This window comes from Anoxybacillus sp. UARK-01 (assembly GCF_002075365.1).
GTDB classification, from domain to species: domain Bacteria; phylum Bacillota; class Bacilli; order Bacillales; family Anoxybacillaceae; genus Anoxybacteroides; species Anoxybacteroides rupiense.
The window spans coordinates 1-52,681 of the sequence record NZ_NASY01000016.1; the positions used below are offsets into that span (position 1 = coordinate 1).

Genomic DNA, 52,681 nt, shown 5'->3' on the forward strand with positions numbered 1-52,681 from the left:
GATATGGACATGAAAGGAAAATTTTTAACAATAATTAATAAAAAAGATTTTGGTGAATCATTTTTACCTATAAAGAATCCAGCCTATTTTGACTACAACAAACAATTAAAAGGATTTTTAGTGTCTAATCCTCAAAACGGAACATTACAATTTATGAAAAATGGTAAAATAGTTAAGAAACTTAAAGTTGGTGAAAATAGTAGCATAGTTAAGTCTGTGCAAAAATAAAACTTTGGCTATCTGTTTGAATGAAGCTAAAATCAGCCAGTATAAAAAAAGAACTTTTTTCCTCTAATAAAAGCTGTTCCCATAAAAAGTTGATGACTCTTTATTTGGAGTTCAGGGGTTATCTAATAGGGAAAAAGGTCAACTTCAGTCATTTGAAGAATTGAACGAACGATGCCCGTAAAAACACGGCTGAAAGGCAAGTGCAAGTGCACACACTTGCCTTTTCGTCATGTGAATGCGTGATGAAGGTCATGAACACCCCCGCTTTGGTTCTGTGAAGCGGGGGTGTTCGTCCTCTATTAAACAAAAAAGCCATCACTTTTCAGCGCATATTACAACTGCTGCCTCCAAGTTACTCAAAGACTGGTGCCATATATTCATACTCAAAGGTTTGGAGGAATTGGCGAGCTGCTTTTGACAGACGGCGGTTTTTAAGCCAAATCACGGCAGATTCTGATTCAATCTTGCAATCTTCAATTTCACTAATTTTTAAATCGGTTAAAGGGAAGGAGCATAATGTCGACTTCGGAAGCAGCGCCACTCCTACTCCTGCTCTTGCAAGAGAGAGGAGCATGGCGGCATCAGGGCCTTGACAAACAACATTCGGTTCAAATCCATGCTTTCGACATGTATCGATCACGAGCTCATAAAGGCCGACACCGCTAACTCGGTGTAATAGGATTAATGGAATATGCTTGAGTTCCTGGATTCGCATCTTTGGGCTGACAGGCCAGTGTTTCGATGAGATCACGACAAAATGATCCGCGGGCAACATAAGCAGCGAAAAGTCATGCAGGTCTAAAGGGAGGCGGACGATGGCAAGTTCGATTTCGCGGTTTCGTAAATTCTGCGCCAGACGGAATGAATCTCCCTCATATAACCGAAAACGAACCTTTGGATATTGTTCACGAAACTGCCGAATGCGTTCCGGTATGTAAGCAAAGCATGTTTTGACGGATCCGATCGATAAGATTCCCTTAATGCCTTGCCCCACTTCTTTTACTTCTGTAATGGTATCATCAAGTTGATGCAGCAGCTCTTTTGCTCGTCTATACAAAATTTCCCCGGCTTCTGTCAGCTCCATATTTTTTCCGTTCCTTTCCATCAAAAGAACGCCTAGCTCATCTTCGAGAGATTTCAATTGGTAGCTTAGCGGAGGCTGGGCCATATGGAGCTTTTTGGCTGCTCGAGTAATCTGTCCTTCCTCCGCAATGGTTGAAAAATAACGAAGCTGCTTAATATCCATTACAGTCTCCATCCTTTCCATTAAGTATATTTTTTTTGTATAGAGCATTAATTTTTTTAGTATTTTTCATATAGATTAACACATGATACATTTGATTTGTAAGATATTTCAGATAAAATGAAATTTTCCAACTAAAAGAAACGAGGGAGAGCGAGAAGATGGGAAATTTGGAAGCGGTTAAGAAAAAATTGCGAGGTTCCATTGCTCCGATTATAACCCCGTTTAACGAGGATGGTTCGATTGATTTTGAAACGCTGGAGCAATTGATCAACTGGCATATTGAGAGCGGTAGCCATGCGATTTCTGTAACGGGAACAACGGGGGAGCCGAGTTCATTGACGCTTGAAGAGCGCGTACAAGTGATGAAAGCAGCGGTTAAAGCGGTGAACGGTCGCGTTCCTTTCGTACCGGGTACAGGTTCGACTAATCATGCTGAAACGCTTTATTTAACAAAGATAGCACAAGAAATTGGCGCCGATGCGGCATTAGTAATTGTTCCATATTATAATAAACCATCTCAGCATGCCCTTTATAAACACTTTAAAGCGGTAGCTGATTCCGTGGATATTCCGATTATTGTCTACAATATTCCAGGAAGAACAGCGGTCAATCTTGAAGTGAAAACACTTGCGAAATTGCGGGAAGATTGTCCAAACATTATCGGGGTGAAGGAGTCCAACAAGGATTTTGAACATGTAAACCGAGTGTTGCTGGAATGCGGAAGAGATTTTCTCCTTTATTCAGGCATTGAACTGTTATGCTATCCAATGTTGGCGATTGGCGGGGCGGGATATATAAGCGCCACAGCTAATGTCGAGCCGAAGAAGGTAGCCGAAATGTACAATGCTTGGAATGCAGGCAACGTCCAACGCGCATTGGAGCTTCATTATGAGTTAATGCCATTAAATGATGTGCTCTTTAAAGACACGAATCCCGCTCCTGTAAAGGCGGCATTAGGCATGATGGGGAAAATTAAACCGGTTCTTCGTCTGCCAATGGACTTACCGACACAGGCTTTGCAAGATGAAATCCGCGAAGTTCTCAAGAGATACGTAGATTTGCCGGAGGAAGTTTCATCGAACTCATGAGACGGTCCTTTTCCATAACATCATAAAAAATAGGGTAAAGGGATGTGAAAAAAGATGGAGAATCAAGGAATAGCCGTTCAAAAATCGGCTCATAAGCAAGTAGACGATGTCCAGCACTATATAAACGGGAAATTTGTAGAGGGCCGGTCAGGAACCAGCTTTGATAACATCAATCCTTTTACAAATGAAGTGATCAACCGTGTAGCAGAAGGCCGCCAGGAGGATGTAAATGAAGCGGTGATGGCAGCGAAAAGAGCGTTTGAGCATGGCCCGTGGGGAACGATGAAAGTGGAAGCGCGAATGAAGTATATAAATCGTATCGCTGATCTGATTGATGAAGAAATTGAGGAAATTGCCTTTTTAGAAGCGCTGGATACGGGACTTCCGATAAGTCAAACGAAAAAGATGACAGCACGGGCTGCGGAAAACTTCCGCTTTTATGCAAGAATGGTTCAAGCCAAATTGCACGGCGAGTCCTACCTGGTTGACAAAGAATTCATCAACTATACCATTTACAAGCCGCTTGGCGTGATTGGACTGATTACACCGTGGAATGCTCCTTTCATGCTGGAAACGTGGAAAGTCGCACCGGCATTAGCAACAGGCAATACAGTCGTATTGAAGCCCGCAGAGCTTTCGCCGTTAACAGCTAATAAACTGGCCGAAGTGATTCATAAAGCCGGTCTTCCAGAGGGGGTATTTAATGTTGTCCATGGTTTTGGAGAAACGGCAGGAGCCGCTCTTGTTGCGCATCCAGATGTGAAAGCAATTTCTTTTACAGGTGAAACTACAACAGGCTCGATCATTATGAAAAATTCAGCGGATACATTAAAAAAAGTATCGATGGAGCTTGGTGGAAAATCGCCATTCATTGTATTTGAAGATGCTGATTTAGAGAGGGCGCTTGATGCCGCCGTATGGGGAATTTTCTCGTTCAACGGTGAACGCTGTACCGCAAACTCTCGCGTTTTTCTTCATAAAAACATTAAGCCTCAATTTGTAGAAGCATTAAAAGAGCGTGTAGCCAACATCAAAATAGGAGATCCTTTAGATCCTGCTACACAGCTGGGACCTTTAATTGAAAAAGCCCATTTTAATAAAGTGCAGAGCTACATCGAACTGGCAAAAGAAGAAGGATGTGAGGTGGTACAAGGGAGCGTGCCTGAGGAATTAAGGGAAGGGAACTTTGTCCCGCCAACCTTATTATTAAATGCCAAAAATGAAATGAGAGTATGCCAAGAAGAAATATTTGGCCCTGTGATGGCCGTTATTGAATTTGAGACAGAGGAAGAAGTGATTGCAATGGCCAACGATGTAAGATATGGACTTGCAGGCTACGTCTGGACAAACGATATTAAAAAAGCGCATCGTGTGGCACATGCGGTCGATGCCGGAATGCTATGGATTAATGCTCAAAATGTAAGAGATCTTCGCATTCCGTTTGGCGGTACGAAAGATAGCGGAATTGGCCGAGAAGGCGGACATTATGCCATTTTCGAATTTTACACGGAGCCGAAAGTGATTCATGTAGCAATTGGGGATCACCATATACCTCAATTTGGAAAAAAGAAATAGAGAATCAAAGAAGCAGATAGAATAACAATGGATCGGTGATGAAGGGAATTTCCAAAGGAGAGAGTGAGATGCCAGCTAAAACAGGAAAACAATATATTGAGAGAGTGGATGAGGCGCAGGCAGTTGTCTGGATTAATGGCGAACAAGTAAGAGGAAAGATTTCTGAGCATCCTGCTTTTAAAGGAGTCATGAAAACGCAAGCAGAGATGTATGATATGCAACATGATCCCGCCAAGCGAGATTATATGACATATGTATCGCCAACAACAGGAGAACGTGTAGGGACTTCATTTATCCAGCCAAGAACAAAAGAAGATCTTGTGATGCGCCGCAAGATGATGCAAGAATGGGCCAAATATAATGGAGGAATGATGGGACGTTCTCCAGACTATCTTAACGTTGGCATCATGGCTTACGGCGCAGCTGCCAAAATGTTTGGGAAACAAGATCCGTTTTACGCTAAAAATATGGAAGAATATTACGAGTATTGCAGAGAAAATGATATTTCTCTCACTCATACGCTCATTCAGCCTCAAGTCAATCGGGCGGTCAACGCCGCACAGCTGCCAGATCCTTATATTGCCGCTCGGATTGTGAAGAAAACATCGGAAGGAGTGGTGATTCGCGGAGCGCGTTTGCTTGCAACGCAAGGGGGAATTACAGATGAAATTATGGTATTTCCTTCGACTCTATTAAAACAATCCGAAGAAGAAAACCCATATGCTTACGCATTTGCAATTCCCAATAACACCCCCGGGTTAAAATTTATTTGCCGTGAATCATTCGATTACGGAAAATCCCACTTTGACCACCCGCTAGGATCACGCTTTGAAGAAATGGATACGGTTGTTGTTTTTGATGATGTGGTGGTGCCGTGGAACCGCGTATTTGCACTTGGTGATGTAAGCGTTTGCAACCAGGCGTACAACGAAAGCAATGCCGTTGTTCATATGACGCATCAAGTAGTCGCTAAAAACATTGTGAAAACGGAATTTGTGTTAGGAATTTTACAACTAATGGTGGAAACGATCAACATCGGACAGTTCCAGCATGTCCAAGAAAAAATGTCCGAGGTGATTATCGCGTTAGAAACGATGAAAGCCTACATGACAGCAGCGGAAGCGAACGCAAAAATAGATAAATGGGGGATTATGACGCCTGATTTTACGCCACTAAATATTGCTCGCAATTATTATCCAAAGATTTACCCTCGATTTAGTGAAATTATGCAGCTATTAGGTGCTAGCGGTTTAATGGCTATTCCGTCAGAAGCAGATTTTAAGTCAGACATTCGCCCAGATTTAGATAAGTATTTGCAAGCGGCGAATGGAGAAGCTTACCATCGTGTGAAATTGTACCGTCTTGCTTGGGATGTTTGTATGAGTGCATTCGGCACAAGACAAACCTTATATGAGCGCTTTTTCTTTGGCGATCCTGTCAGAATGGCGAGTGCTTTATATAACGGCTATGATAAGCAAGAATATGTAGATCGTGTGAAAGAGTTTCTCGACCGTTCAGAACAGATGATTCAAAATAATTAAATTCTTTGCGATAGAGGGTTGTGAGATGGTTTTTCAGTTCATCATCTATTGACGAGTTGCCGCAACTAGATCATGAAAGCTAGCAAGAAATCACGGGAAGCCTATATAGATACGACTAAGGAAACGTACAGCCCATTCAAGAAGAATTTCTATAAGTCTCGACGGTTGGCAAAAAGTGGCTGGGTACGTCAAAGTATGGCCGAGTCCCAAACAACCAATCGCTTACAGGTGTCAATAGGCGAGGGTGGTCGGTTGTCCGACCGTCGAAAAGTGTAGTGAAGGTATTACCACATTCAATAAGTGGGGGAGTTGGTAGGATGGAATTTAATATTATCCGCATTGCGAGAGTAGTGATTAACGTCACGGATTTAGATCGTTCGAGAGATTTTTATGTAAACGCTTTAGGTTTTGTTGAAACAGAGTGTGACGGAGAACATATTTATTTAAGAGGATTAGAAGAGCATACGCATCATAGCTTAGTGTTAAAAAAATCAGATCAACTTGGTGTTCATGCCCTTGGATATAAAGTGGCGTCAGAAGCCGATTTAGATAAATTAGCCGCGTTATTTCAAGCAAAAGGCTTGAAAACGAAATGGTTGGAAGAAGGAACGCAATATGCGATCGGCAGAGCATTGCATGTCCATGATGTATCCGGGATGCCATTGGAGTTTTTCTGCAAAATGGATCGGGTGGAGCGGATGCTTCAACGTTATGATCAGTATAAAGGGGCGAGAATCCAGCGCATTGACCATGTAAACTGCATGGTTCCTGATGTAGAAAAAGCCTATGACTTTTTTATGAAAGAATTAGGATTTGCTTGCTCTGAGTACACCGTGACAGAGAAAGAGCGGATTTGGGCAGCATGGCTCCACCGAAAACAAGGGGTACACGATCAAGCTTTTATGAACGGAGAAGGTCCGCGCCTTCATCATATCGGCTTTTGGCTGCCAGATCCATTAGCATTAATCCATTGTTGCGATATACTGGCTTCTATCGGCTATGCAGAAAGTATTGAGAGAGGACCAGGGCGCCACGGACTTTCCAATGCCTTTTTCCTTTATTTAAGAGATCCGGATGGTTATCGAATTGAGCTTTACAACGGGGACTACTTGACAAGTGATCCCGATTTTATTCCGATTCGTTGGGAGTTAGATGACCCGAGACGTCAAACATTTTGGGGGCATAAAGCTCCAGAAAGCTGGTTTAACGAAACGTTTCCGTTTTTAGACATTGATACAGGAGAACCGATTCCTGTCTCCAAAGCGACTTTAGAAAAAATTAAACCAGAATTTATCCTATAGCTGCTTGTCCATGGGATCAAACAGAACGAAGGGGGGATGAGCAGTGGATGATCGGACATTTAGAAATGCAATGGGAAAATTCGCGACAGGAGTAACGGTAATCACAACGGCAGTAGATAGGGACGTTCATGGAATGACAGCCAATGCATTTATGTCGGTTTCTCTTAACCCTCGATTAGTGCTCATTTCGATTGGGGAAAAAGCGAAAATGCTAGAAAAATTGAATCAGTCAGACGCATTCGCTGTCAATATCTTGTCTGAAGATCAGAAGGAATTATCCATGCAGTTTGCAGGACAAATACAGAAAAAGCGCGAGGTAACATTTGAGTGGCTACATGGTATTCCTATTTTAAATGGTGCTTTGGCCAATATTGTCTGTCATGTTTATAGCAAGCAGCTGGCGGGAGACCACACGTTATTTATCGGAGAAGTCATCGATGTGGTTGTGGGGGAAGGGACGCCGCTAACCTTTTTTGCCGGAAAGTATGGAAAAATTGCAAATATATAAAATCGCATGTAGCAGGAGGATGGCTTTTACTCGAACAACCAACCGCTTCTTTAGACGAATGGTGAGATCTGGAAGCGGTATTGTTCGAGAACGCTGAAAAACGACAGGGCGGTGAACTACTCACCACTTAGCTAAAGCTTGAAGTGGGAGCTTCTCAGTTCCACGACGAAAGCCGCCTTTCGTCTCCCTGAGCGTGACTTCGGGTCGTTCCAACCCTAGATGTCCGACAATTCGGAGTTCTTTTGTACCTTGGATATTTTACGCATGGAAGGATCAGCTTGGTTTTCGCATTTTATTTTCTCCATGCAACCTCCTATATCCAGTTATGAAAGAACGACATAGGTTTATTTTACCAAAGGGTCAGACAATTGAACAGGCAAAAGCCTGTCCTTGTCCGAAGTCGATTCATCTCCCACTTTCATCAAGCTTCGCAAGATTTAGAAGTGGGAGACTTCTCGACTGAAGAATGTTAAAAAAATTAAGGTTGATCTGGAGAACAGGGAGGTGTAGCGATGGAAACTGTTTATATCCGGCATCCGATTTCCGCATCCGTCACAGCTCAAATGAGGCCTTGTGTTTTGGCGCTTGGCTTTTTCGACGGCGTTCATCTTGGACATAAAGAAGTTCTAGAGGCTGCCAAAGCAGCGGCGAAGCAAAAGCAGCTCGCCTTTGGCGTTATGACCTTTTATCCTCATCCTAAAGATATTATCCAAGCAAATGAAGAGCCGAGAAAGTATTTAACTCCTTTGCCGATAAAGGAAGAACGGTTTCAAGAGATGGGGGTGGAAAAATTATTCGTGGTCCATTTTACTCCTGAATTTGCGCGTCTCCGGCCGGAAGATTTCGTCGTCCAATATATCGTAGGCCTTCGTTGTAAGCATGTCGTAGCCGGATTTGATTATCATTACGGATATAAAGGCAAAGGAACGATGGCCACTTTGAAAAAAGAAGGGGACGGAAAGTTTCAAGTAACAGTGATCCATCCGATCAAACGCGAGCAGGAAAAAATCAGTTCTACTGCTATCCGCAATCTGCTGGCTGTTGGGAACGTAGCCTTGATTCCTAGTTATCTTGGTGACTTCTACGAAATAAGAGGGAAAGTCAAAAAAGCGTCGATCTATTATAAAAATAATCAATTTCTTCATATTCTAGTAGATGAAGAATATATGCTGCTAACGCCCGGTATATATAAAGTTTATGTGGAAATAGATGGGCAACGATATAAGGGGACTTGCCAGCAAATTTCTAGCAATGGTAACCAATCATTCCTTTTAGTTCAGCTGACAAACTGCCTCATCAACACGTATGAGAAACGGGTTAAGGTAAAATGGCTTCAATTCTCTTTGCGCAAAGCAAAAGAGGATCACGACATCTATCAATATATGGAGGGAGAGCGAAGAATTATTTAGTCCTGTCTTGATGAAGATTGGATTGAAAAAGGTCTTAACCAATCAGTTCCGTCCTCTGCAAATAATGGAACAAGTCCATCATTTGCAATAGGGGACGCAGGAATGGATACGAAAAATAGCTTGTTTCAGAAAATGGTATATAAGCAAAATCACGAAACCTCTCGCATGCCATATAGCAGAGTAAAGGAAAGCTGTTTGGAAAAGAGTTCATCTGCGTTTGAAGAGATGGCAGAACGGAAACGAGTCGGACGTAAAAAATGAACGACAAAAAAGTGGAGGATTGGTGATATGATGGGACAAAATGAACGGGTCGTTGTTAACCATCAACAGCTCCATTATAAGGAGCTTGCTGCATCGGAGAAATTCAAACAGCTTTTAGCTGTAAAGAAGCGCTTTACCATTTATGTAACCCTATTTTTTCTTATCTTCTCTCTTTTGCTCCCCATTTTGGCATTCTACACTAACATCTTAAAAAAGCCTGCCATAGGCGCTATTTCATGGGCTTGGATATTCGTTTTTGCCCAATTTGTGATGACATGGATCATCTGCCACTTGTATGTAAAAAAAGCGGCTGAATTTGATGACATGGCGGACCAAGTGCTGCTGCATCATCAAGAAGAGGGGGAAAGATGAACATGGATGTAAAAGTTGTGACCCTTTTTACTCTCATCGTTGCCGTCACGCTTCTCATTACTTACTATGCTTCCCAAAAAACAAATAGTGCAAGTTCTTTTTATACGGCAGGCGGGGGGTTAACAGGCTGGCAAAATGGTTTTGCTATTGCAGGGGATTTTATGTCGGCCTCTTCATTTTTAGGGTTGATTGGCGCCATTTCCCTCGTCGGCTATGATGGGATCTTTTTAATGTATGGAGCGCTTGTTTCTTATTTAGTGGTTCTGCTTTTAGTAGCTGAACCTCTGCGAAATCTTGGGAAATATACATTGGCAGATATGATTGTAGAGCGTTTTCAAGCGAGAAAAGTTCGCGGGGTAACAGCCTTTAATGCGCTAACGATTTCTATCTTTTATATGCTGGCCCAACTGGTGGCAGCGGGTGATCTTTTTAAGCTTTTATTGAATATTCGTTATGAAATATCCGTTGTGTTAGTAGGTCTTGTCATGCTAATTTACGTGATTTTTGGAGGAATGACGGCCACAAGCTGGGTGCAGATTACGAAAGCTTTCCTGTTGTTAGGCAGCACATTTGTCATTTTTGTGATGGTGATGGCGAAATTTGATTTTAACTTTTTGCGAGTATTTGAGGAGATGCAGACAGCCACGCCTCTTAAGGAAGCCTATTTAGCTCCGGGGGCGAAATATGCGAACGGTCTTGATGCTTTTTCGTTAACGCTTGGCCTAATATTGGGCACGGCTGGGCTTCCGCACGTTCTTAGTCGCTTTTTAACCGTTCCAAATGCGAAGGTAGCAAGAAAATCTGTCGTTTATTCCATTTGGATTATCGGTTTGTTTTATGTGATGGTGATCTTTTTAGGATTTGCGGCCGCTAAATTTGTAGGGGCGCAAGACATTGTGGCTGCTAATCCAGCCGGGAATATGGCCGCGCCGTTGCTCGCTAAAATATTAGGGGGAGATCTGCTATTTGCTGTGGTCTCAGCGGTAGCATTCGCCACGATTTTAGCGGTTGTGGCAGGAATTGTGATAACAGGCGCTACAGCATTTTCACATGACTTTTATAACGAAATTGTCAAAGGAGGGAAGGCGACAGAGAAAGAACAAATTCGCATGGCAAGGTTCGCATCGATCGGAATTACAGTCCTTTCTATTATCCTAGCTTTATTCGTCCAAAAAATGAATGTGGCGTTTTTAGCTTCTTTAGCATTAACAGTAGCAGCCAGCTCGAATTTGCCTGTTATTTTGTATACCGTTTATTGGAGGCGTTTTAACATAACAGGCGCGATTACAGGGATGCTCGTAGGATTGATTGGAACGATTCTCCTTGTTGCATTAAGTCCCAATGTGTGGAGTCCTGAACAAGGGAAGGCTCTTTTCGTTGGCGAACCGATTTTCCCATTAGCGTCACCAGGAATTGTATCGATTCCTCTTGGCTTTTTAGGAGCCTATCTTGGCACAGTCTTTTCAGCGAGAAAAGAGCAGAACGGCAATTTCGAGGAAATATTAGTTAAATCAAATACAGGGAGCGACATAAAAGGAGTTAGTCATCATGGAGTGTAAGGAGAGGCCATGTGTACAACCAGTAAGAGGTATCTTTAACCTGCGTAAAGATGAATACAAGGTTTTATCACTATTGAAACGATGGTCATGATGACAATTTCTATAAGGCTCCCTTGTTGGTGAATGGATGCATTTCCGGCCTTATCCTAAAAACGAGGAGACGATTGCGGCGGTCGGACGACCGAGCAACCCTGTTCATTGACAAATGAAACAGCCGGTTGTTCGGTTTAAGCGCGACGAAAAAATAGGATTCTGTTTTTGCGTTGGCTATGTAAGCTCAACTTTCTTATAGAAAAATAAAACAAGGAGCGAGGGATATGAGTAAAGTCAAAGTCAGGGTGAAATTCCGCGGCATCCTGCAAGAGAGGGAAGCGGTCGCTAACTTGGACGAGAATAGGATTGAATTGCAAGGAAGGCATTATCGGGTAGATCAGCTGATGTGGGATGCTCCTATATCAGGTGCTGTATACGGAACGCTGTTCAATTATAAAGGAGCGCTTGCCGCTTTGGGAGAGACTGTATATGAAGCTCCTTATCATGGAGAACCAAAAGCTCCTGTTTTATATATTAAACCGAGAAATACAGTCATTGGTTATGGAATGCCCATTCCATTGCCGGCTGATGCCAGAGAGCTTGAAATCGGCGCGGCGCTCGGAGTTGTGATGGGCCGTACGGCAACTCGTGTGAGCGAGGAACAAGCGCTTGAATTTGTAGCGGGTTATACGATCGTGAATGATGTGAGCATTCCGCATCAAAGTTTTTATCGTCCGGCCATCAAGCAAAAGGCTCGTGACGGTTTTTGCCCAGTCGGCCCTTGGATCGTTGAACAGGATGAAGTACCCGATCCGGATGCATTGGGAGTGCGTGTATGGATTAATGGGGAGTTGCGACAGGAAAATACGACAGCAAATCTCATTCGATCTGTGAGCAGGCTTATTGCTGATGTTACGGATTTTATGACCTTATATGCTGGTGACACGCTGTTAGTAGGAGTGCCGGAAGGAGCGCCGGTCGCAAAGGCAGGAGATCATGTTCGCATTGGAATTGACGGGATTGGCAGTTTGGAGAATACGATTATTCATGAGGATGAATTAGCAGGGGGGCAACGATTATGAAGCGAGCACGAATCGCGTATGCCGGAGCCATTCATCATGCCGTTGAAGAGAATGGCTGTATGAAGCTGGAAGATGGCCGTATCGTTGCTGAACATGAAGTGGTTTGGCTGCCGCCTGTGCAGCCTCGTACAGTGTTTGCCCTTGGGCTTAATTATGCCGATCATGCGAAGGAGCTGTCATTTCAAGCGCCGACAGAACCGCTTGTTTTTTTGAAAGGCCCCAATACGTTTGTTGGTCATCGTGCACAGACGCGGCGTCCCAAGGATGTTGTCAACATGCACTATGAATGTGAACTGGCGGTCGTGATTGGCCGTCCAGCTCGTAGAGTGAAACGAGAAGAGGCATATGACTATATAGCGGGTTATACCATTGCCAACGACTATGCGATTCGCGATTACTTAGAGAATTATTATCGCCCTAATTTAAGGGTGAAAAGCCGGGATACATGCACGCCGATTGGACCATGGCTGGTAGATGCTAAAGACATAGCCGATCCGATGAATTTAACGTTAAAAACATATGTCAATGGCAAGCTGACACAACATGGGACGACAAGGGATATGATTTTTGACATCCCTGCTCTTATTGAGTATTTAAGCAGTTTTATGACATTGAACAAGGATGATGTGATTTTAACCGGAACTCCTGAAGGGCTAGCCGATACAGCTGTAGGTGACGAAGTGGTCGCTGAGATCGAAGGAATTGGCCGACTTATGAACACCATTATAGCTGACGAATAAAGCGGCTGCTGATGTTGCTTATCGTTCTCGTGGTAATCATTTTTATAAAGAGAAAAGGAACGATGAAGTTTTGGCTGGGGTTCAGATGTTCGGAGCGCTCGAAAGACCGATTCGTTGATCCTAAAAAGCTGCTAGTCATTCAGCTTTTGGAGCGTGCTTGCACGTATGACAGGCTTTCGATCTTGGCTATCCAAAAAAGGCTTTGCCTCATTTTCAAGTGATAGAAAGAGAGGAGAAATCATGCCACATCTGATTATTGAATATACAGACAATCTGAAGGAGACGATTCATATTTCTGATTTATTGGAAAAAGTGAATCAAGTTCTGATCTCTAAAAGCGATATTTTCCCGATTGGAGGTATTCGTTCGCGGGCCGTTGAGCTTCATCATTACCGGATTGCGGATGGAGCTGAGGACGATGCGTTTGTTCATGTGACTTTAAAAATTGGCGCCGGGCGGTCTGAAAAGGAAAAAAAAGAAACCTGTGATCAGCTTTTTGAGGTAATAAAGGATCATTTTGCGGCGGAATTCGCCAAACGTTACTTAGCATTGTCTCTGGAATTAGTGGAATTCAGCGAAACGGGCACCTATAAGCATAACAATATTCATAAACGTTTTAGAACATAGTGTGGGAGATTTGTTCATTAAGCGAGAGCGGATGCAAAGCATCCGTATTTTTTATGCAGTGTGGTTCAAATAATAAATGAGCAGAAAATGTGGTTTTAACATATCCGAAAAGTTCTGTTACGTTTGTTTTTTGGATATTGAGAAATGCAATAGCCTGATGGGTTTTTTTATAGAAAATAATTCATTCCATTTTCATTGTATAAGCGACAATGCCAACACCGAATTGCATGAACCGCTGCACCTGCACTTCGCTGAGAGGCGAGAGACTTTTCGGAGGGGCTATGTTAGCGCGGAAAAACGAATCAGCAACGGTTTTGTTACCTATGTATATTTATGCGTTTTTTGATTTTTTCATTCAGATATGTGTGCCCATCTTATTGAACACATGGATGAGGATGTCATAAATGATTTCATTAATGACTGTAATATTATAGAAAATATTTTAAATTTATAAATAATAATGCTATACTATAATTAATAATGATATCTCATTCAGAAAAGGTGGATCAGCCAGGCTAGGTTATCGTCTAGTTTGTTGGAGCGCCTAAGGGGAGCGCTTACAGGTTTTCTTTAAATCTTAGGGTATAAGGATGGTAAAGATGAGCAACAATCGGATGAGAACAGATGTGATTTTAATTGGTGCTGGAATTATGAGTGCGACGTTGGGAACGTTGTTAAAGGAATTAGCACCAGACTGGGAAATTACAGTATTTGAGAGGCTCGCAGATGCAGGGGATGAGAGCTCTAATGAATGGAATAATGCCGGAACGGGACATGCCGCGCTGTGCGAGCTTAATTATACGGTCGAAAAACCGGATGGATCGATCGATATTAGCAAAGCGATCAAAATTAACGAACAGTTTAATGTTTCGTTGCAGTTTTGGTCTTATCTTGTCAAAAGCAAGCTGATTGATCATCCGCAGGATTTTATTATGCCATTGCCTCATATGAGTTTAGTGCAAGGGGAAAAAAATGTCGCGTTTTTGAAAAAACGTTTTGAAGCGCTGGCTAGCAACCCTTTGTTTGAGGGAATGGAATTTTCTGATGATCCGAAAAAATTGCAGGAATGGGTTCCGCTCATTATGAAGGATCGGACGCTCAATGAACCTATAGCGGCCACAAGAATCGAATCAGGGACCGATGTCAACTTTGGCGCGTTAACACGCATGCTGTTTGACCACTTGAAACGCAAACATGTGGATATAAGATACAAACATCATGTTGATGATATGAAACGAACTAGCGACGGCTCATGGGAATTGAAAGTCCGAAACCTCGATAGCGGTACGGTCGAGCGACATGTCGCAAAATTTGTCTTTATTGGAGCTGGAGGAGGCAGCTTGCATTTGCTGCAAAAATCCGGTATTCCTGAAGGAAAGGGAATTGGCGGATTTCCGGTAAGCGGAATATTTATGGTGTGCAATAATCCTGATGTTGTAGAGCAACATCATGCCAAGGTTTACGGTAAAGCGAAGGTGGGAGCGCCTCCGATGTCGGTTCCGCATCTTGATACGCGTTTTATTGACAATAAAAAATCGCTGCTATTCGGGCCGTTTGCCGGCTTCTCGCCAAAGTTTTTGAAAAACGGCTCCATGCTTGATTTAATTACTTCTGTAAAGCCGCATAATCTCTTAACGATGCTGGCGGCTGGTGTTAAGAACATGTCGCTGACGAATTACTTGATTCAGCAAGTGATGCTATCGAAAGAGCAGCGCATGGAAGAGCTGCGGGAATTTGTTCCGAGTGCCAGAAGCGAGGATTGGGATTTAATTGTAGCGGGTCAACGTGTGCAAGTGATCAAAGATACGGAGGCTGGCGGAAAAGGAACGCTTCAGTTTGGAACGGAAGTCGTAAGTGCCGCTGATGGTTCGATCGCAGCGTTGCTTGGCGCATCTCCGGGAGCTTCTACCGCTGTACACGTCATGCTCGAAGTGATCACAAGATGCTTCCATGAACGCATGACAGAGTGGGAGCCGAAAATTAAAGAAATGATTCCTTCCTACGGTGTGTCACTTATGAAAAACCCAGGCCTTCTGCGCGAAATTCATGCTTCAGCTGCAAGAACGCTTGGTTTAAGCGAGGGCATGCCGCTTCCCATGGCCTAAAGTGAACGATAAGAATAAGAAACGGTTTTAAGAATATCGTTTGTTATGATGATGGATTCGTATATAGGGCTGGTTGAACATCGCTAGGGCCCATGTTTGGATCAGCCCTTTTTGTCGCTGCTGATATAGACGAAATGCAGCACATGAGACGGTCGGATGCTCGAACCATATCGCTTTAACAGCTCATTGAATGGGTTGGAAACGATATGGTTCGGGCTTTTTGTATGTAAAGTTGGAATGAAGCGGTCTATTTTATTCCTAAATTTAAAAAAAGAATGGCACAACGCATATAGCCTATGAATATTTTCGGATGATAGATGGCGGCGTGATGAGGTGTTGGCTGAGGCGGCTCCATGCCAAAGTGGATGGCTTATTTTTAGGGGAAGTGGCTGGTTCATAATTGATCCATGTGCGTTATGATGGAACTATAAAAAGCATGAAACGGAGATGATGTAAAATGTCATGGACTGTATTGCTTTGTATCGTCATGGGAAGTTTATTAAAAATAGTGATCACTTCTCTTCCCTCTGGGGTTGTTGAGTGGATGACCGATAAATTTCAAATTCATTCAAAACTCAATCAGGAGAATAGCATTGTGACGATGGCTAATCAGAGACTGGAGGGGGAAGAAAAGGCAAAAATAATCCGTTACTTTAATGAAGCCTCGTTTAAAGAACGGCATTATATATGGCCGGGCACGGAACAGAGCTATTTGCATCCGACAGATAGCGGAACGTTGATTATCGTTGATACGAAAAGTTCTAAAAAAGATGTGAGACTATTCATTTATTGCTACAACGACCGCGTGGAGGTTATCAAACAGTATAAGAAAAAAATGCTGGCGTATCGTCTTTTTCCGGGAAATTTAGTTCGTTATGCACAGCGGCTCGCAACGGATATTTCCGGATCTGAAAATCCTCATGTTTGTGCTAGTGGCGAATGAAAAAGAAGACAGATGCTCGTGGCTAACGAATTTGGTCAGCTTCATAAACGAAATGGAAAGCAGGGAAAAAGGCGGCTGTTCATTCGTTGTCAGATTAAATGGATTCACTTATTCTTGTATTGTCACCAAACTGTAAAGATGGAAAAAGGAAAGCAAGTGGTTTGTCCGCATGACAAAGGACGGAGCAACAACGCTTTCGGCGCCGTTGTTGCTGACTTTGTGAAGTGTTGAACTCGATATCTACAAAATGGTAACGTCAAGTTAGAATGGAGCGTAAGTATCACGGTAACACCGTATGAATAAATATTCGTTTCATTTTGATGAACTTAGGAAGGAGAAAATCGATGAAATTTGCCATTATGCTTGTTTTGCTGATAGGAGTGGCCTCCCTTATAGGAACCATATTAGTGGCAAGAACGGTGGAGACGAACTATGGGAAATCGATTAAGCGGAATATCGGGAATTTGACGATTATCTATGTGATCCTAATTTTGGGACTTCTTATCGGGCTGGTCTGGTATGCATTTGTTGCTTTATAGCTTGACTAGCGGCCTAGCTGTCGTTAGACGGTGGAAATTTTTTATCATCGGATTGGAGCAAGCGAGGGATCTCTTCAACATGGCTGGAATCATCAACTTCATGAAAGTAGCCAGCCAATAAAAAAACGGTAAGGATGGGTTAAGATGGATTGGAAACCGAATCGTGCGGATAAGAAACCGATTTATAAGCAGATTGCCGATTATATTGAACAAGGAATTTCATCGGGAATATTCCCGCCGGACCGTTTGCTGCCTTCCGAACGCGCTCTTGCAAACGAATTGCAGGTGAATCGAAGCACTGTTTCTGCCGCTTATGAATGGCTGGAGTCTCTCGGAATAGTCGAGCGTAAAAAGGGAAGCGGCACACGAGTGAGTACGGATATATGGGGAATATCGCATAAACGCATCCCCAATTGGGGACGGTATGTCGAGGATGGCTCTTTTTTGCCTAATCTTCCGCTAGTGCAGCGAATTCGCACGGAAACACAAAAAAATGATTTAATTAATTTAGCAAGCGGCGAATTGACGCCAAGCTTGTTCCCAGCTGAACAATTTAAGAAAATTTTTGCTGAACAGCTGTTTACTGGACATCTCGGCTATGACCATCCCCAAGGAAATGAAGTGTTGCGGGAAACTATTGCTTCTCATGTGAGAGAGTACAAAAATATTGAGACGAGCTCTTCTTCTATTCTCATTACATCGGGAGCGCAACAAGCTCTTTATTTGATTGTTCAATGTTTATTAAAGCCAGGAGATGCGGTTGCCATTGAGGATCCGTCCTACTGTTTTTCTCTCCCTGTTTTTCAGTCTGCCGGGCTAAGAACGTATTTTTTGCCTGTAGACAAGCACGGCATGAATCCTGACGATCTTCTGTCCTTGCACAAGAAGCATCGGATTCGCATGGTTTTTTTAAACCCTGAACACCATAACCCTACAGGAACGATCCTTTCTTTAGAGCGCCGAAAAAAAGTGCTGGAGCTATCGGCTGAATTCGGTATCCCCATCATTGAAGACGATCCTTATAGTTTAACGACCTTTGATGGAAGAATCCATCCCCCTTTAAAATCGATGGATGATGCGGGGAATATCCTGTATATTAGTTCTCTATCCAAAATTGCCGCATCGGGATTGCGAATTGGATGGGTGATTGGCCCGCCGAAGGTGATTCAGCGACTAGCCGATGCGAAACAGCAAGTGGATTTTGGACATAGCATTTTTCCGCAGTGGATCGCCAATGAATTTTTAGCATCCTCACATTTTCATACACATATAGCGATGCTGCAAAAGAAATTAGAACAACAAAGAGATGTGCTGATTTCCAGCCTTGCCGACCAATTGGGCAGCCAGGTGGATTTTTTTATCCCAAAAGGAGGAATCCATCTATGGTGCAAACTAAATCGCCCGATGAATGAGCATCATTTACTTGAGGAAGCAATGAAAAGAGGAGTGGCGTTCGTTCCGGGAAGCATTTTAGGTTCAAAAAAAGGATATGTACGCTTTACGTTTGGACGAGAAGAGTCACGCTTCATCCGGGAAGGAGTTTCCCGATTTGCAGAGGCGTTTAAAAGCATTCAGTCGGTTCCAAAGTAATCGAATCATTTCTGCCTTTGGGATGCAGGCCCCACTATTTTCAAAGTAGTGAATCGGGTTTTTGTTGAAGGAAGATAGAATGAGAAAATGGGGGCGCCCCAGCTTTTGGGAAGAACCTTGATCAATGGATTGAGCGACCAAGATCGAGTAAAGACATATTAAGATAACTGAAAGTTTCATGATTTTGTGAAAAAGCTTAAGAAGTTCATTGTGCAGAAGCGTCTCATGATAGCGGTTGGACAACATGATAAGATGAGCGTTAAACCTGTTTCTTTTTTTGGTTTGCCCCAAAAGCGAGCGCTAGGCCAATGCTTTTGGGGTTTCTTGCTTCTACTTACTTTTTCCATTTTACGCTTTCTTGTTTCTCCTCATTTACTAGGAGCTGGAAAACATCCGGCCTTGAATAATGACCTACTACATCAAAGTCAAATTGACTGTAAGCAATATCCCGCAAATCAAGATCTGCGATAAGCATCTCTTCTTTGCCAAAAACAGGTCCCTTTATATATTCACCTAAAGGTCCAACGATCGCACTGCCTCCTAAACACATTTCCTCTGGAGAAGAGGATAAATCATCGTAGCAAGCTAGATCGGTAGGATACATGTCCTTGGTCACATATTGGTTGCAAGATAAAACGAAACATCTGCCTTCTGCGGCGATATGCCGAATCGTAGATTGCCATAGCTCTCTGGAGTCTGCTGTCGGAGCGATATAAATTTGAATTCCTTTCGCATACATCGCTACTCGGGCCAGCGGCATGTAATTTTCCCAGCAAATTAACGCCCCTATTTTGCCATAAGGTGTATCAAAAACGGGAAGAGTGCTTCCGTCTCCTTCTCCCCAAATGAATCGTTCTGAACCAGTGGGTTTGAGCTTGCGGTGCTTTCCCAGCAATTTTCCGTCTGGTCCAAAGAATAATACGGAGCAATATAAAGTGCCCTTGCTAGATTCATTGTCTCTCTCAATGACGCCAATAACGAGATACACCCCAGCTTTGCGTGCTGCTTCTCCTAATTTCTCAGTAGTTTCGCTAGGAACAGGAACGGAGTTTTCCCAATAACGAAGCCAATCCTTCCGCCCTTCTGGTGAACGGCTCCCGACAGTTGTCCCGAAGCTGAGTCCCCTTGGATAGGCTGGAATAAACGCTTCAGGGAATACAACGATGTTCGCTCCTTTTTCCCCTGCTTGCTGTATGAACGAAATGGCTTTTTCGGTGCTCGCTTTTCGATCCATAATGACAGAAGCTGTTTGCACAACCGCTACTCGCACATGATGTTGCTGAACCATGAGAAATCCTCCTCTTTTCAGTAGAATAAGTCTATCATTGTTATGATAATGGAAAATCTATGCTTTGTGCCCAGCCAATAGAATCTATAATGTCCCATCCATTTTCCCTTAACACAATTGGGCGAGGATGGTTCTAGCGATCAACGCAGCTTTTTGGCGCTGCCGTTTCTGTCTTAGGTTGGAGTGTATGTTGTTTTTCGGTTATCGGACGACTAACGGTCACTATATATAAATCAAATGAAAATAAAGGACAAAAGCAAGAATTTGGCTATAATTTTGGAATTTATGTAAAATAATTTCTTTATGTGGTATAATGCATACAGATTAGTAAAATACGTGGTCTATACTGGTTATGATCTTATATGAAAGGAGAGGAAAAGAGCATGTGGTGGTTGATTGGGCGTATAAAAGAAAAGGCATCCATGATTTGAACCCTGAAGAAAATGCCAAGCACGTTTCATGGTCAGAACAGGCCTATATGGAAGCCCATATGCAGAATGTGAGAAATGATCATCATGATAACGGCCCGATTTAGGGTTCCACGATAAGAAAACAGTGAAGATGTATCGATTCTATTTTGCTTCTTGACAAAAGCTACTCCCCAGTCATTTTACTCAGCATGAATCGTCATAATCAATGTCAAAACGAAACGGAGAGGAAGATCCGCTTGCCGATTGGAAGCATTAATCACCTAACGTTCTCTGTATCCGATTTAGAAAAATCCGTTCGCTTTTACCAGCAAGTATTCGGTGCAAAGCTATTGGTCAAAGGACGAAATTTAGCCTATTTTGATCTAAATGGAATGTGGCTTGCTCTGAATGTCCAAAAAGATATTCCGCGAAACGAAATCCGGCACTCATATACTCATATCGCTTTTTCCGTCAAAGAAGAAGACTTCGATGATCTTGTTCAAAGGCTGAAAGAGCTAGATGTGGCCATAATTCCAAGCAGAGAAAGAGATGAAAGAGACAAGCGCTCTGTTTATTTTACGGATCCTGACGGGCACAAGTTCGAATTTCACACCGGCAGTTTGAATGATCGGTTGGCTTATTACAAAAGCGAGAAGCATCATATGCAGTTTTTTACTTAATATCATCATGCGATGAAGAGGAGAGTAAATACATTCATTCTTTTCAGAGAGCTCCGGTAGCTGGGAAGGAGTAAGAATGGTTTATTGAAGCAAGCCTTGGAGCATCGCACGGGAACCGAAAAAAAAGGGGATCGTGTGACAGGTGGCGCCTGTTATAGAGCTAAGGTATTCGTGTACCTACTGAGTTTAACATCTTTCCGAAAGAAGTCTCCCACTTCTAAACGAAGTGAAAGTGGGAGATGAATTTCGGTTAGGCGTAGCCTAAAGTGGTCTCTTTTTTTGTGTGTTATGATATAATTAGTTTTAGAAAAATGAAAGGCCGTTGTATCAATGAAATGAGACAATAATAACCATTCAGTGTTCCTGCTGTATTATCATCTTGTTCTGGTTGTAAAATATCGCAGAAAAGTGATTGATGATACCATATCTGACTATGCAAAAGATATGTTTGTGAGATTGGGTAAAAATTACGATATTTCCTTGGTCGAATGGAATCACGATATGGACCATGTGCCTATTTTGTTCAAAGCACATCCAAATAGGGAACGATCCAAGTTCATCAATGCCTATAAAAGTGCAAGTTCTCGACTGATCAAAAAGCATTTTCCGAAAGTGAAAAGAAAACGGTGGAAAGAATATTTTTGGTCAAGAAGCTTTTGCCTGCTTACAACGGGTGGTGCGCCCATTGAAGTAATAAAAAAATATATAGAAAATCAAGGTATGAAGTGATGTGGTGTCGATATGGCAAACAAAGCCTATCAGTTCCGTCTATACCCAACAAAAGAACAAGAACAACTGCTCGCCAAAACTTTCGGTTGTGTCCGTTTCGTGTATAACAAAATGCTTGAAGAACGCATACAAATTTTTGAAAAGTTCAAGGACGATAAAGAATCCTTGAAACAGCAAAAATTTCCGACCCCTACCAAGTACAAAAAGGAGTTTCCTTGGCTAAAAGAAGTGGATAGCCTTGCGCTGGCAAATGCCCAATTGAATTTGCAGAAGGCGTTTCAAAACTTCTTTTCTGGCCGCGCTGGATTTCCAAAGTTCAAAAACCGCAAGGCGAAACAGTCGTACACCACAAATGTGGTGAATGGCAACATGAAGCTTTCAGATGGCTATATCAAGCTGCCCAAACTGAAATGGATCAAGCTCAAGCAACATCGGGAGATTCCTGCTCACCATATCATCAAGGCTTGTACGATCACGAAAACAAAAACAGGAAAATACTATATTTCTATTCTCACAGAGTACGAACATCCACCTGCACCAAAAGAAGTACAAACGGTTGTTGGGCTTGACTTTTCCATGAATATGCTGTATGTCGATAGCGAGGGTAAGAGAGCCAATTATCCTCGATTCTATCGCAAAGCATTGGAAAAATTAGCGAAAGAACAGCGTAAATGGTCTCGTAAAAAGGAAGGCTCTAATCGTTGGCATAAACAGCGTCTGAAAGCAGCGAAGTTGCATGAGAAAATTGCCAATCAGCGCAAGGACTTTCTGCATAAGGAATCGCACAAATTAGCGAAACGGTATGATTGCGTGGTGATTGAAGACCTCAACATGAAAGCAATGTCCCAAGCCCTCCATTTCGGTCAAAGCGTTCATGATAACGGCTGGGGCATGTTTATCACTTTCCTTCGGTACAAATTGGAAGAACAGGGGAAGAAGCTGATCAAAATCGACAAATGGTTTCCATCATCAAAAACTTGTTCGTGCTGCGGTAAAGTTAGGAAGTCTCTATCGCTTTCTGAGCGTACATTCCGCTGTGAATGTGGATTCGAGAGCGACAGGGACGTCAATGCGGCCATCAATATCAAACATGAGGGCATGAAACGATTAGCGATAGTCTAACTTGTCCTCGAACCGTGGGGCACACGGGGATCGCTCGGTCAACTTCTCATCATGAGATGGGATTACCCGAGAAGCCCCCACCCCTAAGCGAAGCGTAGGTGGTGGGAGTATGTCACAATAAAAACATGCCTTCCACAAATGGAAAGCATGTTAAAAAGGAATGGTAACAATAAATTCAGTACCTTTCCCCAGCTCGCTTTGGACATCAATCGTTCCGCCGTGGGCGTTGACGATCCATTTCGCAATGGAAAGGCCAAGACCATGCCCCCCTTGCTGCCGTGACCTTGCTTTATCGACGCGATAGAAGCGATCAAAAATGCGGCCGATTTCTTCTTTTGGAATGCCTATGCCTGTATCTTTAACAGAAATGATCAGCCGGCGCTGCTTTGCTTTCTCAATATGAATCGATAGCGTGACATGGCCTCCGTTCGGGGTATACTTGATGGCATTGTCTAGCAAAATATAAAGCAATTGCGTCAGCTTGTCGGCATCGCCGATCATTTGTGCTGATTCAGGCGCTTGAAATTGCAATTCAATGCTTTTCTTTGCGGCCACATCCGCTAACAGCTGCAGCGTTCGTTCCGCATGAGGGCGGAAATCGAAGGCCTCCTTCGCAAGCTCAAGCGCGGCGTTTCTAGCATCTGCGCGCGCCAATGTAAGCAAATCAGTCATGAGCTTATTCATTCGTTTGATCTCCTCGCGCAGACGATGCAACATCTTTTGGGCAAATTCGTTGTTTGTGATTTCTTCTTCCATTTCAAGAGCTTCCACCGATGAAAAAATCACGCTCAGCGGGGTGCGCAGCTCGTGAGAAGCATCGGCCACAAATTGGCGCTGGCGGTTGTAAGCTTCATGAATGGGGACGAGCGTCCGCCTGGACAGAAAGTAGCTCAGCAAAACAGCAATGCCAATAAATAAAACCGCTAAGCTGATCAGAACGATCCAAAGCCATTTAAATACACTCGAAAATGAGGTGACATCCATACCTACATACAACACGCCGATCAAATTGCCATGAATAACAACGGGGCGAGCTGCGGTTAAAATTTTTAGCTCATTTGTATGAAATCTTGAAAACTTGCTCATGTATGCGGGCAGACGAACCTCTATATATTTTTGCTTATTTTGCTCTGGTGCCGATTGTGCCAGCGATTCAAGAAGCAAGGGGCGCATGTCCTGATTCACTTCATCGCCCATGAGAAGCTGTCCATTCATGTCGATTACATAAAAAAAGAATTGATCCTCGCTTAAAAACAAAATATTTTCATTGTCCATAAGATCGAAATCGCTTTGTTTGATCAGAAACTGCTCAATCACTTTCTTTTCCTGATTGGCAAGGCTAGCAATTCTCCGTTCTTGGTCGTTGGTGACAATCATATAAAGAAGAAAGCAAACAATCAGGATAAAGGCAGTTAAGAAAATCATGAAAATGCCGCTGTACAAAATGGTAAGGCGCCAGTGGGCGAGGCGGAACATATCATGATTTTTTACATTTTTAAAAAAATCCCCCCATTTATTCATCAATTTTGTATCCCACCCCGCGCACGGTTTGAATCATGTCTGCATCCAGCTTTTTACGCAGCAGCTTGACAGTCGCATCAATCGTTTTGAGAGAAACATCGGCATCATATCCCCAGATTCGATCTAACAAGATGTCGCGGGATAAAGCCCGCCCTTTGTTTTGCAGGAGCAAATCGAGCAGCTGAAATTCGCGCGGCGTCAAAAAGATCTCTTGGTCGCCTCGATGCAGCGTATGGCTTGTGCGATTTAAGGTAAAATCTTTAAAACGGACGATTTCTTCTTGAATCGGGATAAATGTCCGGCGCGATAATGCTTTCAAGCGAGCTACTAGCTCTTCAATTTCAAATGGTTTGACAAGATAGTCGTCGGCTCCTGCTTCAAGGCCCTGGACGCGATCTTGTACGGCGTCTTTAGCGGTAAGCATGAGAATAGCACCTGAATATCCTTGCTTGCGCAGTCGCTTACAAATCTCGACGCCATCGCCATTTGGGAGCATCCAGTCTAAAATGAGCACATCATAAAAAGAAGCGAGCGCATAATCGTAAGCTTCTTCTCCTTCCTGCACCCAATCGACTTTATCGGCTCCTTTTTTCTTTAGCATGTGAACGATGAGTTCTCCTAAATATACATCATCCTCTGCAAGCAGCAGCTTCATTTGTTCTCCCTTCTTTCCTAATGCAAACTCTATACGGTGGCATTCAAAATTCGTGACTTTTATTCAGTTTTCTATTATCAAGTATAACCTCAATCATTCGGTTTTTCATTTTGTAAATAAAAAGTTGGAGCCGTGTTCATCCATCAGGAAGTCTCCCGCCCCTTAAATGGAATGGAGGTGAGGGAGGTCATCAGACATGTTGACGATCGAATAAAAAAACCTGAATATCACTTGCTGGATGGGCCTGCTTCGAGACTGTTCCCTCCATTTTTTCATTGGGGATGACTGTTTATTTATAAAAATTTTAGCGAATTTTGATGAAAAAGAAGTGAAAATTTAGTAAAATAAAGAAAAGGAAATTTTATCAAAATGATGGAAAAACTGAAACCGTTCGCTTAGAAGATTCGTATATACAGATAAATCGGGCAAAAAAAAGGGGGGGGAAGCGATGTTTGGGTATCCAATCGAGACGGTTTATTTATTTACGCTGGTCATCAGCGGCGGCTTAACCTTTCTTTATATTTTGTTAAGCGATGTGTTAGATGGCATCTTTGATGCATTCGATCATCCCTTATTAAGCCCTCAATTATTTTTATCCTTTTTTACCGTTCTCAGCGCTACTGGGTATTTGCTTGAGCGCTACACCGCAGCAGCCTCTTATTTCATTGGGCTCATCAGCGCAGGAGTTGCACTGATTGTCGTATTGCTTTTGCACTTTTTTGTGTTTGTTCCACTTCGCTCAGCGGAGTCCTCCCTGAACTATGCTCAAGAGGATTTAGAAGGGTGCAGAGCTAAGGTGATTATTACGGTGCCGGCAGATGGATTCGGCGAAATTTTAATTCAGCGGGCAAGCGGTGCCATTTCAAAACCGGCAAAAAGCTTGAAAAATGAGGAAATCCCGTTGGAAGCAGAAGTGATTGTGGTTAGCATGGAAAACGGTGTCGCTGTAGTGGCGAAGCGTGATCCATATTATATTTCATAAATAAAGGGGGAGCTTGTATGATGCCGATTTTAATTGTTATCGGAGTAGTCGTTGTGTTGCTGCTTGGACTGGTTGCCATTTTTATGATGCGGTACCGTACCGTTGGACCAGATGAAGCTTTAATCGTAACCGGCAGCTATCTTGGCAGCAAAAACGTACATGTAGATGAATCAGGAAATAAGATTAAGATTGTCCGGGGCGGCGGAACATTCGTCTTGCCGATTTTTCAACAAGCTGAACCATTGAGCTTGCTATCTATTAAACTAGATGTCCAAACGCCGGAAGTTTATACCGAGCAAGGAGTTCCGGTTATGGCAGATGGTGTAGCCATTATTAAAGTGGGCAGTTCGATTGGCGAAATTGCTACTGCCGCTGAGCAATTTCTAGGAAAGTCCAAGCAAGATATGGAGAATGAAGCGAAAGAAGTGCTGGAGGGGCATCTTCGTTCCATTCTCGGCTCCATGACAGTAGAAGAAATTTATAAAAACCGCGATAAGTTTTCACAAGAAGTGCAGCGTGTCGCTTCTCATGATTTAGCGAAAATGGGGCTCGTTATTGTTTCGTTTACTATTAAAGATGTACGTGACAAAAATGGTTACTTGGATGCGTTAGGAAAACCGCGCATCGCTCAAGTGAAGCGCGATGCGGACATTGCGACCGCAGAGGCGGAAAAGGAAACGCGTATTAAGCGCGCTGAAGCGGATAAAGATGCTCGTAAAGCCGAGTTGGAGCGCTTGACGGAAATTGCGGAAGCCGAAAAAATGAACCAGCTGAAGCTTGCCGAATTCCGGCGTGAGCAAGATATTGCCAAAGCGCGTGCGGACCAAGCCTATCACCTAGAAGAAGCGAAAGCGAAGCAGGAAGTTACTGAACAGCAAATGCAAATCAAAATTATCGAGCGGCAAAAACAAATTGAGCTTGAAGAAAAAGAAATTTTGCGCCGCGAACGTCAATATGATTCAGAGGTGAAAAAGAAAGCCGATGCCGACCGTTATGCAGTGGAACAGGCGGCGGCGGCGGAAAAAGCTAAACAAATGGCGGAAGCCGATGCGCAAAAATACCGGGTGGAAGCAATGGCAAAAGCAGAGGCGGAGAAAGTGCGCATTGACGGTCTGGCCAAGGCGGAAGCAGAAAAGGCAAAAGGGGAAGCCGAAGCGGAAGTTATTCGTTTAAAAGGTCTGGCCGAAGCGGAAGCAAAACAAAAAATTGCCGAGGCATTCGAACAATACGGTCAAGCTGCCATTCTCGATATGATGATCAAAATGCTTCCTGAATATGCGAAACAAGTGGCAAGCCCGCTTGCTAATATTGACAAGATTACGATTGTGGACACGGGCGGCAGTGATGCGAATGGCGGTGCCAATCGTGTTGCAGGCTATGCGACCCATCTGATGGCGACGTTGCAGGAGTCTCTAAAAGCGGCTTCTGGCATTGATGTCAAAGAAATGCTTGAGAACTTTTCAGGCAAAGGAAATGTAAAGAGCAGCATCGACCAGCTAACGCAGGAGCTGGCGGAACAAAAAGCAAAAGGATCGGAGAATCAAGAATAATCGAAGGAAAAAGGCGCTTAGGGGCGCCTTTTTTTATGGGCTAAACAAAGACGGGGCTTGGATGTTCAAGCCATCTGCAGTTAGCCTGCTCTCGTCGCACTTCAGAGAAAATGGGGCAAAAATAAAAAACAAAAAAAGTGTAGGGGAAGCGCCAAGTCATTTCGTCTATATAAGTGAAGAAGGATCGAAAGGGGGAGAGTGGAATTCAAGACGATGTGCTAATAGACAAAGTTCAAAACGGCGACGAGCACGCCTTGCGCATGCTAATCGAGAAATACCGTGACTACTTATATAAAACGGTATATTCGATTATCCGGCATGAAAAAGATGCAGAAGATGCGACACAAGAAGTATTGGTTCGAATTTTCCTTTCCCTCTCCCAATACCAATCACAAGGTTTTAAAGCCTGGATTACGCGCATTGCTGTTAATTATGCCATTGATGTGAAGCGTAAAAGGGAACGAAAGCGAGAAGAAGCGCTCGAAGCAACGGAACCAGAAGCTGCTGAAAATGTAGAGCAGCTTGTCATCAAAAAAGCGGAAAAAGAACAAGTGCGGCGAAGGCTGGAGGAGATCCCGCCTAGCTATCGAGAAATTATTTATGCTTATTATATTGAAGAAAAATCATATCAGCAAATTGCCAAAGAGCAAAATATAGCCGTCAAAACGGTGGAAACCAAGCTGTATCGAGCGCGCAATTGGCTCCGAAAGCATTGGAAGGAGGGCGATTTTCAATGAGTCACTATTCAAAAGAGGAATGGCAGCAGTTTATAAGCGATCAACTGACCGAAGCGAAAAGAATCGAAATGGAGGATCATTTGTATACATGTGATCGGTGTTTAGAGATCTATATGGAGCTGATGGAAGAACATGCAGCTTCTTTGCCTTCTCCTTCTACATTCTCTATTTCGGCTGATGAGATTATCGCACAAGTTCGACAGGAGCCGCACCAGCAGCAGGAAAAAGTGGGGCAAAAGCTGCTTCATTACGGTATTGCTGCTGCGATTACGATTACGCTTTTGTCTTCAGGGATTTTTCAATCGATTGCCAATGCTGCCGTAGGCGCAAGCATATCAGAAAAACGGCCGTCCTATGCAGAGCAGCTGATGAACAAAACCATCTCGCTGCTTGATTGTATCCAATTGAATCAAAAGGAGGAACCGCATCGCCGATGAAAAAACATCCACTTGTCGCATTCTTTTTATCGTTCATTCCAGGCGCAGGCCATTTGTATTTAAATAAAAAAGGAAGAGGGGTCTTTTATAGTTTAAGTTTTTTCGCTCCAATTGTACTAGGAGCGGGACTTTTCGTTTTAACAGGTCAGAGAGAGCCGCTTTTGCTCGTGCTGCTTTCATTCATGATCTGGCTAATCAGCATGCTTGACATCATTCGTATTTTGATGCAAAGACAGCCGGTGCATATGGCTGCTCAAGAAGGAGGCAATCAGGACAGTGAGAAATTTTATACGATCTTGTTATCATTCGTTCCAGGGCTTGGCCATTTGCAATTGGGGCTTATGAATCGCGGATTGACACTATTGGTCAGTTTTTTTGGACTCATGATGATGATTTTCTTTGTCGCCGTGCTAACAAACCAAGGGAGTTTTTTAATCTTTTTAGGTATTTTGCCAATCATTTGGATTTACAGCATGTTTGATACGGTTCAGCAGCTTAATCGCAAGCAAAGAGGCGAACCGCTGGCTGATCGCGCCATTTTCGAGGAATTAGAGAACCTTCGTCAGGATGGAAGAAAAAGCAAAACCATCGCCATGCTGCTGTCCATGTTTCCCGGAGCAGGGCATATGTATTTAGGGCTACAAAAGAGGGGACTGCAATTAATGGCCGCTTTTTTGTTGACCATTTATGTGATGGATGTATTAAGGTTATCCGCTTTCTTCTTCCTTATTCCAATTATTTGGTTTTATAGTTTTTTCGATGCGCTGCAAAAAGCGTCAAGCTATGGTGAAAAGGAATTAAAGGATGAACCGATTGTTTCTTATTTTGTTCATCATCAAAAATGGTTGGGGATCGGCTTAGTGTTATTAGGTCTCTATTATTTGTTGGACAGCATTTTTCTCCCAGCCTTTGCATCGCGCCTTTCAGCGTTTTTCCATGTCGATATTTACCCTTTATATCATCAATTCTTTCAAACGACGGTTGTTTGCCTGCTGTTGATCGCTGGAGGAATCAAACTTCTGTTAGGAAGCAAACAAAAAGGAGGGAGAGGATAGAACATGAGAACGTGGCGTGTTGGAACGGTATCGATGGGGGCCTCGCTTATTTTGCTGGGCTTTGCGTTGTTTTTTGCGCAATGGAAGCGAGTGGAGGCGACTGATATTTTTATGGGCTGGTGGCCATTTCTGCTCATATTGCTCGGCCTGGAAATTCTGATCTATCTTTATTTTACAAAACGAGAGAATACATTTGTTAAATATGATCTTTTCAGTATTGTATTTATCGGCCTGCTTGGCTTCTTCGCCATTGCCCTTTTTCTGCTTTCTTCAACAGGTCTATTGGGGGAAATCCGCGCGGCGGCCAGCGGCAAAATGCGCGTCTTTCAGCTGCCAGATGCCCGCCATCAGGTGGCGCCGGACATCAAGCGGATTGTTCTGCAAACAGGCACCGACCCTGTTGTGGTCGAAGGGAGCAATGACCAGAGCGTTCATGTTTTTGGCACCTATCAATCCGCCTCGTCTCATGATGTGAAAAAACCAGCGGATTATGTTGCGATCCAGTTAACGGGGGACACGATGTATGTGATCATCAAAAGCTTGTCGAAACAGAGGGGATGGTTTTATACAGGAGGAGAATTATCGCCAACTGTCGTTGTACCGGCCCATATCCCTCTTGAAGTGCGCGGCACTCACAACGAAATGCGCGTGGCTCCGCGTCAGCTTGTCGCTGATTGGACGGTTTCAAACGCAAGCAGTGTGGCCGTTGAGGTGGAGAGCAGTGCCAATCTGTTAGTGACGGCAGCCATTCATGGGAGCTTAAAGGATGGCAATGTGGCTTGGAAAAAAGACATTGAAGCTTCTCAACAAGAAACACCTGAACAGCCCACCAAAGGAAGCGTGCAAGTGGGAAAGGGAGAGCATCGCTTGCAGCTGTTTGATATTGAACAGGCTTCTGTACAGGTCATTCATTGAGCAGATGCCTGCTTTCTGATATAATGTTGCGCCGAAGGAATACATCAAAATAGACAAGCGGAAAAATTGCATCTATTTGTTTCTTCCGCTATTATGTTAAATAGTGGAATCGACTAAAACATGAACTAGGATGATGGGATATGAAACGAGCAAGAATCATTTATAATCCTACCTCAGGCCGTGAATTGTTCAGAAAGCATCTGCCCGATGTTTTAATTCGTTTAGAGGAAGCCGGATATGAAACGTCCTGTCATGCGACAACCGGCGCTGGCGATGCCACAGAAGCGGCAAAACAAGCCGTCGAGCGCCGCTTTGATCTTGTCATCGCCGCCGGAGGAGATGGAACGATTCATGAAGTCGTCAATGGGATTGCCAATCAAGACTACCGTCCTCAGCTTGGCATCATTCCGGTTGGAACAACGAACGATTTTGCCCGTGCGATTGGCGTTCCTCGCTCCATTGAAGGAGCCTGTGATGTCATTATCAATGGCGAAGCCGTGCCGATTGACATTGGTTCAGTCATCATTGAAGAAAAAACGCGCTACTTTATTAATATTGCCGGAGGAGGACGTTTGACCGAATTGACGTATGAAGTGCCGAGCAAGCTAAAAACAATGCTGGGCCAGCTCGCCTATTATTTAAAAGGGATCGAAATGCTGCCGTCCATTCGCGCAGCTGAAGCGAGAATTGAGTATGATGGCAAAGTATATGAAGGGGAAATCATGCTGTTTCTCGTTTCCTTGACGAACTCCGTCGGCGGATTTGAAAAGCTTGCTCCTGATTCATCGTTAAATGATGGCATGTTCGATTTAATTATTTTAAAGAAAACGAACCTTGCCGAATTTATTCGTGTGGTTACACTGGCTTCAAGAGGAGAGCATATTAACGATCCGCATTTAATTTATACAAAGGCAAACCGGATTAAGGTGACCACCCCGAATCATATGCAGCTGAATTTAGACGGGGAATACGGCGGCATGCTTCCAGGAGAATTTGTCAACTTGTACCGCCACTTGGAGGTATTTGTCCCGAAGGAAAAAGCAGAGCAAATGAGAGCAGGATTTTGAGCGGAAATCCTGTTCTCTTTTTGTGTTCAGCTAGATCGTATGATACAATCAGTGCAGCATGCTCATGAAAAGGAAGTAGGAACGATGGCAAAGATAGAAGCACCAGTGAAAAAAAACGAGTATTATGATGTTGTGTTTGAAGATTTAACACATGATGGCGCGGGGGTTGCGAAAGTCGACGGTTTCCCGATTTTTGTCGCGAACGGGCTGCCGGAAGAACGGGCAAAAATTAAAGTCATTAAAGTGAAAAAAGGCTATGGTTATGGCCGTTTAATCGAGCTATATCAGTCGAGCCCGGACCGCATCGACGCTCCCTGTGCGATTTATAAACAATGCGGCGGCTGCCAGCTTCAGCATTTAAGCTATGAAGGGCAGTTAAAAGCTAAGCATAAGCATGTTCAAGAAGTGATGGCGCGCATCGGAAAAATCACGAATGTGACCATTCATCCTGTACTGGGGATGAAGGACCCGTGGCGCTATCGCAACAAAGCTCAAGTCCCGGTTGGCGAGCGCGATGGAGGGCTTGTCGCTGGCTTTTATCAGCAGCGTACCCACGACATTATTGATATGCAAACATGTCTAATCCAGCAGGAAATGAACGATGTGGTGGTGCAGACGGTCAAAAACATCTGTGAGGCTTATGGAGTCGAGCCGTATGATGAAGCTACGCATCGCGGGACGCTTCGCCATATTATGGCGCGTTATGGGGCGGCAACGAAGGAGGTCATGGTGGTCCTCATTACGCGTACGAAGGAGCTGCCCCATAAAAAGAAAATCGTACAAGCCATTGCGGAACAGGTGCCGAACGTGAAATCTATCATCCAAAACATCAATCCAAAACGCACCAATGTGATTATGGGGGATGAAACGAACGTATTGTGGGGAGCAGAATATATTTATGATGATATTGGCGGCATTCAATTTGCCGTTTCCGCCCGCTCCTTCTATCAGGTGAACCCGGAACAAACGAGGGTGTTGTACGAAAAGGCGCTCGAGTACGCGCAATTAACGGGAGAGGAAACGGTGATCGATGCTTATTGTGGCATTGGCACTATCTCGCTTTTCTTGGCCAAAAAGGCGAAAAAAGTGTATGGAGTCGAAATTGTGCCAGAGGCGATTGAAGACGCGAAACGGAACGCTAAGCTCAATGGCATCACCAACGCAGAGTTTGCTGTCGGAGAAGCAGAAACGGTCATTCCGCACTGGTATGAACAAGGCGTACAAGCCGATTGCATCGTTGTCGATCCGCCGCGCAAAGGATGCGATGAAGCCCTTTTACAAACGATCATCGCCATGAAGCCGAAGAGAGTCGTCTACGTTTCCTGCAACCCGGCAACATTAGCGCGCGATTTGCGCATTCTCGAAGATGGCGGCTACCAAACACTCGAAATCCAGCCTGTCGACATGTTCCCGCATACGAATCATGTGGAGTGCTGTGCGTTGATAAAGAGAGTTGAAGAATAAGCAGATTGGTTCGAGAATCTTTTACAGATTCTCGAACCAATCTGCTTTTATTTCAATACGATTAATTGCCTCGAGTGACTGTCTCAATTCTCGAAGCGATAAATCATCGATTTTTTTTACTCATGTCCATTAATGAATTCTCCATATTCTTCTTTTGAAATGATCTCATCCACTAATAAGTTCAGAGTTTTCTTCTTTTTTGATTGCGATCATTCGATTTTTTTCGGTAGGAATTTCATTTGCTTTTCTGATTCTCTTTTTTTCTTTTCTAGAATGTATGGGAGGAGCACTGCTCAGTGAGGATGCAAGTGTTTTGAGATCATGTAAGATTGCATATTGTAAGTCAGCTTCCTTTACTAAATGTCTGCTACATGCTTTCGCTCCATGTTGATTGTCATTTCCCCAAATGTCTCCCTTGCTGTTGGCTTTGTAGTCCATACCATGTTCGCAATCTGCGGAACATGCAGTGCTAGTGAATAAATGTTTTTCGGCTTGTGGTTAAGTTGATATAGACTTGAAGAATTCAAGAAAGCATTAATTTTTCTGAAATAACTTGCTCAACTAAAAACGGCCTTCAAAAAATTCAACTAGTTACATTGGGAGCTGTTCGAAAGTAAGGGAGGGTTATCTCAAATACCTTTAAAAACAATGGGGTAACTTTTACTAGACCAATTATAAAAACTTGATCTGCCCTTAAAACTGCGGAACCCATTCTAATTAAGAATGGGTTCTTTTTTATGTTCATCGATGCTATTTCGGTTCATTGAATCAACCAACAGTTGAATAGCCGATGTATAAACAACTACAATTCCCTTGTTAGGTTTGTTTCCCTGCCTTTATACTTTTATGTAAAGGAGTGTTTGATTATGAATGAGTTTAGATTTTCAGACAACTTTACACTTATGCGAAAAAAGCTGGGAATGACCCAAGGGGATGTGGCTACTTATATAGGAGTATCCAGTGCGGCAGTGTCTAAATGGGAACGGGGATTAAGTTACCCAGATTTATCTTTGCTGCCTAAGTTAGCCTCCCTATTTGACACCACAATTGACAAGTTGTTAGGATATGAACCACACCTTACTACCGCAACAATAATGGAACTTTATCAAACTTTTTCAAAACGATTAAGCGAAGAAAATTTTGAAATGGTCCAAAAAGATATTGAGAATATGGTAAAAGAATATTATTCTTGTTACCCATTTTTAGTCAGAATTGCTCAATTATATCTGAATCATTATTTTTACTCAAAAAAACCACAGTTGGTTTTGAATCGAATCGTTGAATTGTGCGAACGTGTAGTTGCATTGAGCGATGACCATAAACTAATCCAAGAAGCACAGATCATTTATGCCTCTGCATTGCTAATCATGAACAAGCCGCAGGAACTTTTAAAACGCGTTGGATATGATATTCCAATTCAATTTGGTGTGGAGAAGTTAATCGCCAGGGCCTATGCTATGCTTTCTGATATAAATAAGGTCAAAGAAACCTTACAGATTAGTGCGTTTCAACACTTGCTTAGTATGGTATCAAGCGAAATAGAACTTTTAAAATATGCTTCAGATAATCAGAACTTATTTGATGAGATGATCAATCGCATTGAAAAAGTGATAGACATATATAATATTGAAAAATTAAATAGTCACATAAAACTTACTTTTTATTATCAAGCCTCTTTAGGCTATATGAAACAGCATCGACGTACAGACGCGTTGCGTATGCTAGAGCGCTTCTATCATACATGTAAACATCTATCATTTCCTATGAAAATTTGCGGTGATGATTATTTTTATATCGTTGACAATTGGATTGAACAGAATATTCACTCAGGTCCTTATGCTCCGCGCAATGAGCAAGCGATCAAAGACGATTTGCTGAACATGTTACAGAAAGAACCGCTATTCGTTCCGTTACACGAAGACCCCAAATTCAAGTGGATGGTCAACAACTTGCAACGTATGTTTCAATCTAAGCCTAAGCGAGAAAACGAATCAGTAAGTTGAATATATTATCAGTTAAACCATTTCAGAAAAAATGGTGATATGGAGGATATGATGATAAAAGAAGATATAAAAATTTCAGTAGATCATGGGAGAATCGAAATCGCTGCAACAGTGGAAAGACCTGGGGATGGAAAAAACCCAGACGTTCTCATAGTGATGATTCCAGGAAGCGGACCAGTTGATCGCGACGGCAATATGAGAGGAATGCAGGCAAGTATTTATCAACAACTTGCTGATGCATTGGTACAGTCGGGATTTGCTACATTAAGATATGACAAAATTGGCGTAGGAGAAAGTACAGGCGATTTTAACCGCGCGGGACTTGACGATGCTGTTCAATGTGTAAGCGACATCATCGATTATTGCAACTCATCTGAGGATATGACATTTACAAAAATCTTTTTGCTGGGACATAGTGAAGGCACGATTATAGCCACACTATCTGCTAATCGAAAACAGGTGGATGGAATCATTTTATTGTGTGGTGCCAGTACATCATTGACAAGTGTCATAACCTCTCAAAATGAAGCATTATTATCAGAAATCGCCAGCAAATCCGGGTTTGCCGGAGCGCTCCTGCGCAAGCTTGTGTCGCCTGAAAAGCAGCGGCTCAAGCAGAAGAAGCTATTTGATAAAGTCATGCAAACGAATAAAACGACTGTAAGGATTAGTGGACGGATCGTTCAGGCGAAGTGGTTAAGAGAGCATCTATCTCTGAACGATCAGGAAATTTTGCAGCTGTTGTCCTCTTTAACGTGTAAAGTGCTAGCCATTCATGGAAGCAAAGACGTCCAATCGCCAATAAAGCCTTTCTATCATTTGAAAAATTTAGCTTTAGACCATATTCAAACGGTAATGATTGATGATATGAATCATATGTTAAAGAAGCAAAAAGAAGCTTGCTCTTTATTAGCATTGAAAAAGATCTATAAAAAATCGGCCCATGAGCCAATCAGCCGTGAGCTTGTCGATGAGATTGAGAATTGGCTTCAAGCTGTGCGCTGAGAATGTTAGGAGATGTTAACGATGAAAAAAGTGATTGCTGTATTCATTTTAGGGTTGGTGGCAGGTGCGGTTTTAGGAGCACAGCAAATCATGTCTTTAACGCCTGAAAAGGAAAGCCAAATCGTCGCTCAGCTTGGGTCAAAGCAAGTCATTATTATCGTGGCTATGCTGCAAACAGCAGCTATGGCGGGTATTGCCACGATGGTAGGATCTTGGGCTTCTCCAAAGGTTGGTTTGAACAAACCGTTTATTTATAACAGAAAAAGCATTGCCGCGGCAGTGGTTATCGGACTCGTGTCTGCCAGCTTCATCGTCATTCCGGAAAAGCTTGTCTTTGCCGAAGCGTTGGGACTGGAGGAGAAGTTTGAATTCTCTTGGCTTTATTTTCTTGGCAGCGTATTATACGGGGGCATCATTGAAGAAATACTTCTAAGGTTTGGACTTATGACGATTATTATATGGATTGCCAGCAAAATGACGAAATCTGCGAATAGCAATGGAATTTACATTGCCGGTATTGTCATCGCTGCGCTCCTATTTGCAGCTGGACATCTTCCTGCGACCGCGCAAATGTTGGGGTTAAGCCCAGTGTCTGTCATCCGCACGTTGCTGCTTAATTTTTTGCCGGGGATTGGGTTCGGCTATTTATATTGGAAGCACGGATTAGCATATGCGATGCTCGGACATATCTCTACGCACGTCATCAGTCAATGGCTCCTTCTCCCTTTATTGTTCAATTAAATCGAGAACAAGAGAATATGAATGGATTGCGCAGATTTTTACAGAACGTTGGAGGTTTAAGCAACGGACGGAAGAACTTATATTTCACGAAATTAACATTGAACACATTCCGATTGTAAATAGTTGGTATTGCGATGCTGACAGTTTTCATGTTAAGAAGTTGACAGAGGAATTTATCCATTATGTAGCTTCAAATCCTGATTATGACTGCTGGATGATTTCAAGCAATAACGAGTTTATAGGTAAAGTAGATGTTGAAATAGAAGAAGACAAGGCATATATATCAATTATAATAAAGCCTGATTACAGGCACAAGGGATACGGAAAAAAGCACTTCAGCAAATCGTAAATAAAATACATGAATACCGGCATAAAACAAATGATCGCTGGTATTTTCCATACGAACGAAGCAAGCAAACGATTATTTTTGTCCGTTGGATTTATTCCTTTGTCCAACGCTCCTGATGAAGATGGTTTTATCCATGTTGTATTTCACTATAAAGAGAAAACAGCATCGTTTTTTAATTCATATTTAAAAAAAAGTAAATAGTGTTATTCTAGAAAATAAAACTTCAAAAGTTAAATTTTTATATAGAATGAATATGCTTAAGCATTGGCACAGCTTTCCACAGGGTGGAAAGGAGCAGCAATAGGATTGGGTACCGTATCTTTATTATTATACATTGTACAAGGGTATTACATGATAGGAACCCGTGGAATCGTAGATTACATGATTGGTAGTGTTGTTTTTTCTGTTTACGATGATCTTATTATCTGGTTTCATCACATTGTTCATTTCTTGGACGAAGAAAATACCTTCTCTTTACATGTGGATCGCACTCGCCTGCTTTTTCCTGGTGTTTATATGTTTTATCGGTCCTTTGAAATTAATGTTTATTGTCACACTATCCATCATGGTTTCCTTTTCTATCATAGGGATGATGATTTGGCGCATGTTGAAAGGGCAATATCGTCAGTCAAGTAAGGTATCAAAAATCATGACGATCGTGCTGTCATTTTTATCAATAGCCTATATTTTTATTGGTGGTTATTGGTTATTTCATAATGGTAATAACGAATTACCAATGTTATATAAACTGAAGACGATGAAAGCAATGGAGCAGTATTCGCTGCCATTGGCTAATCCGTCTGAGCCGGGGGATTATCAAGTAAGGACGTTATCGTATGGAAGCGCCAACAGCTATCGAAAGGAATTCAATGTTGAACATTCACTGATGACGAAGCAAGTGGATGGTTCGTCATTTGTGGAAAATTGGTCCTCCATTCGCACGAAAACATTTGGATTCGGGCCCGATCAAATGCCGCTTAACGGAACCGTATGGTATCCCGATGGAAAAGGAACGTTCCCCTTGGTCATCGCCGTTCATGGTAATTATCTAGCTACTGATTATTTGGATCTTGGATATGCTTATTTAGGGAACCTGCTTGCCAGCAAAGGTTATATTTTTGTATCGATTGATGAAAACTTTCTGAATACTTCGCCATATGATGACTTATTCATGTTGAAGGTATTAAAAAATGAAAATCCGGCTCGCGGTTAGCTTATTTTAGAACATTTAAAGGTGTGGAAGAAGTGGAATCATGCAAAAGATCATCCATTCTTCAACAAAGTGGATATGAACCGAATTTCATTGATTGGACATTCTCGTGGTGGTGAGGCGGTGGCGATTGCGGTGCTTTATAATCAATTGCCTTCATCTTCTGAAAATGGAAATATCACATTCGACTATCATTTTGGCATTCGTTCCATTATTTCTATCGCAGGCACTGACGTCAATATAAACCTGCGGGACAACTGACCCATTTGAAAGATATCAGTTATTTAGCCATTCAAGGATCACATGACATGGATGTAAGTTCGTTTGACAGTGTCAATCAGTACGAGAGAATTGATTTTACAGAAAATAGTCCCTACTTTAAATCAGCGATCTATGTGTATGGGGCCAACCATGGACAATTTAACACAAAAATGACGGAATGGGTTTTGGTAACAGGCTCTATAATACAGCAAAAATTTTGCCTCAGGAGGAGCAATTACAAATTGCGAAGGTGCTTGTTTCTTCATTTTTGGAAGCAACGTTGAAACAAAAAACAAAGTATCGCCGTATATTTCAAGATATTGGTTATGCCAAGGACTGGCTTCCAGATACGATGTATATCAGTGATTACTGGGATGGAAATACCATGATGGTTGCAAACTTTGATGAGGACATTGATTTTTCTACGACGACATTAAAAGGGGGAAGATTGGTTGGAAAGACATTGAAGGAATGGAGGGAAGAGAAGGTCAAGATGAAATATGTTGGTGGTCTATATCGTGCGGTTAGACTTGACTGGGATCGTGCAACGACTAAAGAGCTTCCCAGCTATGCGGTTATATTATCTGACAATGAGATGGCTACAGAGGAAAGAAGCTTCATCGTTTTCTCAATGGCTGATCGAGAAGAAAAAAAGTTGGACGCAAAGAGATCACCACTCGATCTGTCTGCACAGGTAGAGGATCGCAGCGGCAATATAGCAAGCTTGCCATTAAGCAGTGTTGCCGTCCTGTTGCCAATGCTTGAAGGGGATATTGTGAAATGGCCATTTACATCTTTGCTGCCAACGAAAGAGCCGATATTTCAGAACTTTGCCTTTCAATTAGCTGATTTTAAGATGGCCAATCTGGCTTTCCAGCCTGAGAATTTAAGCCAGGTTCGCTTCATTTTTGATAAGACAAAGAAAGGATCGATTTATTTGAGCGATATTGGCATCCGTGAGAATTCGGTTATCAGTGAAGCAAATTAAAGTTTTCTCTAAGAATGCATTAAATAAATGGTTGGAGAAGGGAAGGAGGAGTTTTTTTGAATATGATTCCATTATTGTTGTTATTAAGTTCCTTTTTTTATTTTTCAAGGATTTGGCTTTTTTATTGTTATCCCGATTGCTACAATAGGGTTAATTTTGGGGATTTTTCTAAAAAATCAATCAGAAGATGTTTTTAGTGAACTACTCACCACTTAGCTAACGCTTGAAGCGGGAGCTTCTCAGTTCCACGACGAAAGCAACCTTCCGTCTCCCTGAGCGTTACTTCGGTTCGTTCCAACCCTAGGTATCCGATGATTCGGGGTTCTTTCGTGCCTTGGATATTTTACGCATGGAAGTCTTTGTTTGGTTTTCGCATGGGATTTTCTACATGCTCCCCCTCATATCCCGTTCACAAAGAACATGATATACATTTGTTCTATCATGCGTTTTGGCTGACGCCAACCGAAAGTCATCTTCCACCTACTTACTGGGCTATGACCTTCATGTTCCTTGAGGGGAGAGACTTCTTTCGGAAATCCGTTAAAATTGGTATTTGGGGAAACGCTATATGGTTCATCTTTGTAATATGTTGGTATTCATTCATCTTCTATAGTTGATTTCAACAACCTTAAAAATATCCTTTCTCTTAAGTATCACTAGAAATATGAAAATGGCTTAAAGAAATGGCTGGTGTATTTTCTGTTTTTTTATAAAAGGCTCTGTTAAAAAATATTGTTGATATTTGAAACCTTTCCAAATTTATAGTATAATCTCATTAGGAACAAACATTCGGTGATTGGATGGAAAAAAGCTTTTTAAAAAGGAATAAGTCTATCAATGAGGGAAGCGCCATGCTACTCCAACCTTTTCCGTTGGTGGTCGATTAATGAACGAAACTCGGGAACCTCGTTCTGCCGTTTTTATTCAACCAACGGAATAATGGAACATTCATTCTAAATTAGAGGAGAATTTTATGGAGAAAAAACGAAAATTAGTATTATTTATTTCAACGAGTTTAGATGGATATATAGCTACAAAAGATGAATCTCTTGATTGGCTATTCCAAGTCGAAGGTGAAGGAGATAACGGTTATTCTGAATTTTATGAAACGGTAGATACGATTTTATTTGGTAAAAGGACCTACGATTGGGTACTGAAACAAGGTATAGAAAAACTCCCATATGAAAACAAAGCATGTTATGTATTTACAAGATCTCCTCTTGAGGATCAAGAAGATGTAAAATTTGTTAATGAAGATGCGGTTCATTTCACCAATAAACTTAAAAATCAAGAAGGAAGAAACATTTGGCTTGTGGGTGGAGGAGAATTGTTACATTCTTTTATAAAAAATCAATTGGTTGATGAATTCATCATTAAAGTTGCCCCTATTTTACTTGGAACAGGAATTCCTCTATTTAGAGAGGGAGATTATCAATTAAACCTCTCGTTGAAAGGTGTCAGGAACTTCAATCAATTCGTTGAACTGCACTATGAAGTTAAAAAGTAAAGGCACACACAAACGAAGGGAAGCCTAAAAAATGGGTTTTCCCTTCATGAATCGCAATGATCAACACGAAAATGTAACAGAGCCTCATAAAAAAGAAAGCACCAAGATAAACTTCTCGGTACTTTTCGCTAGTTTTCTTTTCCTGCGCTTGCTGTAAGTCGCTGATATCTTGCCTCATGTTCAATGGAACGTTTGGAAAGAACGTCTAAAATACGCTCGTGGCGCTCTTGATTTAGCTCGATGTTTTTAACAATTCGATTGGTCTCTAAGATAGCTTGTTGAATGCTTATAAGATCTCCTTTTGTCGCAACCGCAGCAAGATCTTCTTTGGTTGCCAGTTTTGTCTTCATCTGGTCAATTTCTGATTGAAGTTCAACTAGTTTCTCGAGAATTTGATTTAATAGCGCTTCCACCATGATCATCCTTTTTTGAAATATTGCGCTGTGTTCTTGCGCTTTATGTACATACACCCTATTCACATTGTTGGTTATTCGTCAATCTTGGGTTTCGACGAATTCGACCGATCGGCGCGGCAGATCAGGTAGCTCTGATTTTGGAAAATCTATATCAGATAGCCGATTTTCGTTCTCATATTGGATACAAAGAATTTTGCAACTTCTTGAGGTCGCTTCCTATCATATCATGAATCTTTCATGGCTATAAATTATTATAAGTGAACAAGTAGATAGATGCAATGTGACATGTTAATTTTGACATAGATCGAGCGTTTGGACTTTTTCTACGGTCGGGCAGACCCATAGCGCCGCTTTATGGAAACGTGGGCGGAGCTGAGGATGGCGTTATTTCCATTTTCGTTGACGAAAAGGCAAGCCCGAATCTAACAAGCTTCGGCAAACTCAAAAATCCTCATTTGTTTTCCTAAAAATGACGTATGAACGAAAGAAAAACTGTCGTCGACCTCCAGTAGCGTCAAAAACCCGGGGGATCGACGATAATTTTCTAACCGCCAGAATTCCTACAGCGATCAGAAAAAGAAGCTATTGCTCGAACTTTGAGATACGTTTATAATGACATTGTATCCATTTTCCAAATGCTGCTTTTATCATTATTTTTGGGGGTTTTTATCTTAACTATGAGGGATTGAAACTTTTATGAGCGCAAATGATAGAGCGAAATGGCTTGAAGTTTTTATCTTAACTATGAGGGATTGAAACCTGTAACAGACAATGAAGGGGCTATTTCTACACCATGTTTTTATCTTAACTATGAGGGATTGAAACGTGAATTAAAAGAGTCGTCTAAAAAAAGAATTCTCGTTTTTATCTTAACTATGAGGGATTGAAACTGTCTAAATGTTGAACCCTTATATCCATGCACCCAACGTTTTTATCTTAACTATGAGGGATTGAAACGAATACGGGGGCACAAGCAATTTTTCTTCTTCTTTGTTTTTATCTTAACTATGAGGGATTGAAACCATCGAACAAGAGAACTTTATAATTGGGATCCGTCCAGTTTTTATCTTAACTACAAGGAATAAAAACATTTTGCACGGACAGTGTTTTTACTGCCATCGACGGCGCGTCAATTATAGGGCTGTGGTGATTGAAATGGCTTTAAGAAAACACATCAGGAAACTTAAGATCAAATTTTATGTTGTGCGGTAGATATATGGGGTCTTCCCTCATTACATTTACGTGATGGGGGATAGACCCCATTATTTGTTTATTATCATATAAGCCTCAAGTCTTATTCGAATATACATTTGAGGTCCATTTTGGAACATTCCCTTTTACTGTATTCTTACAATAAGAAAAGGAAGAGTCGCTTGATCTTATTCCATCCAAGTTGTAGATCGAGGCAAAATGTCGGATATTCCATTAAATGGAAGGTGACTGAAGCATTAGATCATGCGTGAGGTTCAGCCGTTTTAAGGGTGCCTGAAAAAGTTGATGGTTCGAAGTAGGGTGAAGAAACTGATGTAAAATTTAATGGGAAAGGAAGGAAAAACATTGGAAAAGAAAATTCCTGTTTTATTAGGTCTTATTGGATTGATTAGCTTATCCCTTATCTTTTGGAATCCAGTTGATTTTAGTTGGTGGCCTTTCGGAAAGCCAAAAAACCAGTCGGTTACATCAGAGGGAATTGATATGATTGAAATGGATATTTCAGGTGTCAGCACAACGATTATTCCGAAACACCGTGAAGACATAAAAGCTGATTTAGATGGAAAGGGAAAACTGACAGTTAAGCGTCAGGGAGATAAAGTGAGTATAAGTGTGGAGCGGAAACGGTTTGGGTGGCCATTTCATAACAAGGCAAAACTGAATCTTTATATCCCTGAAGATTATGATCGAAACATGGTGATAAATCTGGGGTCAGGGAATTTGAGCTTCTCTGGTCATTCAAAAAATAAACCGATGAAACTAGATAAATTACTGTTCGATGTGAGCTCAGGAAACGTCAAACTAAAAAATATATCGGTTCAACGTTTTGAACACGACAGTTCATCGGGGAATGCCGATATCGACTCATTAACGGCAGAATCAGGAACATTTGATATTCGTTCGGGAAATCTCAAGGTGCGGCATTATAGTGGAGCGATTGAGGCCGATTTATCATCTGGAAATGTAAGTATGCAAATGGACGAATTAACAGGGGCTGTGGATATTGAAGTCAGTTCCGGAGGGGTGGATCTTCATCTTCCGAAAAGTGCTGATTTTACTTTAAACGGAAAAACAAGCAGCGGTAATATCACATGTGATTTTCCGTTAACCAAGAAAAAAATAGAGCATAAAAGCATCAAAGGCGTCCATGGATCCGGTGAACATCCTATTGATCTAAATGTATCGAGCGGTCATATAAACATTTATTAAAACAACGGAGAACAATATGAATTTAAGAAAGCAGCCTGATTCCTATCTTTGTGTTTCAGGCTGCTTTTTCAATGATTAACCTGTTTAGAAGCAGCATCGACAAGAACAGACATTGATCAGAATCTTCAACTGAATGGATCTAGATGTTGCGCCTTCTCTTACTTTATAAAAAAATAAGTGACAAAATGTGATTCATAAATCCATTGAATCGCATTTCTAAAAGACTATTTTTGTATTTTTTTGAAAAAAAAGAAGGGATTTTTGAATAAAATGAAGAAAAATTTTTCACATCACTTACTATTGATGGATTATATACAAGTGATAAATGATTTCGCCATCCCATTCATTTGCACATGATCTTGAGCGAACGAGAAGATAGATACCCATTCAATTAAGGAGAATTCGGTTTTTTTGGCCGAGAACCGAACAACCAGCTGTTTTCAGAGAAATGAATGCGTCTGCAAGCGGCGTTGCTGGATCGTCTGCTCGCCATCCCTGCTCATTAGAGAGGGGAGTATGGCTACATTAATGGAATGGATAGCTAGGAAATCTATAAAAAAGTGAATCGAGAATGCCTTATTTTAAGCTTTTGTGGGTTTTAAAGGGAGGGATGAGACAACATGGGGAATGGATATTTTGTCAGCGAGTTAAAAAGGGCGTTTTTTTCACGAAACACATTCATTAGTCAACTATTAATTTTCGTCTGCATATTTATCGGCTCTTTTGAGTTTATTTTTCATCCGTACCCAGGTGTAAACGCCATTTATTTATTTATGTACTCACATAGTGAGGGAACGTCAGCCATATTAAGTTTATTGTTTCCCGTGTTAGTTTCTTTACCGTTTGCTGCTTCTTATGTAACGGATGTTCGCACTGGCTTCATCCACTATATATCTTATCGAATGAGCCGAAAAAAATATTTGCTGATTCGCCTGCTGGTAAACGGACTAGTAAGCGGTTATGTGATTGCATCAAGCCTGCTTGTATCGTTTATCCTCTTTTTACTGATAAAGAAATTTGATGTGTCGGTTGTAGATACTCTAAATATCATAGTCTTGCGCGGGGTATACGAGTATTCGCCGGTTTTATTTGTTTTGATCATGATTTTGAATAGCTTTGTTTGCGGGGTCGTTTTTTCTACTTTAGCGCTTGGCGTATCTACGTTTATTCATAATCATTATTTAACCATTGTTTTTCCTTTTGCTTTTTATATCCTTTCTGGAACTTTGTTATTTCAAATCAACAAATTCCTCAATTCTGCTATGTTATTTGATTTAGAGTATGATCCTGATTTAAAGATTTCATACGTCGCACTTTACGATTTGATATTGCTAATCATAGGAGTTGCATTATTTTTTATAGGAGCTGCCAAACATGCGGAGTAATTTGAGCATTAGATTGCTTAATATTCTTTATAGTGGCAAGTTTGTTTATACGATTCTATTGTTCCTCATTATCATTAGTCTATTTCGTTTTCATTCTTTTTTCATGTATAAAGAGGAAAAAAATGTTTTCGATTTATTATTGTTTTCATTTCATGATTTTTTCCATGTATTCTTTCTCTTATCATTAATTTATTTAGTGAGTATCTTTCCTTTCACCACTTTTCGTTCGTTTGATCAGTACGCAATGATTAAATTCGCCAGCCGCGCCAAATGGTTTTACACTTCTGTTATCAGTATGGGCATGGCAACCTTAATATTTGTTTTAGCGTCGGCTTTCATTTGCCTCCTTGAATCATTGTTGACATTGAAATTTGAAAACAGGTGGAGTGAATATGGGGCGGCCGTATATGACTTCCTATTAAAATATAACGATATAAAGCCATCGACGTTGGTGTTAGTTAGTCTACTTCTTGTTTATTTATTTTTTCTAACATTGGGAATCACTTTTTTTGTGGCTAACTTAATCGTCCGAAATAATGTCATTAGCTTTATTATCACACTCGGCTTTAATGTGATTAGCATCGTTATATATTTAAGTACAATCACTTTCTTTTATCCGTTTACATTCACTTATCATGTTTTAGTAGGAAAAATGGGGAGCTCATTTTATAGTCACTTTGTCCAGTCCATAATCTATTGGGGAACGGTTTTGACCCTATTATTTTTTATAGGAATATCGCGGGTGAAAAAGATGGACTTTAGTTGGAGGCAATCATGAAATACTTACGTCTTTTAAGGTATTTTCTTCGTACTTTGTTGTATAAAAGAAATATGATAATCATCCTTTTAACTTTTGTGGTTTTTCATTTTGTGTCATTCAATTTTTATAATTGGCAAAATGCTGGACCTGCTTCTCTTTTAATAACATTTTACTATGGACCTGCTTATTTTAATTTCGATTTGTTAAGATGGTTGCTACATCAAACGCCGATATATGTTTTATGTGGGAATTTTTTAAACAAACAACTTAATGAAAACAACCTTTGGATACTTCCAAGAGCAGGTCATTTTTCTTTATGGTTAAATGGGATGATTTCAGCTAATTTTATATTTATCGTGATTTATTATTCGATAGGGTATTCCATCTCCATACTATTATCATACCTGATAAATGGCGGAAAAAGCATGAGTGCTAGTTTAGATGATATTCCTTTGTTGAACACTTATACTCCTCTAAAACTCATGTTATTTCAATTTGTTTTACTGATCTTGTTGACTTTTTTCATTATGTTAATGAGTCATGTGGTTTCGATATTGGCTGGCAATTCAATAGCAGGCTTTAGCATCTCTGTTATGTTTATTTTCATATCAGTAGGTTTACTACAAAGTTCACCATATGTGAATAAATGGCTGCCGTTTTCACAGGGCGTTCTTGCAGCGAGAAACGCAGAGGTTTCTCCGTTTGCGTGGTCATTGAGTTACTATTTCTTTGTAATTTTTATGATTATAATACTCGTTCATTATATATGCTGTAAACGCATGGACAGTCTATTACATAAGAATGCGCTATAAGGTGGGATATGATGAATAGCCATAATGACAGTGCAGTGAAAATTGTAAATCTTAGTAAGGAGATAAAGGGCCATAAGATTTTAAAGGATATTCATTTAGAAGTTAGCAGGGGGAAAATTTGCGGAATCGTGGGTAGGAATGGATCAGGAAAAACCATGTTATTTAAAGTTATAGCCGGACTGATCAGACCCACCTCAGGCATGGTTGAAATATTTGGCGACCCAATTACTTCAGGGAAGTTCCCTAAAAACATAGGGTTGTTGTTAGATAAAAACGGCCTGCTTCCTCATTATTCAGGCCTTGAAAATTTGAAACTATTGGCTTCCATTAATCAGATAATTTCGTTGGAGGAAATCAAAAGGACTTTGGAAATCGTAGGGTTAGACCCTGAAGATAAAAGACCTACAAAATATTATTCTTTAGGGATGAAACAGCGACTCGGTATAGCTCAAGCGATTATGGAAAAACCAAGCCTTCTTATTTTAGATGAGCCAATGAATGGGCTGGATGAGGACGGTATAGCAGACATCAGAAATTTAATAAAAAATTTAAAAACGCAAAATGTAACGATTCTCTTATCAAGCCATAACTCAGAAGACATTAACCTTCTTTGTGATGAGGTTTATAAAATGGACAAGGGATGTTTGAGTGCTTTGAACAACCGCAAGTCCGAATTCGCGCCACATACGTAAAAAGGCAGCGCCGCCTTTGATGGATGTGTCCATCAAGGGCGGTGCTTTTCATATTTCATATGCCAAAACAAAAACGAAAATACAGCAACCGCAAAGATTTCTTTCTGCAACGGGGGAAGTGAGCCATGAGAGAGTTGAAAAAGGCTTGTGACGGTAAATCCATGATCAATGGTTCGAACGATTCGTTCCGTGTATCATCCTATCTTTCTATCATGGAAGTTTCCCCCTTTTATTTCAGGCGAAATACGCAATCTTCCTTTTATCTAATTTTTCCTGTTATGGAAATCTTGTTTTCTATCAGATAAGATAAACATAGTAGGTAGTTTTCTTGCGCTTTTTCAATCGGACAGGAGGAACGATTTATGCCGGATTTGACTATATCAATTTTAACCGCTGTGATCGGCTTTTTTCTCAGCTTCTTGGTAGATTTTTTTAAAAAATGGCGTTCGTCTGTGTATGTAGGTATATTCGCTGCTATATTCGGAATTGGATGGATCGTCTATGTGTTTTTGGAACAAGGGTTTCTAGAAGCGACGATTATTTTTTCTATACTGTTATTTAGCTTTTTTAGCTTTCCGGTGCCAGAAAGAAGCGGTGCCCAATCGCAAGAGATCATCGGTAAACTGAAAAAACAAGGATCAAGAGAAATTGTATTGTCTAAGAATAAAGAGCGTATCCTATTGGATTTCTTATTTGCGGGATTGTTTATGGGCATCGCTGTTCTTTATTTCCTTTTCGGTCCGAATTCCCCCATCACGCTCGTACTTTTGTACAGCTTCGTCTCTCTTGTGGCTGGGCTGACGAAAAGAATAAGACTGTTTCGCTCTCTTCGTTTTTTTTACGCAGAACAGGAAGAGGCGCTATATGCGATATCTTTTATCGAAACGAAAAAGTATCCATTAAAGGAGCTTTCAGAAGCAAGCGTTCAAACACGGCCGGATGTGTTGCAACTATTTCCGCTTTTTTCTTTGTTTTCTCCTCATACGGACTATACGACCAGCGTGGGGAAAACGTGGAAATTATCTTTTTCCGGCGAAAAAATCTATCTCACCCCTGATCCATCGGAATCGATGGATTTCGTCCTCAGAGAGGAAAGGAAGAAGCTAGAAGAGATCGAGGTAAAACCTTTTTATCATCAAAGTAATTGGAAGCGTCTTCTAGGAAAGGGGTATTTTGCGGCAACGGTGAAAGGAGTAGGAGCCTATGCGGCTCTCTTAACACTTTTCACTTTTATGGGTATCAGCCCGCTTGTGACGGCCATGGTTATTTTGCTATTTTGGATATTCAATCTGTGGATTTCTGATCGCGTATTAAAAATGGCTTTAGATATGAAGGAAATAAGCGATCCTCAGTTGCTTCCGATCATCGAGAAAGTCTTTTCACGTGCTGGACTTTCCCATGTCACTATTTATGTCACAGAATCGGTCGAATATAATGGGTTGGCGGCAGGCGCTAATATTGGCCGATCACTGGTGGCGCTGACTTCGGAAACGCTGAAGCTTCCCCTTGAAGCCATTGAAGGCATTTTGGCTCATGAGGCCATTCATGTCAAAAAGCGAGACGTCTTGACTGGACAGTTGTTGCGATTTGTTTTGATTGGATGGATTGTCATCGGTATTTTCTTTATACATGAAACCTATCCGAATTTGCTAAAAAACCATCAAATCCTCGTTTTTTTCGTCCTTTGGATTTTAATTTTTCTGCTTCCTGCTTTCCAGTCTCTGATTACGCAGTGGATGGAAGTACGGGCCGATCATTTAGGAGCAACGCTGTTGGATGGCGGGAATGTTCAAATGGCCAAAAGTTTGACCATCCTCTCTGAGCATCAAGATCAAGCATCGGAAAAAGCAATCGGATACCACGTCGTTCCTGAAGAAGAGCAAGAAGCGGAGGAAAAGGACGAAAGATTGTCTTCTTTGGAAAAGGATTCTTGGTTTTTTCGATTTTTGGAATTTCAGTTTATGTCTCATCCGCCCATGTATTGGCGTGTTCATTCGCTTCGAACAACAGAAACAGGATGGAACATAGGGAAAATAAAATTATGGTGGAACAGCCGCTTTCAGGAATCGCTGCCCAATTGGAAGAAAAATCTATAGACTTCCATTCTTCTTCCAAATCCTCCGATTGAAGGGTTTGAATCTTGATATGCATTCAATAGAAAAAATATTCCATTTTATGAGAGGGCAATCATGAAAACAGGAAATAGCTAGCTTACCATTTCTCTATAACATTTTCTGCTAGTCCTCATTGGCTAACGATCATATTAAATTTCATTGTATATCCGTATATGAGCTTCTCCCACCTAAACTCTGTTTAAAGGTGGGAGATTTCTCATTGGATATGTTAAATTCTGACCATCAGACCCCTTTGCTGATCATAAGGTATAAGATGAGAACAGGGAGCAATGTTGCGAGCGTTCCGAATATCATCCAGTGCCGTGACGCCTGGCGGTACGATTCTATGTTGAATTCGTTTTCGGCAGTTGGAGCGCTGAGATGTATCATTTTGCGTTGCAAAGGGAGCAGCACTCCGGCCCAAAGTATTCCTGTCAATGCAAATAATATCAAGGACAAGGTTAGCCAATTAAATCCTGAAACGAGATATCCCGCTTGAACAGCCATCCAAACTCCGGATATGATAATGAGCAACAGTCCCGGAATAGTGAAAACGAAATCAGCTAGCATGACATTTTTGGCAGTCCGATGAATGAAGTCACGGTGTCTCGTTTGATCTGCCCGCATTTTCCAGAAAGCCGTCACGATAATATTGCCTAAAAAAAGGACAACCCCGGCAATATGCATAAATAACAGAGATTTCATATGTTTTTCCTACCTTTCTGCCTTTGACTGAAGCCTTTCAGACATTAGTTCGGCAAAATCTTGATTAAAGAAATAGCCGTTTGAATCAATGACGCTGCGCATCCGCAAACCAAATGAGATAAGCGTAAATAATTCTGCTGTTTTGTCGGCATCAATGGACTGTGAGATAACGCCAGCCTCTTGCCCAGCAATGATCCATGATTTGGACATATGAATGGCTTGTTCATAATATTGCTGGAGTATTTTTTTTATATCAGGTTGATCGCTTTTGCCTAAAAGGTACATGAGCACTTGATTGCCGGGATCTTGCGGATTTTCCAGATCTGACAATCGGGATGTGATTTCATAGAGTGGTTCCTCAAATGAGGCCTTTTGCGAAGCCTGATGGAAGAAGCGCTCGTTTATTTTGTCGAGCCTTTCCTTCAACACCCAACTGAAAAGTTCGTCTTTGCTTTTTACATAATGGAAAATGGCTCCTTTAGATAACCCGGAACGCTCCATAATGTCATGGAGTGTTGTATTGGTGCATCCTTTTTCATAAATTAATTCTTTCACAGCATCCAATAGCAATCGCTTCGTTTGCTCTCGTTTTTGTTCACGCTTCAATTATGTGCCTCCTTTCGAGGGTATAGGAGTATTTATCATTAATTATAAATACCGACCGTCGGTTTGTAAATAAAAAATTTTATTGGCCAGATAAAATGATCGATTGTGAGATTCCGTGTTGGCATGATGATGATTCGATTGAAAAGAGATAGGCTCGAGCCTGTTTCCTTAAGTGCAGAATTTTGGAGAGGGATAACTGAAAGGGGGAATCTATTTCAGAAAAACGGGGATAGAACACGTATTAAAGAAATTCAACTTTTAGGAAGTTGGTGATTACGTGCGCATCATAGATCCAATATCTCAACTGTCGTCGATCTCCAGTAGCGTCAAAAACCCGGGGGATCGACGACAATTTTCTAACCGCCAGAATTCCTACAGCGATCAGAAAAAAGAAGCTATTGCTCGAATTTTAAGATAAGTTTATAATAAAATTGTATCCATTTTCCAAATGTTGATTTAATCATGGATTGTGGGGGGTTTTTATCTTAACTATGAGGGATTGAAACCACTACAAGTGGAGCTTGGCGAGTGTGCAAATGAAGTTTTTATCTTAACTATGAGGGATTGAAACTCGCCTCTTGAGAAATCAACCTGTCCGTCGTGGTAGTAGTTTTTATCTTAACTATGAGGGATTGAAACTTAGTGCAATCCGTTAGAATATCGATTCCATGAAAGTTTTTATCTTAACTATGAGGGATTGAAACAAAATGGCGATTTTCTACCATGCATCCCCAACAAAGTTTTTATCTTAACTATGAGGGATTGAAACAGTTGAGATTTATTTTTCATCAAACACACTCCTTCGGTTTTTATCTTAACTATGAGGGATTGAAACAATCCAATTTCGCTTTTCAAATTTCCTTCTACGAAGTTTTTATCTTAACTATGAGGGATTGAAACAAGATCAAGTAATTGGCACGATCAAAGAAAAATTCGTTTTTATCTTAACTATGAGGGATTGAAACAAAATGGCGATTTTCTACCATGCATCCCCAACAAAGTTTTTATCTTAACTATGAGGGATTGAAACAATCCAATTTCGCTTTTCAAATTTCCTTCTACGAAGTTTTGGTGTTATGTCAAGAAAACGGACACGTTAAACAGAGAGAAATAGCTGAACTTAGGCAGCTACTTTTCTCTGATTAGCGTAGTAAGCAGCCTCAAATTCATATGGCGATACATAGCCAAGAGCTGAATGAATTCTTTTGCGATTGTAGAAGCATTCGATGTACTCAAAAATGGCTTGTTTCGCTTCTTTCCGCGTGCGGAATCGATTCAGATAAATGCACTCTTTCTTGATTAGGCTATGAAACGACTCCATACAAGCGTTGTCGTAACAGTTCCCAC

49 protein-coding genes, 2 pseudogenes and 2 CRISPR repeat arrays are annotated in these 52,681 nt (G+C 41.6%); of the genes and pseudogenes, 42 read left to right on the top strand and 9 right to left on the bottom strand.

Annotated features, from left to right (window positions below):
- Positions 1-228: pseudogene (locus tag B6A27_RS18570) on the top strand (hypothetical protein); the annotation flags it as partial.
- Between the two features lie 352 nt (positions 229-580).
- Here the strand turns inward: B6A27_RS18570 and B6A27_RS01735 are convergent.
- Complete coding sequence (locus B6A27_RS01735; protein ID WP_044742085.1) at positions 581-1,474, bottom strand: LysR family transcriptional regulator; 894 nt, start codon at positions 1,472-1,474, stop codon at positions 581-583.
- 158 nt (positions 1,475-1,632) lie between these two features.
- Here B6A27_RS01735 and hpaI point away from each other — a divergent pair, with 158 nt between their 5' ends.
- From hpaI to pdxR, 16 genes are all read left to right on the top strand, one after another.
- On the top strand, positions 1,633-2,562 hold the full coding sequence (gene hpaI, locus B6A27_RS01740; protein ID WP_044742086.1) for a 2,4-dihydroxyhept-2-ene-1,7-dioic acid aldolase: 930 nt from the start codon (positions 1,633-1,635) through the stop codon (positions 2,560-2,562).
- Positions 2,563-2,616: 54 nt separating this feature from the next.
- Positions 2,617-4,137 carry a 5-carboxymethyl-2-hydroxymuconate semialdehyde dehydrogenase gene (gene hpaE / locus B6A27_RS01745; RefSeq protein WP_080859820.1) on the top strand — a complete coding sequence of 507 codons (1,521 nt, stop codon included), beginning with the start codon at positions 2,617-2,619 and terminating at the stop codon, positions 4,135-4,137.
- A 68-nt stretch (positions 4,138-4,205) separates the two neighbouring features.
- Positions 4,206-5,678 (top strand): 4-hydroxyphenylacetate 3-monooxygenase, oxygenase component, encoded by a 1,473-nt coding sequence (gene hpaB / locus B6A27_RS01750; RefSeq protein ID WP_066149431.1) that lies wholly within the window; start codon positions 4,206-4,208, stop codon positions 5,676-5,678.
- Positions 5,679-5,995: 317 nt separating this feature from the next.
- Entirely contained in the window at positions 5,996-6,979 is a 984-nt protein-coding gene (hpaD, locus tag B6A27_RS01755; RefSeq protein WP_044742089.1) for a 3,4-dihydroxyphenylacetate 2,3-dioxygenase, read from the top strand.
- A gap of 43 nt (positions 6,980-7,022) precedes the next feature.
- Positions 7,023-7,487: a flavin reductase family protein gene (locus tag B6A27_RS01760; protein WP_044742090.1), complete on the top strand. Its 465-nt coding sequence runs from the start codon at positions 7,023-7,025 to the stop codon at positions 7,485-7,487.
- Positions 7,488-7,999: 512 nt separating this feature from the next.
- Complete coding sequence (locus B6A27_RS01765; protein WP_080859822.1) at positions 8,000-8,896, top strand: cytidyltransferase; 897 nt, start codon at positions 8,000-8,002, stop codon at positions 8,894-8,896.
- A 102-nt stretch (positions 8,897-8,998) separates the two neighbouring features.
- Complete coding sequence (locus B6A27_RS18575; protein WP_156450541.1) at positions 8,999-9,157, top strand: hypothetical protein; 159 nt, start codon at positions 8,999-9,001, stop codon at positions 9,155-9,157.
- Between the two features lie 27 nt (positions 9,158-9,184).
- Positions 9,185-9,529 carry a DUF485 domain-containing protein gene (locus tag B6A27_RS01770; protein WP_231734655.1) on the top strand — a complete coding sequence of 115 codons (345 nt, stop codon included), beginning with the start codon at positions 9,185-9,187 and terminating at the stop codon, positions 9,527-9,529.
- A gap of 2 nt (positions 9,530-9,531) precedes the next feature.
- On the top strand, positions 9,532-11,088 hold the full coding sequence (locus B6A27_RS01775) for a solute symporter family protein (protein ID WP_044742092.1): 1,557 nt from the start codon (positions 9,532-9,534) through the stop codon (positions 11,086-11,088).
- Positions 11,089-11,405: 317 nt separating this feature from the next.
- Entirely contained in the window at positions 11,406-12,203 is a 798-nt protein-coding gene (locus tag B6A27_RS01780; RefSeq protein WP_066149439.1) for a fumarylacetoacetate hydrolase family protein, read from the top strand.
- Positions 12,200-12,943 carry a fumarylacetoacetate hydrolase family protein gene (locus tag B6A27_RS01785; RefSeq protein WP_066149441.1) on the top strand — a complete coding sequence of 248 codons (744 nt, stop codon included), beginning with the start codon at positions 12,200-12,202 and terminating at the stop codon, positions 12,941-12,943. Before B6A27_RS01780 ends, B6A27_RS01785 begins: the two co-directional genes overlap by 4 nt.
- 240 nt (positions 12,944-13,183) lie before the next feature.
- Positions 13,184-13,570 (top strand): 5-carboxymethyl-2-hydroxymuconate Delta-isomerase, encoded by a 387-nt coding sequence (locus B6A27_RS01795; protein WP_044742096.1) that lies wholly within the window; start codon positions 13,184-13,186, stop codon positions 13,568-13,570.
- 599 nt (positions 13,571-14,169) lie between these two features.
- Positions 14,170-15,675 (top strand): malate:quinone oxidoreductase, encoded by a 1,506-nt coding sequence (locus B6A27_RS01800; protein ID WP_080859826.1) that lies wholly within the window; start codon positions 14,170-14,172, stop codon positions 15,673-15,675.
- A 457-nt stretch (positions 15,676-16,132) separates the two neighbouring features.
- The gene (locus B6A27_RS01805) at positions 16,133-16,618 is read left to right on the top strand and encodes a YfmQ family protein (RefSeq protein ID WP_080859828.1); all 486 of its coding nucleotides are present in this window, start codon (positions 16,133-16,135) and stop codon (positions 16,616-16,618) included.
- Between the two features lie 344 nt (positions 16,619-16,962).
- The gene (locus B6A27_RS01815; RefSeq protein ID WP_080859829.1) at positions 16,963-17,157 is read left to right on the top strand and encodes a hypothetical protein; all 195 of its coding nucleotides are present in this window, start codon (positions 16,963-16,965) and stop codon (positions 17,155-17,157) included.
- Positions 17,158-17,301: 144 nt separating this feature from the next.
- The gene (pdxR, locus tag B6A27_RS01820) at positions 17,302-18,747 is read left to right on the top strand and encodes a MocR-like pyridoxine biosynthesis transcription factor PdxR (RefSeq protein WP_080859831.1); all 1,446 of its coding nucleotides are present in this window, start codon (positions 17,302-17,304) and stop codon (positions 18,745-18,747) included.
- Positions 18,748-19,081: 334 nt separating this feature from the next.
- Here the strand turns inward: pdxR and B6A27_RS01825 are convergent, their stop codons facing one another.
- On the bottom strand, positions 19,082-20,035 hold the full coding sequence (locus B6A27_RS01825; RefSeq protein WP_066149449.1) for a carbon-nitrogen hydrolase family protein: 954 nt from the start codon (positions 20,033-20,035) through the stop codon (positions 19,082-19,084).
- Positions 20,036-20,420: 385 nt separating this feature from the next.
- Between B6A27_RS01825 and B6A27_RS01830 the strand changes: the two genes are divergently transcribed.
- The 4 genes and pseudogenes from B6A27_RS01830 (at position 20,421) to B6A27_RS01845 (ending at position 22,976) form a co-directional block, all read left to right on the top strand.
- A complete protein-coding gene (locus tag B6A27_RS01830) occupies positions 20,421-20,570 on the top strand; it encodes a hypothetical protein (RefSeq protein ID WP_236631762.1) in 150 nt (49 codons plus the stop codon).
- Positions 20,571-20,654: 84 nt separating this feature from the next.
- Entirely contained in the window at positions 20,655-21,125 is a 471-nt protein-coding gene (gene fosB, locus B6A27_RS01835; protein WP_369824128.1) for a metallothiol transferase FosB, read from the top strand.
- A 339-nt stretch (positions 21,126-21,464) separates the two neighbouring features.
- Positions 21,465-21,854, top strand: a pseudogene (gene tnpA, locus B6A27_RS01840) (IS200/IS605 family transposase); the annotation flags it as partial.
- 12 nt (positions 21,855-21,866) lie between these two features.
- A complete protein-coding gene (locus B6A27_RS01845; protein WP_080859836.1) occupies positions 21,867-22,976 on the top strand; it encodes an RNA-guided endonuclease InsQ/TnpB family protein in 1,110 nt (369 codons plus the stop codon).
- 150 nt (positions 22,977-23,126) lie between these two features.
- Here B6A27_RS01845 and B6A27_RS01850 read toward each other — a convergent pair whose 3' ends face one another.
- Both B6A27_RS01850 and B6A27_RS01855 read right to left on the bottom strand, forming a co-directional pair.
- On the bottom strand, positions 23,127-24,500 hold the full coding sequence (locus B6A27_RS01850) for a sensor histidine kinase (RefSeq protein ID WP_080859838.1): 1,374 nt from the start codon (positions 24,498-24,500) through the stop codon (positions 23,127-23,129).
- Positions 24,490-25,152, bottom strand: a complete 663-nt coding sequence (locus tag B6A27_RS01855; protein WP_080859840.1) for a response regulator transcription factor — start codon at positions 25,150-25,152, stop codon at positions 24,490-24,492. The genes B6A27_RS01850 and B6A27_RS01855 overlap by 11 nt, the downstream gene beginning before the upstream one ends.
- Positions 25,153-25,600: 448 nt before the next feature.
- Here B6A27_RS01855 and B6A27_RS01860 point away from each other — a divergent pair, with 448 nt between their 5' ends.
- The 8 genes from B6A27_RS01860 to rlmD all read left to right on the top strand — a co-directional run bounded on the left by B6A27_RS01860 (position 25,601) and on the right by rlmD (position 33,359).
- Positions 25,601-26,134 carry an NfeD family membrane protein gene (locus B6A27_RS01860; protein ID WP_080859842.1) on the top strand — a complete coding sequence of 178 codons (534 nt, stop codon included), beginning with the start codon at positions 25,601-25,603 and terminating at the stop codon, positions 26,132-26,134.
- 17 nt (positions 26,135-26,151) lie between these two features.
- Entirely contained in the window at positions 26,152-27,684 is a 1,533-nt protein-coding gene (locus B6A27_RS01865; RefSeq protein ID WP_080859844.1) for a flotillin lipid rafts scaffold protein FloT, read from the top strand.
- A 215-nt stretch (positions 27,685-27,899) separates the two neighbouring features.
- Complete coding sequence (locus B6A27_RS01870) at positions 27,900-28,421, top strand: RNA polymerase sigma factor (RefSeq protein WP_231734688.1); 522 nt, start codon at positions 27,900-27,902, stop codon at positions 28,419-28,421.
- The gene (locus tag B6A27_RS01875) at positions 28,418-28,858 is read left to right on the top strand and encodes an anti-sigma factor (RefSeq protein ID WP_080859846.1); all 441 of its coding nucleotides are present in this window, start codon (positions 28,418-28,420) and stop codon (positions 28,856-28,858) included. The genes B6A27_RS01870 and B6A27_RS01875 overlap by 4 nt, the downstream gene beginning before the upstream one ends.
- Entirely contained in the window at positions 28,855-29,913 is a 1,059-nt protein-coding gene (locus B6A27_RS01880) for a hypothetical protein (protein WP_080859848.1), read from the top strand. Before B6A27_RS01875 ends, B6A27_RS01880 begins: the two co-directional genes overlap by 4 nt.
- 3 nt (positions 29,914-29,916) lie before the next feature.
- Positions 29,917-30,828 (top strand): hypothetical protein, encoded by a 912-nt coding sequence (locus tag B6A27_RS01885; protein WP_080859850.1) that lies wholly within the window; start codon positions 29,917-29,919, stop codon positions 30,826-30,828.
- 140 nt (positions 30,829-30,968) lie between these two features.
- Positions 30,969-31,895: a diacylglycerol kinase gene (locus B6A27_RS01890; RefSeq protein ID WP_080859854.1), complete on the top strand. Its 927-nt coding sequence runs from the start codon at positions 30,969-30,971 to the stop codon at positions 31,893-31,895.
- Between the two features lie 84 nt (positions 31,896-31,979).
- Positions 31,980-33,359 (top strand): 23S rRNA (uracil(1939)-C(5))-methyltransferase RlmD, encoded by a 1,380-nt coding sequence (gene rlmD, locus B6A27_RS01895; protein WP_080859856.1) that lies wholly within the window; start codon positions 31,980-31,982, stop codon positions 33,357-33,359.
- A gap of 165 nt (positions 33,360-33,524) precedes the next feature.
- Here rlmD and B6A27_RS01900 read toward each other — a convergent pair whose 3' ends face one another.
- Positions 33,525-33,797 carry a hypothetical protein gene (locus B6A27_RS01900; protein WP_044746212.1) on the bottom strand — a complete coding sequence of 91 codons (273 nt, stop codon included), beginning with the start codon at positions 33,795-33,797 and terminating at the stop codon, positions 33,525-33,527.
- Between the two features lie 428 nt (positions 33,798-34,225).
- Here B6A27_RS01900 and B6A27_RS01905 point away from each other — a divergent pair, with 428 nt between their 5' ends.
- The 8 genes from B6A27_RS01905 to B6A27_RS01945 all read left to right on the top strand — a co-directional run bounded on the left by B6A27_RS01905 (position 34,226) and on the right by B6A27_RS01945 (position 41,423).
- The gene (locus B6A27_RS01905; protein ID WP_080859858.1) at positions 34,226-35,362 is read left to right on the top strand and encodes a helix-turn-helix domain-containing protein; all 1,137 of its coding nucleotides are present in this window, start codon (positions 34,226-34,228) and stop codon (positions 35,360-35,362) included.
- A gap of 51 nt (positions 35,363-35,413) precedes the next feature.
- Entirely contained in the window at positions 35,414-36,367 is a 954-nt protein-coding gene (locus B6A27_RS01910) for an alpha/beta hydrolase (protein ID WP_161491017.1), read from the top strand.
- A gap of 21 nt (positions 36,368-36,388) precedes the next feature.
- Entirely contained in the window at positions 36,389-37,108 is a 720-nt protein-coding gene (locus B6A27_RS01915; RefSeq protein ID WP_080859862.1) for a CPBP family intramembrane glutamic endopeptidase, read from the top strand.
- Positions 37,038-37,457, top strand: coding sequence for a GNAT family N-acetyltransferase (locus B6A27_RS19330; RefSeq protein WP_080859864.1), 420 nt, complete (start codon positions 37,038-37,040; stop codon positions 37,455-37,457). The genes B6A27_RS01915 and B6A27_RS19330 overlap by 71 nt, the downstream gene beginning before the upstream one ends.
- Before the next feature lie 604 nt (positions 37,458-38,061).
- Complete coding sequence (locus B6A27_RS01930) at positions 38,062-38,670, top strand: alpha/beta hydrolase family protein (protein WP_139788039.1); 609 nt, start codon at positions 38,062-38,064, stop codon at positions 38,668-38,670.
- Positions 38,671-38,691: 21 nt separating this feature from the next.
- Positions 38,692-38,928, top strand: a complete 237-nt coding sequence (locus B6A27_RS01935; RefSeq protein WP_139788040.1) for a hypothetical protein — start codon at positions 38,692-38,694, stop codon at positions 38,926-38,928.
- 280 nt (positions 38,929-39,208) lie between these two features.
- Entirely contained in the window at positions 39,209-39,916 is a 708-nt protein-coding gene (locus tag B6A27_RS01940; protein WP_139788041.1) for a hypothetical protein, read from the top strand.
- 973 nt (positions 39,917-40,889) lie between these two features.
- Positions 40,890-41,423, top strand: a complete 534-nt coding sequence (locus B6A27_RS01945; RefSeq protein WP_066151100.1) for a dihydrofolate reductase family protein — start codon at positions 40,890-40,892, stop codon at positions 41,421-41,423.
- A gap of 128 nt (positions 41,424-41,551) precedes the next feature.
- Here the strand turns inward: B6A27_RS01945 and B6A27_RS01950 are convergent, their stop codons facing one another.
- Positions 41,552-41,839, bottom strand: a complete 288-nt coding sequence (locus B6A27_RS01950; RefSeq protein ID WP_080859872.1) for a hypothetical protein — start codon at positions 41,837-41,839, stop codon at positions 41,552-41,554.
- Between the two features lie 662 nt (positions 41,840-42,501).
- Positions 42,502-42,928: a CRISPR direct-repeat array (repeat unit 30 nt; unit sequence GTTTTTATCTTAACTATGAGGGATTGAAAC).
- A gap of 468 nt (positions 42,929-43,396) precedes the next feature.
- Between B6A27_RS01950 and liaG the strand changes: the two genes are divergently transcribed.
- From liaG to B6A27_RS01980, 5 genes are all read left to right on the top strand, one after another.
- Positions 43,397-44,260, top strand: a complete 864-nt coding sequence (gene liaG / locus B6A27_RS01955) for a LiaG family protein (RefSeq protein ID WP_052660998.1) — start codon at positions 43,397-43,399, stop codon at positions 44,258-44,260.
- A 620-nt stretch (positions 44,261-44,880) separates the two neighbouring features.
- Positions 44,881-45,645, top strand: coding sequence for a hypothetical protein (locus B6A27_RS01960; RefSeq protein ID WP_080859874.1), 765 nt, complete (start codon positions 44,881-44,883; stop codon positions 45,643-45,645).
- 774 nt (positions 45,646-46,419) lie between these two features.
- Positions 46,420-47,217 (top strand): hypothetical protein, encoded by a 798-nt coding sequence (locus B6A27_RS01970; protein WP_080859879.1) that lies wholly within the window; start codon positions 46,420-46,422, stop codon positions 47,215-47,217.
- Between the two features lie 11 nt (positions 47,218-47,228).
- A complete protein-coding gene (locus B6A27_RS01975) occupies positions 47,229-47,909 on the top strand; it encodes an ATP-binding cassette domain-containing protein (protein WP_080859880.1) in 681 nt (226 codons plus the stop codon).
- Between the two features lie 362 nt (positions 47,910-48,271).
- On the top strand, positions 48,272-50,005 hold the full coding sequence (locus B6A27_RS01980; RefSeq protein ID WP_080859882.1) for a M56 family metallopeptidase: 1,734 nt from the start codon (positions 48,272-48,274) through the stop codon (positions 50,003-50,005).
- 261 nt (positions 50,006-50,266) lie between these two features.
- Here the strand turns inward: B6A27_RS01980 and B6A27_RS01985 are convergent, their stop codons facing one another.
- From B6A27_RS01985 to B6A27_RS01995, 3 genes are all read right to left on the bottom strand, one after another.
- Positions 50,267-50,728: a DUF2269 family protein gene (locus tag B6A27_RS01985; protein ID WP_080859884.1), complete on the bottom strand. Its 462-nt coding sequence runs from the start codon at positions 50,726-50,728 to the stop codon at positions 50,267-50,269.
- Positions 50,729-50,737: 9 nt separating this feature from the next.
- Positions 50,738-51,334, bottom strand: a complete 597-nt coding sequence (locus B6A27_RS01990) for a TetR/AcrR family transcriptional regulator (protein WP_080859886.1) — start codon at positions 51,332-51,334, stop codon at positions 50,738-50,740.
- Between the two features lie 476 nt (positions 51,335-51,810).
- Positions 51,811-52,364: direct repeats of the CRISPR family, unit length 30 nt; unit sequence GTTTTTATCTTAACTATGAGGGATTGAAAC.
- Between the two features lie 90 nt (positions 52,365-52,454).
- The coding region (locus B6A27_RS01995) for an IS3 family transposase (protein WP_139788043.1) at positions 52,455-52,681 on the bottom strand (227 nt) is incomplete at its 5' end.

Excerpts from the sequence above, each read along its gene's own strand:
- B6A27_RS01735 (WP_044742085.1), bottom strand. The coding sequence starts at position 1,474 with ATGGATATTAAGCAGCTTCGTTATTTTTCAACCATTGCGGAGGAAGGA.
- hpaI (WP_044742086.1), top strand. The coding sequence starts at position 1,633 with ATGGGAAATTTGGAAGCGGTTAAGAAAAAATTGCGAGGTTCCATTGCT.
- hpaE (WP_080859820.1), top strand. The coding sequence starts at position 2,617 with ATGGAGAATCAAGGAATAGCCGTTCAAAAATCGGCTCATAAGCAAGTA.
- hpaB (WP_066149431.1), top strand. The coding sequence starts at position 4,206 with ATGCCAGCTAAAACAGGAAAACAATATATTGAGAGAGTGGATGAGGCG.
- hpaD (WP_044742089.1), top strand. The coding sequence starts at position 5,996 with ATGGAATTTAATATTATCCGCATTGCGAGAGTAGTGATTAACGTCACG.
- B6A27_RS01765 (WP_080859822.1), top strand. The coding sequence starts at position 8,000 with ATGGAAACTGTTTATATCCGGCATCCGATTTCCGCATCCGTCACAGCT.
- B6A27_RS18575 (WP_156450541.1), top strand. The coding sequence starts at position 8,999 with ATGGATACGAAAAATAGCTTGTTTCAGAAAATGGTATATAAGCAAAAT.
- B6A27_RS01770 (WP_231734655.1), top strand. The coding sequence starts at position 9,185 with ATGATGGGACAAAATGAACGGGTCGTTGTTAACCATCAACAGCTCCAT.
- B6A27_RS01775 (WP_044742092.1), top strand. The coding sequence starts at position 9,532 with ATGGATGTAAAAGTTGTGACCCTTTTTACTCTCATCGTTGCCGTCACG.
- B6A27_RS01780 (WP_066149439.1), top strand. The coding sequence starts at position 11,406 with ATGAGTAAAGTCAAAGTCAGGGTGAAATTCCGCGGCATCCTGCAAGAG.
- B6A27_RS01785 (WP_066149441.1), top strand. The coding sequence starts at position 12,200 with ATGAAGCGAGCACGAATCGCGTATGCCGGAGCCATTCATCATGCCGTT.
- B6A27_RS01795 (WP_044742096.1), top strand. The coding sequence starts at position 13,184 with ATGCCACATCTGATTATTGAATATACAGACAATCTGAAGGAGACGATT.
- B6A27_RS01800 (WP_080859826.1), top strand. The coding sequence starts at position 14,170 with ATGAGCAACAATCGGATGAGAACAGATGTGATTTTAATTGGTGCTGGA.
- B6A27_RS01805 (WP_080859828.1), top strand. The coding sequence starts at position 16,133 with ATGTCATGGACTGTATTGCTTTGTATCGTCATGGGAAGTTTATTAAAA.
- B6A27_RS01815 (WP_080859829.1), top strand. The coding sequence starts at position 16,963 with ATGAAATTTGCCATTATGCTTGTTTTGCTGATAGGAGTGGCCTCCCTT.
- pdxR (WP_080859831.1), top strand. The coding sequence starts at position 17,302 with ATGGATTGGAAACCGAATCGTGCGGATAAGAAACCGATTTATAAGCAG.
- B6A27_RS01825 (WP_066149449.1), bottom strand. The coding sequence starts at position 20,035 with ATGGTTCAGCAACATCATGTGCGAGTAGCGGTTGTGCAAACAGCTTCT.
- fosB (WP_369824128.1), top strand. The coding sequence starts at position 20,655 with ATGAATCGTCATAATCAATGTCAAAACGAAACGGAGAGGAAGATCCGC.
- B6A27_RS01845 (WP_080859836.1), top strand. The coding sequence starts at position 21,867 with ATGGCAAACAAAGCCTATCAGTTCCGTCTATACCCAACAAAAGAACAA.
- B6A27_RS01855 (WP_080859840.1), bottom strand. The coding sequence starts at position 25,152 with ATGAAGCTGCTGCTTGCAGAGGATGATGTATATTTAGGAGAACTCATC.
- B6A27_RS01860 (WP_080859842.1), top strand. The coding sequence starts at position 25,601 with ATGTTTGGGTATCCAATCGAGACGGTTTATTTATTTACGCTGGTCATC.
- B6A27_RS01865 (WP_080859844.1), top strand. The coding sequence starts at position 26,152 with ATGATGCCGATTTTAATTGTTATCGGAGTAGTCGTTGTGTTGCTGCTT.
- B6A27_RS01875 (WP_080859846.1), top strand. The coding sequence starts at position 28,418 with ATGAGTCACTATTCAAAAGAGGAATGGCAGCAGTTTATAAGCGATCAA.
- B6A27_RS01880 (WP_080859848.1), top strand. The coding sequence starts at position 28,855 with ATGAAAAAACATCCACTTGTCGCATTCTTTTTATCGTTCATTCCAGGC.
- B6A27_RS01885 (WP_080859850.1), top strand. The coding sequence starts at position 29,917 with ATGAGAACGTGGCGTGTTGGAACGGTATCGATGGGGGCCTCGCTTATT.
- B6A27_RS01890 (WP_080859854.1), top strand. The coding sequence starts at position 30,969 with ATGAAACGAGCAAGAATCATTTATAATCCTACCTCAGGCCGTGAATTG.
- rlmD (WP_080859856.1), top strand. The coding sequence starts at position 31,980 with ATGGCAAAGATAGAAGCACCAGTGAAAAAAAACGAGTATTATGATGTT.
- B6A27_RS01900 (WP_044746212.1), bottom strand. The coding sequence starts at position 33,797 with ATGGACTACAAAGCCAACAGCAAGGGAGACATTTGGGGAAATGACAAT.
- B6A27_RS01905 (WP_080859858.1), top strand. The coding sequence starts at position 34,226 with ATGAATGAGTTTAGATTTTCAGACAACTTTACACTTATGCGAAAAAAG.
- B6A27_RS01910 (WP_161491017.1), top strand. The coding sequence starts at position 35,414 with ATGATAAAAGAAGATATAAAAATTTCAGTAGATCATGGGAGAATCGAA.
- B6A27_RS01915 (WP_080859862.1), top strand. The coding sequence starts at position 36,389 with ATGAAAAAAGTGATTGCTGTATTCATTTTAGGGTTGGTGGCAGGTGCG.
- B6A27_RS19330 (WP_080859864.1), top strand. The coding sequence starts at position 37,038 with ATGCGATGCTCGGACATATCTCTACGCACGTCATCAGTCAATGGCTCC.
- B6A27_RS01930 (WP_139788039.1), top strand. The coding sequence starts at position 38,062 with ATGTTGAAAGGGCAATATCGTCAGTCAAGTAAGGTATCAAAAATCATG.
- B6A27_RS01945 (WP_066151100.1), top strand. The coding sequence starts at position 40,890 with ATGGAGAAAAAACGAAAATTAGTATTATTTATTTCAACGAGTTTAGAT.
- B6A27_RS01950 (WP_080859872.1), bottom strand. The coding sequence starts at position 41,839 with ATGGTGGAAGCGCTATTAAATCAAATTCTCGAGAAACTAGTTGAACTT.
- B6A27_RS01960 (WP_080859874.1), top strand. The coding sequence starts at position 44,881 with ATGGGGAATGGATATTTTGTCAGCGAGTTAAAAAGGGCGTTTTTTTCA.
- B6A27_RS01970 (WP_080859879.1), top strand. The coding sequence starts at position 46,420 with ATGAAATACTTACGTCTTTTAAGGTATTTTCTTCGTACTTTGTTGTAT.
- B6A27_RS01975 (WP_080859880.1), top strand. The coding sequence starts at position 47,229 with ATGAATAGCCATAATGACAGTGCAGTGAAAATTGTAAATCTTAGTAAG.
- B6A27_RS01980 (WP_080859882.1), top strand. The coding sequence starts at position 48,272 with ATGCCGGATTTGACTATATCAATTTTAACCGCTGTGATCGGCTTTTTT.
- B6A27_RS01985 (WP_080859884.1), bottom strand. The coding sequence starts at position 50,728 with ATGAAATCTCTGTTATTTATGCATATTGCCGGGGTTGTCCTTTTTTTA.